This is a genomic window from Yersinia sp. KBS0713, from assembly GCF_005937895.2.
Classification (GTDB): domain Bacteria; phylum Pseudomonadota; class Gammaproteobacteria; order Enterobacterales; family Enterobacteriaceae; genus Yersinia; species Yersinia bercovieri.
Genome location: NZ_CP042173.1, coordinates 2,363,858 through 2,420,719 on the forward strand (window position 1 = coordinate 2,363,858; position 56,862 = coordinate 2,420,719).

The window sequence follows — 56,862 nt, forward strand, 5'->3', positions numbered from 1 at the left end:
CTTATTGAGCCGGCAAGGTTATCAGATTGGTCAGGGCTTCCTCTTCTCTGAGGCGCTGCCCGCCATCAAGTTGGAACACTGGTTAGAGCACCGCACTATCATTTAATCACTGCATCATTTAATCACTGCATCATTTAATCACAGCGTCATTTAATCACAGCGTCATTTAGCCGATGAATAATAAGAGATAAACTATTAGTTGTAGTACTCTATTCGCGGCACTAAACGCCCCAATAAGTGACATTGTCACTGATATAACTGGGGTATCCCAACCTTTTCATTTGCCAGCAAGTTATTTATCCTTGCGGCCTTTGTTCTCTGGATGTTGTTCTGTTGTTATGCAAAAATTTCTTTTCCTGCTGTTAAGCCTGATTTTACTTGGCCCCTTGGGCATCGACCTCTACTTACCGACCATCCCGGCGATTGCCAAGGGGTTGCAGAGTAGCGAGTCACTGATCCAATCCACCATTGCCCTGTTCATATTGGTGCTGGGTATCGGTCAGCTTATCGCCGGGCCATTGGTTGATAAATATGGCCGCAAACCGATCGCCATTATCGGCATCATCCTCTACATGCTGGGTGCGGCTATGGCCGCGCTGGCGGTCAGCCCGCTGATGTTCGTCAGCTCCCGTCTGTTACAAGGTGTGGCGGTTTGCTGTACGGCGGTGGTGGCATTCAGTGGCGTGCGTGACCGCCTCAACGGCAATGAAGCCGCCCGCGCTTATGGTTTCCTTAATGGGACATTAAATATCGTCCCCGCGTTGGCACCACTACTGGGTGGATTACTGGCGGAAGCTTTTGGCTGGCGCGCCCCCTTCTGGTTCCTGGCGCTGTACGGCTTACTGGTCTTAATCCTCATCATCTGTTTTTTGCCAGAAACTCGCCCGGTGGATACCCAGCCCGCAAACGGCTTGCCAATCAAAAACTATCTGCGCATTTTGCGCGATGAGCGTTTTCTGAAATTCTCACTGGTGAATGCAGGGGCGATGGGCATGGCGTTAACCTATGTCTCGCTGGCCCCCAATGTATTGATGGTGGGCGCGGGGCTTAGCCCGCTGCAATTCTCGCTGGTTTTCGGCGCCAATGGTTTTTGGATCATGGCTGTCAGCTTTTTTGCCAATCGGATTATCCAAAAAGTGGGCCGCCCGACCTGCTTAATGGTCGGTAGCTGGCTAATGGCATTAGGCTCTCTGGGGCTACTATTTGGCCTAACACAGCTAGCGGCGGAAACACAAAACCACTGGCTGGTCTATATGTTACCTGTCGCCAGCGCCTGTGCCGGTTTAGCCTTTATGATGGGGCCGGCCACCAGCTATGCACTGGAACCTTACGCCAATGAAGCGGGTGTCGCCTCCGCATTGGTGGGCTTTGTTCAGATGGCCGGTGGTGCCGGGCTGGGCCTGTTGGCAATGGCCCTGCCGATTGAGCCTAAGTTGTCACTCGCGATTGTGATGCTGGCGGGCTGCTTACTGGCATGGCAGGCGCGCCGCGCCAGTAAACATGTTCGCGGCACCTTGCAAAAAATAAACTAGCCGCCGCCCTAAGGTGATGGTCGTCATCCTCAACATCCTGAGGATGACGACTCATCATCGCCACATTTAACATGATTTAATTTTTGTTATCTGTTTTACATCCAGCTCAACTGAGTTCCCCTCTTTATCAAACTACGTGACAACAATAATCGTGTTTCCAACGGGAATATGCAGGGCGTTTACCTCCCGTTAACGCTAACACCGCCATGATGGATCATTGGGATGGCCGCTTTTATCGTTATGAAAACATCGGACACTCTGCTAATGAAACTCACTGCTCGCCGCCTGACACTTATCGCCGTCGTATTCATCGTTAGCACCGTTGCGCTGGTGATCTATTGGCAACGCCCGTCGCCGCCCGCTTACGTCACCGCACCCGCGCGGCTGGGCGATATCGAGAATGCCGTCCTGGCCACCGGGCGCCTTGATGCATTCGAACGCGTCAACGTCGGTGCACAGGTGTCCGGTCAGGTCAAATCGCTGAAGGTAAAACTGGGTGACCGGATCACCAAAGGGCAACTGGTCGCCGATATCGACTCTCTGCCGCAACGCAACGAGCTGCGCACCGCCGAAGCGGCACTCAACATCGTCAAAGCTGATCGGCAGGCTAAACAAGCGCAGCTAAAGCAGGCCGAATCGCACTTCAAGCGCCAACGCCGCATGCTAAACGACGAGGCCAGTTCCCGTGAAGACTTCGAAAAAGCCGAAGAGCAACTTGCCACCACCCGTGCCGAGCTATTGTCGCTTGACGCCAAGCTAGTGCAGATGCAGGTAGACGTCGAAAAGAAAAAAGTCGATTTGAGCTACACCCGGGTGTTGGCACCGATGGACGGCATCGTCATCGCCGTGGTCACGCAGCAAGGTCAAACGGTAAACTCCAGCCAGAGTGCGCCGACCATCATCAAGCTAGCGCGGCTGGACGTGATGACCATCAAAGCGCAGATATCCGAGGCCGACATCACCCATATTTTCGCGGGCCAGAAAGCCTACTTCTCCATTTTCTCTGAGCCGGATCGGCGCTACTACGCCACCTTGCGTACCGTCGAGCTAGCGCCGGAATCGGTGATGAAAGACGATGCGCCCGGTGCCAGCAACAGCTCCGCTACTGACGACACGTCAAAAAATGCCTCAGTCTACTACAACGCGCTGCTGGACGTGCCCAACCCGGAAAACCGCCTGCGTATTGGCATGACCTCGCAGGTTTCGCTGTTACGTGAGAATGCCAAAAACACCCTGTTGGTGCCGATCCAGGCGGTGCAGAAAACCGAAGGAAAAAAACAGCAGGTGCGGGTGCTGAGCAACAGTGGTCAGTTGGAAATGCGCGAGGTGAAAACCGGCATCACCGATAACGTCGATATCCAAATCCTCAGCGGGCTGAAAGTCGGTGAACTTGTGGTGCTGTCACAACCCAGTACCAAATCGGCTGAGGATGGCATATTCCTGTGAGCAATATTATTGTGCTAAAGGGCATCAGCCGCACTTATACCCACGGCGCTCAGCCATTGACGGTACTGAAGAACATCAACCTGACCATTGCCGCCGGTGAATGGGTGGCTATCATCGGCGCTTCCGGTTCCGGCAAGTCAACACTAATGAATATCATGGGTTGCCTCGACGTGCCGGACCGCGGCGACTATTACATCAGTGGCCAAAATGCCGCTCACTTGTTGCCGGATGAACTTGCCAGATTACGCCGCGAGCATATTGGCTTTATTTTCCAGCGCTATCATCTGATGCCTGATCTCAGCGCGCTGAGTAATGTCGAAATCCCGGCGATTTACGCCAACACTGGCCGCGAACAGCGACGTCAGCGTGCCGCGCAGTTGCTGGCACGACTGGGTCTGGAAGGCCGAGAGGATCACAAACCCGGCCAGCTTTCCGGCGGTCAGCAGCAGCGCGTCAGCATCGCTCGCTCGCTTATCAATGGCGGCGAGATTATTCTGGCAGACGAGCCGACTGGCGCACTGGACTCCCAATCCGGCCAGGAAGTGCTGGCGATCCTCAACGAGCTGAACCTGCGCGGCCATACCATAGTGATCGTCACCCATGACATGACGGTGGCGCAGTACGCCCGGCGCGTTATTGAGCTGAGGGACGGCGAGATCATGGCGGACAGTGGCCGCAAATCGGTCAGCTCGCCATCACTGCCGACGCCGAATCGCAGCCGGCAAAGCGGCTGGCAAAACCTGTTTGACCGCACCCGCGAATCGTTGCACATGGCACTGAAAGCGATGAACGCCCATCGTCTGCGCACCACACTGACCATGACCGGCATTATCTTCGGTATCGCTGCAGTGGTGATGGTGGTGGCGCTGGGCGAAGGTGCCAAACAGCGCACGCTGGAAGAGCTCAAAGGACTGGGCACCAACACAGTCAGCATTTATCCGGGGCGCGACTTCTTCGACGACGGCACCGACAGCATCCGCACCCTGGTGCCGTCGGACGCCGAGGCGCTGGCGAAACAACACTTTATCGATAGCGTCAGCCCCGAGGTTCGCGCTTCAGACAGTATCCGCTTTCGCCACAAGTCTGCCACCGCCTCTATCCGCGGCGTTGGGCTCGACCATTTTCGCGTCAACGGCATCACTCTCCTGCAGGGCTCAACCTTTCGTGACGACCGTAACGCACTGCAAGAGGTGATCATTGATGACAACGCTCGTCAGGCACTGTTCGATGACGTCGGCGTGAAACCACTCGGCCAGATAGTGTTTCTCGGCGCAGTGCCCGCGCGGGTGATCGGCATCGCAAAGAACAACTTCAACTATGAGCCAAACCGCATCAATGTGTGGATGCCCTACAGCACGGTGATGTACCGCATGGTGGGCAAACCGATGCTCAGCAGCATCAGCGTGCGACTGCGGGATAACGTCGCCAACGAGTCGGCTGTCAGCGCCATAACCCAACTGCTGACCCAGCGCCACGGCGTGAAGGATTTCAGGCTATTCAACCGTGATCAGTATCGAAAATCCATCGAGCGCACCTCGATGACCCTCAGCCTGTTGATCCTGATGGTGGCGTCTATCTCACTGGTCATCGGCAGTCTGGGCGTAATGAATATCATGCTGGTCTCAGTGACCGAACGCACTCATGAGATCGGCGTGCGCATGGCAGTCGGTGCGCGGCGCCGCGACATCATGCAGCAGTTCATGATCGAAGCTGTGCTGGTGTGTTTGATCGGCGGCGCATTGGGCATCGCGTTGTCGTTCGCCGCCGGTTCGCTGTTCACCGCTCTGGCAGGCGGCATGTTCACCGCCATCTACTCCTGGCAAGCTGCAGCGGCGGCGTTTTTCTGTTCAACATTAATCGGCATGATCTTTGGTTATCTCCCCGCACGTAAGGCAGCAAGGATGGATCCGATAGTCTCATTGGCCAGCGAGTAACCCATGAAAATTTTATCCCCTTTGACTTTATACCTCGCCGTCCTGCTCAGCACCGGCTGCGGTAACGAGCTGAAAAGCGAGTATCTGACGCCGCAAGTCAACTACCCGGCCCACTGGCAGCATGAAACCGAGGCCGCCGCGCCGCCGCCGTTCGACTGGCGCGACTTCCACGATCCAGACCTCGAACGCTGGCTGCAGCAGGTGATGGCCAATAATAACAATCTGGCCGTGGCTGCGCTGCGACTGTATCAAACTCGGCTTAAGGCGGAGCAAGTCGACATCAAAGCCGCCCCCGGTGCTGATGCCTCGCTGGACATCAAAGCCAGCACATCACTGCCTGACGCATCGCCGTGGAACAAAAGCAGCAATGTCAGCCTCAACACCAGTTATGACGTTGACTTGTGGGGCAAGCTGGCAAGGCAGCGCGACGCGGCGGAGTGGGCCCGCCAGGCGACTGAGCAGGATCTGCGAACCACCCGCCTGACGCTGTTGGCCGACGCCAGCACGAACTACTGGCATATAGGCTTCCTCAATCAGCAAATCGGCATCAGCCGGGAGAGCATCGCCTACGCCAAAGAGACACTGCGACTGGCCACTGCCCGCTATCGCGCCGGCAGCACATCGCCGCTGGACATGGTGGACGCCGGACAATATCTGCTGACACAGGAAGACCATCTACTGACATTACAGTATGAACGCCAGCAGGCGTTGAATGAACAGGCGACTCTTCTGGGCGCACCGCTGGGCAGTGCCGTGGTTGAACCCGTACGCTTGCCGGTAGTCCCATTACCGCAGATTAACACCGACATTCCGGCCTGCGTATTGAGCCGTCGACCGGACATCAGCGCCAAAGAGCTGCGGCTGCGCGAAACATTGGCCAATGTCGACGTGAAACGCACTCAGTATTATCCGGCATTCAGCCTGACGGGCTCGCTGGGTACCAGCAGCGCCGCGTTGCTGGAATTTCTGAGCAACCCGGTAGGTAACGTTGGCGCGGGTCTGACACTGCCGTTCCTCGAATGGCGGCAGATTAACGTGGACATTAAGATCGCCCGCAACGACTATGAGCGGCAGAGACTGGAGTTCAAACAGGCGCTGTACAAGGCGATGGCCGATGTCAACGACGCGTTGTCGCTGCGCGCACAGCTGATGGCACAGGAAACGCATCTGCGGGCAGCGTTGACATTGGCGCGCAAGTCGGAACAGCTGAACGCGATCCGCTACCGACAGGGTGCGGTCACCATCAGCGACTGGCTGGACTCACAGGAAAAACGCCGTCAGGAGGAGCTGGCGCTGAACGAAAATAGTTTCAATCAGTACAAAAATCTGGCGAAAATTTACCTGGAATTTGGCGGCTCAGCGGCATAATACCGCTGGCACGCCCTTGCACTTGAGTCCGAGGGTAGAGGCCGCCGGTTAACCTCTGCCCACAGCATTTAAACGCGGGCCATGACGGCTATTGTCTCAGGGCCGAACACTCACCGGCACTCTGGCCGCCAGTGCACACATCAACTCATAGCCTACCGTGCCTGCCGCGGCGGCCACATTATCGATCGGCAGGTTTGCGCCCCAAATCTCAACTTGACTGCCCACCTGCGCCTGCGGGCATGGGGTTAAATCTACCGTGAGCATATCCATCGAAATCGCCCCCACCGTCTGGGTTAAAATCCCATCCACCCTGATTGGTGTGCCACTGGGGGCTAAGCGCGGATAGCCATCGGCATAGCCACAGGCCACCACGCCAATCCGCTGCGCGCCAGTTGCCCGGTAGCGGCTGCCATAACCCACCTGATGGCCAGCGGATAGCACCTGAACCGCGATAATCTCACTGTGCAAATGCATCACCGGGCGCAAGCCAATCTCCGCAATATCGGCAATATTCCCACTGGGAGAGGCACCGTAGAGAATAATGCCAGGGCGCACCCAATCGTAGTGCGTCTCGGGGGCATGTAGAATAGCCGCCGAGTTGGCAAAGCAGCGGGTCGCCGAAATATGCCCGCTAGCCTGTTGGATGCGCGAAAATTGCTCATGGGTGCCGATATGATTATCTGCATTGGCGAAGTGACTCATTAGCGTCACCTCAGCAACATTGCTCAGACTGTTTGCCCATTGCCAAACTGCATCTGCCTGCCCAACCGGGAAACCTAAACGATTCATGCCGCTATTGAGTTTCAAATAGATATTCAGCGGTGCGGATAAACGCGCGGCGCTGATGGCCTCAAGCTGCCAGTCACTGTGCACTATGGTGGTCAGTCGATAGTGATCCAACAGCGCCAGATCTTGCGGCTGAAAGAAGCCCTCAAGCAGCAAAATTGGCCCTTGCCAGCCCTGTTCGCGCAATAAGATGGCTTCATTCAAGTCCAGTAGCGCAAAACCATCGGTGGCAGCCAGCCCCTGCCAGATGCGCGCCAAACCATGGCCATAGGCATTGGCTTTCACCACCGACCAGATCTTCGCACTGCCTACATGGCGGCGAATAAGACTCAAATTGTGGTGCAAAGCGGACAGATGAAGCGTAGCGGCTATCGGGCGAGGCATGCTTATTCCTTCCAGAACAGTATTCAATGACTCACCGCTCAGCAGCATCTCTCTGCATGGCGGTGATGATTAATAGATAAAAATTGACTAACGAACCGGATGCACATCATGCAACGGCGTGAAATTTAGCGGCCGAAAGCCCGCACTATAACGCGCGACCGCCAAATCATCAGCCAATATAGCGGGACGGCGGCCATCGATAATATCAGCCAATAGTTGGCCCGAGCCGCACGCCATGGTCCAGCCCAAGGTGCCATGGCCGGTGTTCAGATAGAGATTCTTCAGCGAAGTACGACCAATAATCGGCGTGCCATCGGGCGTCATCGGGCGCAAACCGGTCCAGAAGCTGGCCTGACTGATATTGCCGCCATCGGGATAGAGATCCCTGACCACCATCTCCAGGGTTTCACGCCGCGCTGGTGCCAGTTGAGTATTAAAGCCAACAATTTCCGCCATCCCCCCCACCCGAATGCGATCATCAAAGCGGGTAATCGCAATTTTGTAGCTCTCATCCAACACGGTAGAAACCGGGGCCGAGGCGGGATCAGTAATGGGAATAGTCAGTGAGTAGCCTTTTAGCGGATAGACCGGAATGGAGACCAGCCCCGCCAGTAGCGCCGTTGAGTAGGCACCAAACGCCACCACATAGGCATCGGCCTTTATAATATCGTCGCCGCACAACACGCCAGCAATTTGATCACCATCCACCAGCAGTTTATCTACCGGGCAATTAAAGCGGAATTTGACCCCCGCCTGCTCAGCCATCTTAGCTAAACGCTCGGTAAACAGTTTACAGTCGCCAGTTTCATCATTTGGCAAACGTAGCCCGCCGCTGAGTTTATGCGCCACTTTCGCCAATGCGGGTTCTACTGTGGCCAGTTGCTCGGCGGTTAACAACGAATATGGCACGCCGGCATCATCCAACACCGCAATATCCTTGGCGGCGTTATCAAACTGCTGCTCGGTTCGGAACAGTTGCAAGGTTCCCCCCTGCCGCCCCTCATACTGAATGCCGGTCGCTTCCCGCAGATCTTTTAAGCAATCACGGCTATATTCTGCCAGCCGCACCATGCGGCTTTTATTGATCATGTAGTGGGAGGTGTCGCAGTTTCTCAGCATTTGCCACATCCAGCGCAGCTGAAAACTACTGCCATCAAGGTGAATCGCCAGCGGTGCATGGCGCTGGAACATCCATTTTATCGCCTTAAGCGGCACCCCTGGCGCGGCCCAAGGGGCGGCATATCCCGGTGATATCTGCCCCGCATTGCCGGCACTGGTCTCCTGCGCTGGCCCCTCCTGACGATCAATGACAGTGACGTCATGACCCTCTTTCGCGAGATACCAGGCACTGGTTACACCCACAACGCCACTTCCTAAAATGACAATGCGCATATTCCTCTCCCAAACCACACCAAAAGCACAATATTCCGTTGACAGAAAATTAACCTAGCAGAAAAAACTAGCCAACATATTAATTATAGACTGTGACTTAATTCACAATTAATTTACGCCGTAATCACTTTTGAGTTCAATAGCTGGTGCGAAATAGCGATAAGATTCTATTTTTATGTAGCAATACGCCAAAAAGGCTAAAAAATAGCTTATTTATCCCTATTAACAGCATGAATAATTAGCATGTTGTATATGTCATTTTTATTGGTTTTATATTCTGTAAATTCAGCTTATAAGCAGAATAATAGTCTAATGATAGTCTGTTTAAGTTTGTACATTCTTAGGGCTAATAATAATCTAGGTTGACATAAGGTCTTGCCATGCCTCAATTTGTTCATATTAAGCTAGGATTATTGAAGTGACCGGTATTTTGCAGGGTTATAAAACCGTGAGGATGCGCTAATGACAACTTCAACACCGAAACAGACCGCGCAAGATAAGCGCCTGACTGACGGCCCGGACTGGACATTTGAATTGTTGCAGGTCTATCTGGACCAGATAGACCGGGTAGCAAAACATTACCGGCTTGAGACTTACCCCCATCAAATCGAGGTTATCACCTCAGAACAGATGATGGATGCCTATTCAAGTATTGGCATGCCCATTAACTATACCCACTGGTCTTTCGGTAAGAAATTTATCGAAACCGAGCAAAAATATAAGCATGGTCAGCAAGGTCTGGCCTACGAAATTGTGATTAACTCCAATCCTTGTATCGCTTATTTGATGGAGGAGAACACCATTACCATGCAGGCGCTGGTGATGGCTCACGCCTGCTATGGGCATAACTCTTTCTTCAAAAATAACTATCTGTTCCGTGCCTGGACAGATGCCAGCTCGATTGTGGATTATCTGCTGTTTGCACGCCATTACATCAGTGAATGCGAGGAGCGCTACGGTGTGGAGGAGGTTGAGCGGCTACTGGACTCTTGCCATGCGCTGATGAATTACGGGGTAGATCGCTATAAGCGCCCACAAAAAATCTCGCTGGTTGAAGAGACCGCCCGCCAGAAAAGTCGCGAAGAGTATCTGCAAAGTCAGGTCAACTCACTGTGGAAAACATTGCCACGCAAGGATCGAGGCGAAGTTCAGGCGCAGGCTCAGCGCTACCCCAGTGAACCGCAGGAAAATTTGCTCTATTTTATGGAGAAAAATGCCCCACTGCTGGAGTCATGGCAGCGGGAAGTGCTGCGCATAGTGCGTAAAGTCAGCCAATATTTTTACCCACAAAAACAGACTCAGGTGATGAACGAAGGCTGGGCGACATTCTGGCACTACACCATTCTTAACCATCTGTATGATGAAGGTCAGGTCACTGATCGATTTATGATGGAGTTTTTGCACAGCCACACCAATGTTGTCTACCAACCGCCCTATAACAGCCCTTATTACAACGGCATTAACCCCTACGCCCTGGGTTTTGCGATGTTTCAGGATATTAAGCGCATCTGCCAATCGCCGACCGAGGAGGACTACTACTGGTTCCCGGATATCGCGGGCAAAGATTGGTTAGATACCCTGCATTTTGCAATGCGCGACTTTAAAGATGAGAGCTTTATCAGCCAGTTCTTATCACCAAAAGTGATGCGTGACTTCCGTCTCTTCACTGTGCTGGATGATGATAAACATAATTATCTGGAGATTTCCGCTATTCACAATGAAGAGGGCTATCGTGCCATCCGTAATGAATTATCAGCTCAATACAATCTGAGCAATCATGAGCCAAACATTCAGGTCTGGAACGTAGATCTGCGCGGTGACCGCTCCTTAACCCTGCGCTACATTCCCCATGACCGCGCACCACTGGATAAAAGCCGCCAACAAGTGATGAAACATATTCATCGTTTATGGGGATTTGATATTCATATGGAGCAACTGAATGACGATGGCAGTATCGAGCAACTGGACAGCGTACCGCCCAGAGCGAATAAGCTCTAGATTTTGCCGCATAATCACTATTTAGGACGGGCAGCAGTGGCTAAGCCGCTGGATTGCCCGGCAGCAATCGTTTGGCCTCATCAGTTAACCGTTGTGTTAATACTGGGATGATTTCACCTAGCTTGGGATAGTGCGTCTGCGTCCGTTTCGCTACTTGCGTAATCAATCAGGTATTTGATTTTATCGCCCGTGGCTAACATTACGCTGGGATGAAAAACTCCGCTGGATCGCGTATATTTGTTTTATCTGCATGTCTATATGTTTTACTGGGGATCGTAATGGCTAATGTAATGACGAGTCTGGCTGAGAAAAAACAGTACTTCGACCGTGTGAAGTTAGAAAATTATCGTCAAAGTATGCGTTTGGAAGGCTTAAACAGCACTAATCAAACGTTGCCAACCTCAAAGAACGAAAGGGCTAAACTGAAGCAAAGCCTGATGAATAAATACGCCACCAAAAACCAGCCGAGTTCGCGGTGAACAGCGATAAATACGGTGACGGCCCAGATCCTTATACCTATCCGAACAGTCAGGTGTTAATCAATAAATTCGGTATTACTGATGATGACCAGTTTATTGAGATGGAAAAAGATTTTTCCGAGTTGGCGATTATGGAGATCGAATTTAGCCCACCGCCCTATGACTTACTTTACTGGCGCTCACTGCATCAAGCCTTGTTTGGCGATATTTATCATTGGGCCGGAGAGCTGCGTACCATTGATATCTCCAAAGGCACCAGCCGATTTTGCAATATCAATCGTATTGCCCCTGAAGCTAACCGGCTGTTTAACCAACTGGCACGAGAAAACTATCTGGTTGGCCTGCCCTATGACTCGCTGATTGTAAAACTGGCTGAGTACTACTCTGATCTTAATGTTATCCACCCTTTCCGTGAAGGTAATGGCCGGGCGCAGCGGCTGCTGTTCGAACACATTATTATCAATTGTGGCTTTCAAATCTCCTTCGCTGGCATCAACCCCGATGAATGGATTCAGGCCAATATTGATGGCTACCATTGCCGCTATCAACGCATGACTGCGCTATTCGCCCGCTGTATTAGCTAAACCACACCGAAATTTCTCGCTAAAAGTTGTCACAGTCCCCCTACAACTGCCGCGCGTTGCGCCCCTGCCCGCGCGCGTAAACAATACCGTTACGCTGAATAACGAGTATTGACCGCCATGACCAACGCCGAAATCTATCGCCTGATAATGAATCTGATCCGTTTCGGTATCGTGGAACAGGTGGATTTAACCCTTGATCCGCCCAAAGCCCGCGTACGCTGCGGTGAATTACTCACTGACTGGTTGCCGTGGTCGGTGCGTCGCGCCGGAACCGCTAAAACATGGTGGCCGCCGACCGCAGGGGAGCAGGTGATTATTCTGGCCGCTGGCGGCGAGTTATCCGCTGGGGTGATCATTGCCTCTCTATATCAGAAAAGTGCACCCAACATCTGACCACCGCCACCTTAGAAGTGAAACAAGGCGGCAAAATGACCGGAAATATTCAGCACTCCGGCGGCAGCTTCTCATCCAATGGCGTAGTGGTTGATAGCCACACCCACAGCGGCGTGCAGCGCGGTGGGAGTCACTCGGACGGGCCAAACACATGATCTATTTAGGCATGAATGCCCAGACCGGGCGACGCATTACCGATATGGACCATATCACCCAGTCGATCACCGATATCGTCACCACTCCGACCACCACGCGCTGTATGCGCCGGGGCTATGGTTCATTGCTGTCTGACCTGATTGACGACCCGCAGAACCCGCTGTTACGGCTAAAAGCTATGTCGGCGGCCTACAGCGCGATCATGCGCTGGGAGCCGCGTGTGGTACTGACCCGCGTGTTATTGGCACAGCCGCAGGCGGGCAAAATGACGCTGGAGCTTCAGGGCCAGCGCACCGATCTGGCTGATATCTTTAATCTGGCGATCCCCGTTGGAGGCGGTTCATGAGCACTATCGACCTGTCACAGCTACCCGCCCCACTGGCGGTGGAAGCACTGGATTATGAAACCCTGCTCGCTGAACGTAAGGCGGAACTGATCGCCCTCTATCCGGTTGACGAGCAGGCGGCCATCACCCGCACCTTATCGTTAGAGTCCGAGCCACTGGTCAAGTTATTGCAGGAAAACGCCTACCGTGAACTGGTATTACGCCAGCGGGTTAACGAGGCGGCGCAGGCGGTGATGGTGGCCTATGCCAACGGCAGCGACTTAGACCAACTGGGGGCGAACAATAACGTTCAACGTCTGGTGATCACCCCCGCTGATTTGGACACCATTCCGCCGACAGCGGCGGTGATGGAATCTGATACTGATTTTCGCCTGCGGATCCCGCAAGCCTTTGAAGCGCTGAGTGTCGCCGGGCCGACCGGAGCCTATGAAGCTCACGCCCGTAGCGCTGATGGGCGGGTAGCTGATGCCTCGGCGCTGAGTCCATCACCGGCCCGTGTCACTGTCACCGTGCTGGCGCGGGCCGGAACCGGCGAAGCCTCGCCGCAACTGCTGGAGATTGTCCGCACCGCCCTGAATGACGAGGACGTGCGGCCGGTGGCTGACCGCGTCACCGTGCAATCCGCCGCCATTGTCGAATACCAGATTGACGCGGTGCTCTATATCTATCCGGGGCCGGAAGCTGAACCGGTATGTGCTGCCGCGCAGGCCAGATTAGGTGAGGTGCCGGTGCCGTTGCGCCAGTTATGGAGTGCCGACCTGTGCCCGCTACCGTTACTGCCCTATCTGGCGTGGGCGTGGTCAGTGGATCGCTGGGATGAGAGCTGGCCGGAAGCCACCAAACGCGCGGTAGTGAAATCTTCGGCTTACCTACACAAACTCAAGGGCACTATTGGCGCACTGCGGCGCGTGGTGGAGCCGCTCGGCTACCTTATTCGGGTGATTGAGTGGTGGAAAACCAATGAAGCGCCCGGCACCTTTCGCCTTGATGTCGGCGTACTGGAAACCGGCATTACTGACGAAATGTATTTTGAACTGGAGCGGCTAATTGATGGGGCCAAACCCTGCAGCCGCCATCTGGTGGGCCTGTCTATCAATCTGGATGTCTCCGGCGCGATCCCTGTCAGTGTCGCCAGTTACGACGGCGATGAGCTGACTGTTTACCCCTATTTACCTGAAACTATTACCGTGAGCGGCCAGCACTACACCGGCGGCACACTTCATCTTATTGACAGCGTGAGCGTAAACCCATGACCACAAAATTCTTTGCCATACTGACCCATCTGGGGGCGGCCAAACTGGCGAACGCCACGGCCCTCGACACCCAACTACAGATCACTCAGATGGCCGTGGGCGACGGTGGTGGCGTATTACCGCTGCCGAACGCCGCACAAACGCAACTGATTGGCGAGAAACGCCGCGCCGCATTGAACTCATTAAGTGTCGATGCGGCCAACAGTAGCCAGATTATCGCTGAACAGGTGATTCCGGAAACGGAGGGCGGGTGGTGGATACGTGAAATTGGCTTGCTGGATAAAGACGGTGATTTGGTTGCCATTGCCAACTGTGCCGAAACCTATAAGCCACTGATGCAGGTTGGGTGATGCGGCTAAAAAAGGGGTCGCGACAAATACGGAAGTTGCCACAGGTATCACGATAAATAGCTTAATTACCCCCTCTGCACTAATGAGTCTCTTTAGCAAAAGAGTATTTACCACAAATGATTATATTCGTATTCCGGATGTTCCCGGTGGGCTGATTATCCAGATTGGGCTAATACCGAGCTTACTTCCTTACGTGATTGGAGCACAGGCGTTTACATGGGCGTTACCAATACCTTTCCCAAATAAATTACTTAATGCGAGTTTAACAACCGCATCGACGGCCACACCAAACTCATCGTTTGCAAATCTAGCTCTTAACCCCGCCAATGTCGGGCCAGTGACTCATTTGACGGGTTTTGTGCAAAATCTTCGAACAGATCAGTCCGTGAGTGTTTTTTATATAGCGATAGGATATTAAAATGAAAGCATTATTTAGCCCGACATTAGTGGCATTTATTCCCGAGAATATGGCACAAGATGGTAGTTTTCATGATGATATTACGAAAAGTCTTATCGTGGTGAGTGATGAAGAACAGGCGCTTTATTGGAAACAACCTGCACCCTTCGGCCAAATGCTGGGGGTGGCTGATAATCGTCCGGTGTAGGTCGATATCCCGCCACTATCACCGCCGCCACCCCTGACGGCTGACGAGCTGGCAGCAAAGGCCCGACAGTACCGTGATGATTTTATTGTGGATACTGATCCCATGATGGTGAGTGATTATTCCATTGATGATATCCCGCTGACGACGCAGCAGCGCGACGAGTTAACCACCACCCGCGCCGCCTATCGCGCATGGCCGACAGTAGAAAACTGGCCGCTGATTGAGTTACCGGAGCTGCCGCAGTGGCTTTTGATTGAAGCGGTGAATCAAGGTTATATCGTTCCCACATGGCCGCTAGCCAGATAAGTCAGTGGGCTTAATATCGTGCGCCACCTCATTGCACTAATAGGGATTGAGGGTTAATGGTGTAAAAGCCACAATAACGACATAACTATCTGTTATTTATACTTAAAATATTACTCACAAAGGAAAGGAAGCTGTGATAATGGTCGATTAGTGACTGGTTTTTTGGTATACCCTATACAGATCATTACATGTCTTTAAGAGATTAAAAAATTATGAACGTTAACGAAGAAAAGCTTTTAAAATCAGGATTTACAAATGCTGAACTACAAAAGATTAAGAATAACGTGGAAAGCTATGGTGGAACCCTTGGGGAAGCCATTCAAGATTTGGCAAATAAATTTAGGGTTGTTCTTTGGATTACATCAGCTTGTCTGATGGTTTTTATCTTCCTCGTGTTATTTTCATCGAAACAAACCGTGGTAGGTGGGGGATTATCTCTTCTGATCGCGGTAGTGATCGTCACTTTCATCCAACCGCCAGTCCTTTCTTATAAGTCATGGCGGTATTGGAGAGGAAATATAAATTAACTGCCATTATTGTCTGTAGCCAGTAAGTCGAAAACTACTTTTGCTTTAATACCGTAGCCCACTATTTTCATTGTTAGTTTTGGCCGACTCATAGTATCTACCTTTCGGTAGTAATCCCGTGGCAACCATTTGAATAATCGCCAGGCTTCTGGTTTTCTTGCCAGCCCGAAGATGCTGTAAACACCTGCACTTAATGTAACTGCATTATAAAAAGCCAGACCGGATTCTGGTTTAAACCCCATAAATTGAGCAGCCTCCACGACTCCATCAGCAAAAAAACCCTCGGTTTGGTATTGTTCGCCATACAGGCGAGGGATGATTTCTTTTGATAAACCATTAACGCCGTCCATTACAAGTATTGCTCCAGCCAGCATACCAAGAGGCGTCATTGTTGAAATCATTAAAGCGCCGCCGACAATAGCAGCACCGGAAACAACAATATGTACAGCTGAAATAACATACCCGACAATTTTATTATTTTCCCGGACGAACTCCACTTTGGCGTAAAGTTTCGCGGTTTTCAGCCGCAACATCCGGTCCTGCGCCTGAAGGTTTTCCGTCTCCGCTCTCAGACTTTGTATGCAGACCATACACTCTTCGTCCGATGTAGCACGTCGCGCGGCAGCGAACTGTTGCTCAACAACTTCCTTTATTTCCTGAACAAAATTCATCCGGGTCAGACTATCACTAAGGTGGGAAGCGGACAGCGTGTTCGCGATATTAATCAGCTTACGGGCCTCCAGGTTCACCATCGTTTCTGACCAGCTTGTAATCCTGCCACCTGACCGCATCCTTGAAAGTAACGTCGCATCCATTTCTTTATCTCCCTGTATTTAGTTACTCATCCGATAATACGGCATTGTGCTCAGGTGTAAACTGCCGTTTTTTTGACCGCATTAAAACTCATGATATTTAAGGCTATTTCCTCTTAGCGTACAAAACCGTTCCATTGGCCCTCAAACCCCAGATCCACATCGGCCAGCATTTCGCGCAAATCCTCGCTGACCTTTTCCAGACTGAGCGAGAACTCAATTTTTCTCGCCTTGCCATCCTTAAAAAACTCGGTGCGGGTTTCACTGATGCCGGTGATCACAAACATGCCGTAGATCCCGCCAGTGCCTTCTATCAGCGGGTAGGCTTTGCCAGTGTAGGCCATGGTGCGCAGTGCGGCCAGCGACACATCGCCGCCGGTCACTTCCGGGTACAATGTCCCGCCCAGCGTAATTTTATCTTCACCGGGGCCAATATATTGATAGCGTGGCGACTTGCCGACCCGACTGTTATTGACGTGCCGGAAGGTGCTCACCTGCCCCAGATTCTGATAAGGTGCGGTGCGCAGTTCAAACACAAACAACCCGAAAACCATCATCATAATTATTGCTCCCTGTCTGTGAACGTAGAACGGAGGCGGGACTCTTTCTGGCGCTGTAGAGTGGCGATTTTGTCATACAGCATATTGACCAGCTTATTCTCATCTATGTTGGCCGCCTGCTGACCTTGCAGGTTGATGGTGATGTCGTAGCGGTCGCCCTCATGGGTTATCGGGCCACTATTGCGCTGCGCATTGAGCGGCTTTCTCGCCAGCTGCGGAATATCACCGGCCAGTGATAACGAGTCAAAATCATTCGGCGCGATCATCTCCCGCGTGCGGGCCAGCATATCGCTGGCGCTTTGTTGCATGCTGGCCAACAGGCCGGGCTGCGCCGCCGACAGTGCCATCTGTGCATTGGAACCCAGTAGTGCCATTTTCGACTGCAAGCCACCCAGCGCAGAACCGGCTACGCTGGCACTGGTACGCCACGACAACAACGCCGGAGAGACACGCAGCAGGTTAGGCACTAACCGACTGATGCCACCCGATAACCCGCTGAATTTCGGCAGTAATGCACCCAGTCCCCCATTACCGGCCAGTAGCGAGAACCCCAACCGCAGGGCCAGCATCGGCCCCAATAACGCCGCCGCCGCCAGCGCCAATCCGCCCAGCGTAATAGTGGCAATTGACAGCGCCGCCACCACTTTCATAATGGTGCCTGCCAGAGAAGAAACAGAGTAAAAGAATTCGGAGAATGAATAGGTTATACTTTAGCCAAGCAAGAGAAGGTTGGAGTTATTATCATGATGTCATGCCCACAATGTGGTGCCGTCACCCGCACCCGTACCAGCAGAATGATAACCGTCAATACCAAAGAGAATTACCACCAGTGCCAAAACCTGCTTTGCAGCTGTACATTCACCACGCTGCAATCAGTCGATAAAATCCTGTCCCACCCCAGCCGTAATAACACCGCCACCCTACCCCGCGATCTGTTTTTGCCGGGGCATCTGGGTGATGATCAGTTTGATTTAGGTTTTTGATACTCAACAGTTTTCAATCAGCCTGCCGCGTGCGGGCTTTTTTGTTTGACTCAGGATCTCTTCTAATGGATTGCTAACCTATTAATCATTACAATCAGTTAAGTGTTAAAACCACTGAGCTGAAGTTAGCATATTAAAAACAAAATGAAATCAGTACGACTTGTGAGTCCACACAATGAGGTGCCTTGCTGAAACCTCTCAGCAAATTCAGTGCGCTGATTATGATTGTCTTTGAAATTTAGAAGGATTACACATTATGTCAAACATGGTTTTTTGCCGTGGGTGCGGTAAAGAAATACATGAATCAGCAAGAGCTTGCCCAAGTTGTGGTGCAACTCAAAAAGTTACGGGCGAGAGAAATCGTATGGTTGCGGCTCTTCTGGCATTTTTTCTTGGCGGATTTGGCGCGCACAAATTTTATCTAGGTAAGATTGGACAAGGGTTCTTATATCTCATTTTTTGCTGGACATTCATTCCCGCGATTATCGCTTTCATTGAATTCATTATTTATCTTTGCAATTCAGATGAAGAGTTTGCCCGAAAATACGGTTAACAAAAATTGGGTGATGAAATCTAGCCACGTATATAGAACCCCGCAATGCGGGGTTTTTTCTTGTCTGGCTCAATACACACTCACTATTAGAACATAGCAAAAGAGCAACAAGAGCTTAAGCTGCAGTCAGCATGTGGACACCATTAAAATAAAATAAATGTATTTCAACAAGTTACGGGCAAGAAAAAGGCCGCTTGCGCGGCCTTTTGTTTCGAGAAATACTCACTCTTTTGGAGTGGCACCCTCTACTCGGCTTTTTAGCTTTTGCCCTGGACGGAAAGTCACCACACGGCGCGCCGTAATAGGAATGTCCTCACCCGTCTTCGGATTACGGCCCGGACGTTGGTTCTTGTCTCGCAGATCAAAATTGCCAAAGCCAGACAGTTTGACCTGTTCGCCATTCTCGAGGGCACGACGTACTTCCTCAAAGAATAACTCGACCAGATCTTTGGCATCTCGTTTGCTAAGCCCTAGCTTTTCAAATAGATGTTCTGACATTTCAGCTTTAGTAAGCGCCATAGGTTCAATCCCTCAAGGATGCTTGGAATCGCTGTTTTAACGCCTCTACACATCTTGCAACGGTAGCGGCGATCTCCTCTTCTTCCAGTGTACGGGCGGTATCCTGCAACACCAGACTAATAGCCAGACTCTTATAACCTTCTGCTACGCCCTTGCCACGGTACACATCAAACAAGTTTACGCCAACTACCTGATTTGCGCCAACTTTCTTACACTCTGCCAAAATATCTTCTGCGGGAACGTTTTCAGCCACCACAACAGCGATATCGCGACGGTTTGCCGGGAAGCGAGAAATCTCGTTGGCCTGAGGCACAGCGCGGTCTGCGAGCTTGTTCCACTGCACTTCGAACACCACAGTTCGACCATTCAGATCCAGCTTACGTTCCAGTTCAGGATGAACTACACCAATGAAACCAATGTGTTCCCCTGATAAATAAATTGCTGCGCTCTGCCCAGGATGCAGTGCAGGATGTGATTCAGCACGGAACTGAACATCGGATAATTTGCCGGTAAGCTCCAGAATTGCCTCCAGATCGCCCTTCAAATCATAGAAGTCGATCGGCTGACGCACCAGATCCCAATGTTCTTCGTAACGGTGCCCTGCAATGACACCCGCCAGCATTACATCCTGTCTAACACCAAGATCTGCTTTAGTATCAGGCACAAAGCGTAAACCGCTTTCAAATAAACGTAGGCGCGATTGTTGACGGTTTTGGTTATAAACCACCGCTGACAGTAAACCGGTCAACAATGACAAGCGCATTGCAGACATATCTACAGAGATCGGGCTTGGTAAGATTAGCGCCTCTTGCTGTGGATGCAGTAGCGCCTGCACTTTGGGGTCAACAAAACTGTAAGTAATTGCTTCTTGATAACCGCGATCCACTAATGCTGTTTTTACCCGCTTCAGCGGTAAGTCAGCTTCGCGGTGTTTGGTCATCACCAGATCAGCTTTAACTGGCACATCAGGAATATTGTTGTAGCCGTAAATACGGGCAACCTCTTCCACCAAATCCTCTTCGATCTCCATATCGAAACGCCAGCTTGGCGCCACTGCCAGCCAGTCAGTGCCAAGCTCAGTCACCTGACAACCAAGGCGACGCAGAATGTCACTCACCTGTGCAGAAGGCACCTGATGGCCGATTAAGCGGTCTAGCTTCTCGCGACGCAGCGTGATAGTCGCGCGTTTTGGCAACGCTTCAGTTGCCGTCACATCAATAACGGGGCCAGCTTCACCGCCACAGATATCAATCAATAGACGAGTTGCGCGCTCAATCGCTTTGTGCTGCAACGCAGGATCAACACCGCGCTCATAACGATGAGAAGCATCGGTATGCAAGCCATGGCGACGCGCACGGCCAGTAATTGACAGTGGATTGAAGAATGCAGACTCCAGCAGCACGTTGCGGGTCTCTTCGTTAACACCTGAGTGCTCACCACCAAAGATGCCCGCCATCGCTAGCGGTTTCTGCTGGTCGGCAATCACCAAAGTGTCAGCATTCAGTTTGGCTTTTGTGCCGTCCAAAAGAGTCAGCTCTTCACCTTCGGCCGCCAGACGAACAACAATCCCGCCATCGATGCGATCCAGATCAAACGCATGCATGGGCTGACCTAACTCCAGCAAAACGAAGTTAGTGACGTCAACCACCGGGTCAATTGAACGAATACCGCAACGACGCAACTTCTCACGCATCCACAAAGGTGTCGCGGCTTTGACATTGATGCCCTTCACCACACGGCCCAAATAGCGCGGGCAAGCTTGCGGTGCATCCACGCGGATCGGGAAGCTGTCATTGATAGATGCTACAACCGGACTCATATCCGGCTCAGTTAATGGCAGTTGGTTAACCACCGCCACATCGCGTGCAACACCGATAATACCCAAGCAGTCGGCACGGTTTGGTGTGACACTGATTTCAATGGTTTTATCATCCAGCTTCAGGTATTCCCGCACATCGACACCAATTAGCGCATCCGCAGGTAGTTCGATAATACCATCGTGATCTTCTGAAATTGCCAACTCAGAGAAAGAGCACAGCATCCCTTCTGATGGCTCGCCACGCAGTTTGGCGGCTTTAATTTTGAAATCACCCGGCAGCACGGCACCCACAGTCGCAACCGCCACTTTCAGGCCCTGCCGGCAATTCGCGGCGCCACAAACGATGTCCAGCAAGCGATCGCCGCCCACATCAATTTTGGTCACTCGCAACTTATCAGCGTTGGGATGCTGACCACACTCCACCACGAGGCCAACCACGACACCATTAAATTCGCCGGCAACGGATTCGACACCATCAACCTCTAAGCCAGCCATCGTAATTTGATGGGCTAATGCATCACTGCTAATGGCTGGGTTTACCCATTCGCGCAACCAAAGTTCACTGAATTTCATGAGATATTCCCGCCTTACTTAAACTGTTTGAGGAAACGCAGATCATTTTCGAAGAAGGCACGCAGATCGGTGACACCGTAACGCAGCATGGTTAAACGCTCCATCCCCATACCAAATGCGAAGCCTGAATAGATCTCAGGATCAATACCAACGTTTCTTAATACATTTGGGTGCACCATGCCGCAACCCAACACTTCAAGCCACTTGCCATTCTTGCCCATCACATCCACTTCAGCCGAGGGTTCGGTAAACGGGAAATAAGAGGGACGGAAGCGAATTTGCAGGTCTTCTTCGAAGAAATTACGCAAGAAATCGTGCAGGGTGCCTTTTAAATTGGTGAAGCTGATATCGCGGTCAACAATCAACCCCTCCATCTGATGGAACATCGGTGTGTGTGTTTGATCATAATCATTACGATAAACACGGCCTGGCACGATAATCCGAATCGGTGGTTGCTGGCCTTGCATGGTACGGATCTGCACACCTGAGGTCTGCGTGCGCAGCAGGCGGGTAGCGTCAAACCAGAAAGTATCATGATCAGCACGAGCTGGGTGATGCGCGGGAATATTTAATGCATCGAAATTATGATAGTCATCTTCAATTTCTGGACCAGACTCAACAGAAAAGCCCAGCTCACCAAAAAAAGTTTCGATACGATCGATTGTTCGGGTAACCGGATGCAAGCCACCATTTTCCATACGACGCCCCGGTAAAGAGACATCAATGGTTTCAGCTGCCAATCGGGCATTCATAACCGCTGACTCCAGTGTCTCTTTGCGGACATTCAGAGCTTCTTGTACTTCCTGTTTGGCCTGATTAATCACAGCGCCTGCTGCTGGGCGCTCTTCCGCTGGCAGTTCGCGCAACGATGTCATCTGAAGGGTTAAATGGCCTTTCTTGCCTAGATATTCGACGCGTACCAAATCCAACGCGGCAACATCTTGGGCATCTTCTATGGCTGCTTTGGCTTTGGCAACCAGCTCTGCGAGATGTGGCATTGTTTCCTCTTCCTCTGGCCGGTATGGCCCGCTTATAGTGATCTAAATTTAAGTTATATAAATTAGTGTCGTAGAAATTCATGTTCATAGAAAGTAATACTGGCTCCCAGGTCAGGGTAATACCTTGAAGCACAAACAAAAAAGCCTCCACGATGGGAGGCTTTGGCGTTATTTTTCGTTTCAATTCTTACGCACCAGCCTCCTGAAATCAGGCGCTAAAGTAAAAAGAGAAGCGAAAAGTAACGGTATACATCATAACGATGACCTTATTGCTTAAAAAGCTAAAGATTAAAAGAGGGAGACAAGCTCCCTCTTCAATTCTGACTTACGCCAGAGCTACTTTCGCTTTTTCGACCAGTGCAGAGAATGCCACTTTATCGAATACTGCGATGTCAGCCAAGATCTTACGGTCGATTTCAACAGAAGCCTTTTTCAGACCATTGATGAAACGGCTGTAAGACAAGCCATTCTGACGAGCAGCTGCGTTAATACGTGCAATCCACAGTTGGCGGAATTGACGCTTCCGTTGACGGCGGTCACGGTAGGCGTATTGGCCTGCCTTGATTACTGCCTGGAATGCAACACGATAAACGCGCGAACGGGCACCGTAGTAACCTTTCGCCTGCTTTAAAATCTTTTTGTGACGTGCACGAGCTACCACACCACGTTTTACGCGAGCCATGTACTTCTCCTATCGTCTTAATTCAAACCAAAATTACTTATGCGTATGGCAGACATGCTACGACCAAACCTAGATCGTTCTTAGATACCATGCCTTTTGGACGTAAATGACGTTTACGCTTAGTAGCTTTTTTGGTCAAAATATGACGCAGGTTGGCATGCTTACGCTTAAAACCACCGGCACCGGTTTTTTTGAAGCGCTTAGCGGCGCCGCGTACTGTCTTAATCTTTGGCATTGAATATATCCACTTCGCATTGTTAATTACAACGAGCTAGCTAGGCGAACAGATCTCTTGCTGCGCAAGCGCAGGGATATCTGTTACTTGAATGCCTTACTGTCTCTTCTTAGGTGCGAGCACCATGATCATCTGACGGCCTTCGATACGAGTCGGGAAAGACTCCACAACGGCCAAATCAGAATCCTCAGTCAGATCTTTTTTGACACGGTTAAGAACTTCCATGCCGATCTGCTGGTGCGCCATTTCACGCCCACGGAACCGCAGGGTGATTTTGGCTTTATCGCCATCTTCCAGAAAGCGAATCAGGTTGCGTAGTTTGACCTGATAGTCGCCATCATCGGTACCAGGCCGGAATTTGATCTCCTTAACCTGAATGACTTTTTGCTTCTTCTTCTGTTCTTTTGTCGACTTGCTCTTCTCATAGAGGAATTTGCCGTAATCCATGATACGGCAAACCGGCGGCTCGGCATTCGGACTGATTTCTACTAAATCAACACCAGCTTCCTCAGCTTTTTCAAGAGCTTCATTCAGACTGACAATGCCAATCTGCTCACCATCGACGCCTGTTAAGCGAACTTCTGTGGCGCGAATCTCTTTGTTGATGCGATTAGGACGCGCCGGTTGAACTCGTTTTCCGCCTTTAATACTTTATTCCTCCAGTTGATGAAGACTACGGCTGCGAATTTCTGCTAGCAGCTGGTCTACGACCACGTTGACATCTAAGCTTCCCAAGTCTTTACCGCGGCGGGTACGAACGGCAATCTTGCCTGATTCGACCTCTTTATCGCCACAGACCAACATATATGGAACTCGACGCAACGTATGTTCACGAATTTTAAAGCCAATCTTCTCATTTCTCAAGTCCGCTTTTGCCCTAATTCCTGCATCTTGCAGTTTTTTGGTCACTTGTTGGACATAATCAGACTGGCTATCGGTGATATTCATCACCACGACTTGTACCGGAGCTAACCAGGTTGGGAAGAAGCCCGCATACTCTTCGGTTAAAATACCGATGAAGCGCTCTATTGATCCCAAAATGGCCCGGTGAATCATTACCGGCACCTGGCGATCGTTATTTTCGCCGATGTAAGACGCACTTAAGCGGCCCGGTAATGAGAAATCGAGCTGTACGGTACCACACTGCCACGCACGATCCAAACAATCATGCAAGGTAAATTCAATTTTTGGACCGTAGAACGCCCCTTCCCCCGGCTGATAATCAAACGGAATCCCGTTTTCAGTCAGCGCAGCCGCTAAATCGGATTCGGCGCGGGTCCACTGCTCATCGCTACCAATACGTTTTTCAGGGCGAGTAGAGAGCTTGACCACAATTTTCTCGAAGCCAAAAGTGCTGTACATGTCGTACACCATTTTGATGCAGCTGTTCACTTCGTCGCGAACCTGCTCTTCGGTACAGAAAATATGTGCATCGTCCTGAGTAAAGCCACGGACGCGCATTAAGCCATGGAGTGCACCTGATGGTTCGTTACGGTGGCAGCTACCAAACTCGGCCATACGCAATGGCAGGTCACGGTATGACTTCAACCCCTGGTTGAAGATCTGCACGTGTCCTGGGCAGTTCATCGGCTTGATGCAGTACTCGCGGTTTTCCGACGATGTGGTGAACATATGCTCAGCATAGTTCTCCCAATGCCCGGTCTTTTCCCACAGTACGCGGTCCATCATAAACGGCCCTTTCACTTCCTGATACTGGTACTCTTTGAGCTTCATACGCACAAAAGTTTCCAGTTCACGGAAGATAGTCCAGCCGTCGTTATGCCAAAACACCATACCGGGTGCTTCTTCCTGCATGTGGTAGAGGTCTAGTTGCTTACCAATCTTACGATGGTCGCGTTTGGCCGCCTCCTCCAGACGTTGCAGATAAGCATTCAGTTGCTTCTTATCACCCCAAGCCGTGCCGTAAATACGTTGCAGCATCTTATTTTTGCTGTCACCACGCCAGTAAGCACCGGAAGTTTTCTGCAATTTAAAGTGATGGCAGAAACGCATATTCGGTACGTGCGGACCACGGCACATATCAACGTACTCTTCATGGTGATATAAACCAGGGCGATCATCGCGGCTGATATTCTCATCGAGAATCGCCACTTTATAATCTTCACCACGAGCAGCAAAAGTGTCGCGGGCTTCTTGCCAGCTAACCTTTTTCTTAATGACGTCATAATCTTTATCGGCAAGTTCATGCATCCGCTTCTCCAGCAGATCCAGGTCTTCCTGCGTCAGGGTACGGTCAATATCAACATCGTAATAGAAACCGTTGTCGATAACTGGGCCGATTGCCATTTTGGTATCTGGCCAAAGTTGCTTGATTGCGTGCCCTAATAAGTGCGCACAAGAGTGGCGGAGAATCTCCAGCCCTTCAGCATCTTTGGTGGTGATAATGGCCAGTTGAGCATCAGATTCGATCAGGTCGCTGGCATCGACTAGTTCGCCATTAACACGGCCAGCTATACAGGCTTTCGCCAAGCCGGGGCCGATATCTAAGGCAACATCAAGTGCAGAAACGGCGTGATCGTAATGACGCTGACTGCCGTCAGGAAGGGTAATAACAGGCATTCTAATTCCTTATCTACAGTGGTGACCCTCACGACAGATCACATGCAAGACGTAATTATTGTTTGATTTCAAAAAGTTGCAGCATCAATTTAACCCACGTTTGTTATATTGGTCCGCAACTGTGTAAACAGTTTAGTTTGTGACGTAGATCATGCCACAAAGGGGATTCATCTTATCATCACTTAATGCAATGACAATATACCTAGCGAATAATCTATTAATACGCCAGTCAAACAGTGATAATGATCGACGACAAAGTTATCATACTTAAACTGCACTACGATCACCGTATATCAACACCGTACAACTGAGGGTCAACTATTGCAGCGACAACCTGTTACATCTTCCAGAATTTTGTCGATTGGTTATGATCCTGAAAATCGCATGCTGGAGATACAGTTCCGTGAACAAGGGATTTATCAATATTTAGGGGTCCCTGAACGCGTTCATCAGAATTTTATGTCTGTGGTTTCGAAAGGTCGTTTTTTTGATGGCGTGATAAAAGGCAAATTTTTGTGCCGTAAAATTGGCTAAATAAAAAATAATCAATTAAAAATATAATCAAATTATGCTGAAACGGTCGCTTCGATGATAAATATGGGCAAAGAAGCCTACCGTTTCAGAGACTTACCGATCTACCTTTCACGTTTTTAAGCCATGAAATAGCGCCATAAATAGGATATTGGCACGACAAACAGCAAAGCAGGTAAGAGATTGACCACCGCGAATATTTTAATTTGCGCGATGCGCAGCCCGACGGCAATCATAATAATCCCACCGCAGGCCGAAAAATCAGCGAAAGCGATATCATCCATATATGGCATGATGAGTTTTGCTAATAAAACCAGTGCGATTTGAATCAGTAATTGCGGAATAGCAATGGCGACCAGTGCAATGCCGAGTGAGATAGAGAATATCAACGCCGTGAAAAAATCCATCAGCGCTTTGACAAATAGCAACTGAAAATCACCGGTTATCCCTTCGGTCAATGAGCCGACCACCCCCAGCCCACTGGCACAAAACAGCACAATCATTGCCGTGAAACTCTGTGCAAACTCCTGCGGCGGCAAGGTACTGCGTGATGGAATAACCCGCTCCAGCAAGCCACGTGTTTTATTAGCGCCCCACTTTACGCCCTGCTCCAGAGATAATAACTCGCCGACCGCCGTCCCGATAATTAATGCCAAAATGACTGCTGGCATAAAATGGACTTTCACCACCATCACAATACCAATGGAGATAGAAGCCAAAGCAAAAGTTGAGGGTAACCCTTCTTGCAACCGTTTTGGGACATGGCGGGCCAGCAATACACCGACAATACCGCCCAGAATAATACCTGCGCTGTTAATAAACGGGCCAATCATTCCCTGCTCCTAACCGCTAAAACGCGTTTTACTGAAAAATTATGTCTGTTTTAGAATTAGGAATATTCGATAATAACTAAAAACAAACCACTGACTGAGGGTGACTCCAGGCGTGAGATAGAGAGGGGCCATAGCCGATATCCTTACTCTTTAGTGTGAAATGTTACTCCAAAGCCGTGCCATCTGTGAAGCACGAAACAGTGTTCCGTTATCATCTCAAGCACAGAATTCGACAATATTTACCTCAGGATACCCCTGCAACAGCAGCCTATATCACGGTGTAAAGATGCTTATCACCATCAACAATGATTTACATTATGATCTATTGCTTTTGAGATGCGCTAGGTGTATTGCTATTTCTACAGGATGTGCTCATAATCAATTTCCGTTTCCGTGTAGCAATGGTTACTGGAACGCCGCCCCGATTGTTCACGCAATCGGGGCGTTTTATTTGGCCGTTACCCCTCGGCACTTACGTCAAACCACCGCTCTCCGCGCTTCCCACGGCTTTTCACATAAAAAATCAGACCGCCCCACATAAATACTGAACAATAAAATATTTTTTATCCGTTTTTCTTCCGCATTTTATTGTCTATGATTTGTTCAGTAGTCAACAAAGGGAGAAATATGATGCAAAAGATTGCAGGCGATCTGTCAGAGCTCGAACGCTACTTCCGCCAAACAGATAAGCAATGCTTGGCAAAAATGCCTTGGTTTACCCGCTGGCTCTATATTTCGGTAGATGAAAGGATGAAAATTCTGGATGACTTGCTGCAACCTTATCCAACCAGGCCACAGGATAAGGGATAAGTGGCGCAAGCAGATGGCCACACGCCTATCGTGGGAAGATAAATCTGCGACGATAGCGGTTAAAACGTATTCACGAAGATGAGTGCGTTTTAGCCATATCTATAGCGGCCTGAATAGCTGAACGCGCTTGGGGGCTATTTTTCCAGCAGGTAGAACCCATCATCGCTGCCGCGCTACTGACAATCTCGCTCATAGCGGCCTGGCTGAGCTGGCTCAGCGAGGTGAAGCCGAGTTGCTCCAGCCGAGTCACCACCGTCGGCCCAACCCCTTTCACCGCCAACAGCGCATCACGTTCATTAGCAGTAAATGCCATCCGACTCTCCGATTAAGATAAGTTGCGCCAAACAAAACGACTAATTAGACCAACAGAATGCCATTAGAGCCGTTTTCTAGCCGCACTTTCCGCACTAAAAAACCATAATTCAGGCAATCGATGTGGGTAAAAGCGAATTTCGTAGGTATCTTTCAACGGAGCTAAACGCCAACGCGGGCGCGCCTCACGTTTAGGCTTTAAAAACCGCAAACGACCACGAGCACGGGCCGCTTGTGTATCGAGCACCCATGCCGCAGAAGCCGATAAGGGCTGGCGAGTATATTCATCTTCAACGCTAATATCACAAATGCACAAAACCCGACTCCTTGCCAAAATTGATGCTGAGGTAATTATTCTAGATCTGTGGCATTGAACCAACTGTTGGTGGCAGGGTATTTGATCTGTATCACAAATACCCTGCTGACTTGAAGCCCAATGACTTTGGGTAATACCCTGCTCACTTGAATCCACCGCCCGTTATCTGCACTCCGTCAATCCGGTATAGCCTTTTACACAACCTATCGCGTAGAGTGGCTAGATAAGTAATAATACCCTGTGCTGGGTTATTTACCTGATGCGCGCATAATTGTCTGATAAGCATTACTTTCATTGGGCGCGTTTGATGCTATTTTCGGAGCAAGAGTGATGCAGAGTATTTTCGAACTATTTAAGGCCATTGGCTTAGGCCTGGTATTGCTGCTGCCATTGGCAAACCCATTGACAACAGTGGCTCTCTTGCTCGGTTTATCCGGCAATATGACCAGTGAAGAGCGTAATCAGCAGTCGAAGATGGCATCAATTTATGTCTTCTTTATTATGACCATTGCTTACTACGCCGGTCAGGTCGTCATGAATACCTTTGGTATTTCTATTCCCGGTCTGCGAATTGCAGGTGGATTGATTGTGGCATTTATCGGCTTTCGTATGCTTTTTCCACAACAATCGGCCGAAGATACACAATTAGAAGCCAAATCGCAGGATTTGAAGAAACGGAAATCTATCAATATTGCCTTTGTGCCGCTGGCCATGCCGAGTACTGCAGGGCCGGGGACTATCGCCATGATCATCAGCTCTGCCGCCTCAATGAAAGGGCACACTATGTTCAGTCCATGGGTGGTCACTGTCGCACCGGTGCTGATTTTTCTTTCTGTCTCACTCATTCTATGGGGTTCACTGCTCAGTTCCGGTGCCATTATGCGCTGGGTCGGCAAAAGTGGCATTGAAGCTATTTCGCGCCTGATGGGATTCTTGCTAGTGTGTATGGGGGTACAATTTATTATCAATGGCGTGCTGGATATTATCGCTACCTACCAGCCAGCGATGGCATAGACAAATTGTAAGATTGAAGAGAGAAACGCTAGCCGATGTTGATACTGCCAGATGTTGTTACGACAAGAGATTGCTACGGTAATAAAATACCGCGCCTATAAACGACATCGGTTAGCGTTTTAATATTATTCTGTCATCGCCCGGTAAGCGGTATCCACTTTCCACAAATAACGTGGTGCTTGCGCGGCCGGATGCTTCTTTTGTATATGCTGATAAAACTCGTTCGGGCTAAGACTATTAATCTTATTCACTGCCAGGCGCTTATCTGATGAGAAGGTCCGCAGCATGGCACCCGCGCCATTGGCATAAGAGACGATAGTGGCATAACGCAAGGTTTGCGGATCACTGATCCCCGCTAACTGTTGGTTCTGCAAAATATTGATATAAGCGGTGCCAATATCAATATTCTTCACCGGATCTTTTAACTCACCTGAACTTGGTTGACCATTGCGCCCCTTCATCCGGTACGCATCACGGCCCGCGGTAGAGGCTTTAATCTGCATCAAACCCACCGCATTTGAGGTGCTCACCACCTCAGGATTGTAACCAGACTCCACTTGGATAATCGCTTTAATCAAAGTTTCATCAACGCCGTAATGGCTGGCAGCTTGTTTAATAACATCGCTATAAGCGACAGTACTTGAACCTGCGCTGCTTTTCGGTGCGTTAAGAAAACCACCCGGTGGCGCTTTCTTCAGCCAACCGTTATTCGCTTGCGGTGGCGGAGTTTGTTTAGCACACCCCGCCAGCAATAAAATTGCCATTAGGCAACCGACTTTTGGATTCACAGTATTCCCCGTGCTGATAAGCCATTTTGTAGCATATACAAGTTGTCACCTCACCCAAATAGATTTTTTGGCCTAGTTTGACCATTATCAACATAATGATCAGGCTATATTCAGTAACTATCCGTAAGTTTTAGTTTATTGTATGGCAAGGCTTGACTTGGTCGCCAATGATATTGATAATCATTTTCATTTGAGAAAAGGGAACATCGCCATGTTTAGTAAGCAAAAAATACCCTACCTGCCCTCCATTAGCCACTCTACACCGCGTTTTTTACGTGTTATCACCTTGTTGACCTTTGTTGCATTTTCATCACTGATTAGCACCTCGGCGTTGGCTGAAAATAAGCCCAATGACCCGGAAAAAAAATTCAAAGTTGTGACGACCTTCACAATCATTCAGGATATCGCGCAAAATGTCGCCGGTGATGCTGCCGTGGTCGAGTCGATAACCAAACCTGGCGCAGAAATTCACGACTATCAACCCACGCCACGGGATATCGTAAAAGCACAGTCTGCGGACTTGATTCTCTGGAATGGCATGAATCTGGAGCGCTGGTTTGAACGTTTTTTCGAAAATATTAAAGATGTTCCGTCAGCAGTGGTGACCAATGGCATCACCCCCCTACCTATCCGTGAAGGGCCATATGAGGGCATCGCTAATCCACATGCCTGGATGTCGCCATCTAACGCACTTATTTATATCGAGAATATCCGCAAGGCGCTGGTAGAGCACGACCCCGCCCATGCTGAAACCTATAATCGCAATGCCAAAGCCTACGCCGAGAAAATCGCCGCTCTGGATGCCCCGCTCCGGGAGCGTCTGTCGCGCATTCCAGCGGAGCTGCGTTGGTTGGTCACCAGTGAAGGGGCATTTAGCTATTTAGCCAAAGATTATGGTTTTAAAGAGGTCTATTTATGGCCAATCAATGCCGATGAACAAGGCACGCCACAGCAAGTACGTCGTGTTATTGACACTATGCGTGCCAATAAAATCCCCGTGATATTCAGTGAGAGCACCATTTCCGACAAACCAGCGAAACAAGTGAGCAAAGAGACTGGTGCGCAATATGGCGGGGTGTTATATGTTGACTCTCTATCAAATGAAAAAGGCCCGGTCCCGACCTATATCGACCTGATTAACACCACCGTGCAAACTATTGCGAAAGGATTTGGCCAATGAGCAATGCGGTTTTTGTCCGCCCTGAGCTGATGGTGGATAATGTCACTGTCACCTATAACAATGGGCATACTGCTATTTATGACGCCAGTTTTTCGCTCACTGGCGGAACTATCTGTGCGCTGGTCGGGGTCAATGGCAGTGGTAAATCGACCCTGTTTAAAAGCATCATGGGGCTAGTTAAACCCAGTGTCGGCAAAGTGGAACTTAGCAACAAACCGGTCAGCCACGCCTTGAAGCAAAATACCATCGCCTACGTACCACAAACTGAAGATGTGGACTGGAACTTCCCCGTCTTAGTCGAAGACGTGGTAATGATGGGGCGTTACGGGAAGATGAACTTTCTGCGCATCCCCAGCCGCGCAGATAAAACCATTGTTAATCAGGCCATTGAGCGAGTCGGCTTAACTGAGTTGCGGTCACGGCAAATTGGCGAACTCTCTGGTGGGCAGAAAAAACGGGTCTTTTTGGCCCGCGCCCTGGCCCAGCAAGGTTCGGTATTGCTGCTGGATGAGCCTTTTACCGGTGTTGACGTCAAAACGGAAAACGCGATTATTGATTTGCTACGAGCGCTGCGCGATGAGGGCCACCTGATTCTGGTTTCAACCCATAACCTCGGCAGCGTGCCGGAGTTTTGTGACCATGTGATTCTAATTAATCAGACGGTACTGGCCGCCGGCCCCACCGAATCCACCTTTACCCAGAAGAATCTCGAAATGACCTTTGGCGGTGTTTTGCGCCATATCAACCTGTCGGGTAGTGCGCTGCATGACGATAATGATCCCCGCACGGTCACCGTTATCACTGATGATGAGCGCCCGGCGGTGTTCTATGGTCACACCAAAAATGACCCGCCGGCGCAGAGCCAGTCGAAGGAGGATAATCCCTGATGCTGGAACTGTTGCTGCAACCCTTTAACTACAATTACATGGTGAAGGCTATCTGGGTTAGCGCGATTGTCGGCGCTGCCTGCGCATTTCTATCGGCCTATCTGATGCTGAAAGGCTGGTCGCTGATGGGGGATGCGCTATCGCACTCCGTGGTCCCCGGTGTTGCCGGGGCCTATGCCCTTGGCCTGCCCTATGCTGCGGGCGCATTCTTTACCGGTATGCTGGCAGCCCTGGCCATGACACTCGTCCGCCATATCACTCGCCTGCGTGAAGATGCCATCATCGGTTTTATTTTCTCCACCTTTTTTGCCGTGGGGCTATTAATTGTTTCGCTCAACCCCACCTCCGTCAATGTGCAGTCGATCATTTTCGGCAATATTTTGGGGATAGCCGATGAAGATGTGTTGCAGGTAGAGATCATTATTTTGGTCTCCTTGGTGATTTTATGTCTGATCTGGAAAGATTTGCTGGCGGTGTTTTTCGATGAAAGCCACGCCATGTCGATAGGCCTATCACCACTGCGCTTGAAAATTCTGTTTTTCACCCTGCTCAGTGCCTGCACCGTCGCGGCCTTGCAGACCGTGGGCGCAATTTTAGTGATTGCCATGGTGGTGACGCCGGGGGCGACCGCCTACCTACTTACCGACCGTTTTGGCCGTCTACTGATCATCGCCATCGCCATTGGTGCTTTTACCAGTGCCTTCGGTGCCTATCTCAGCTTCTATCTGGATGGTGCAACGGGTGGCGTGATTGTGACCTTGCAAACCGTGGTCTTCCTGCTGGCCTTTATCTTTGCGCCTAAACATGGATTGTTGGCCACGCGCTATCGTTCGCGCCAAAAGCGTCGCCATCCGTTGCCGCAGCTGCCGGAGGATAGTGTATGAATACCTTATTCACGCTGATCAGCGAACCCTTCGCTTACCCCTTTATACAGCGGGCAATCGTTGCGGCTATCATTACCGGCGTGGTATGCGCGGTGCTATCTTGCTATCTGGTATTAAAAGGCTGGTCATTGATGGGGGATGCCATCTCTCATGCCGTGTTACCGGGGATAGTGCTGGCCTTTTGGCTCGGTATTCCCCTGGTGATCGGCGCTTTTGTCTCAGGGATATTCTGTGCTGTCGCCACCGGCTATTTAAAAGAGCATAGCCGAGTGAAAGAGGATACCGTGATGGGAATTGTGTTCTCCGGCATGTTTGCGTTTGGTTTAGTGATGTTCTCCCGCATAGATACTGACCAGCACCTCAGCCACATTTTATTCGGTAATATGCTGGGTATTTCACTGGCGGAACTGAAACAAACCTTGTGGATCGCCGGCTTCACCCTGCTAGTGGTGCTGCTCAAACGTAAGGACTTGATGCTCTACTGCTTTGATCCTAACCATGCCCGCGTGATTGGGCTGCCGGTCAAGCTTTTGCATTATGGTCTGCTTTGCCTACTGGCATTGACTATTGTGGCATCATTGCAGGCGGTGGGGGTTATTTTGGTTATCGCCATGCTGATAGCCCCCGGCATCATCGCCTTTATGCTCTGCCGCAGTTTCGATCGGATGTTGATAGTTGCCACCCTGGTCTCTGTCGTCGCTTGCGTATTAGGTACGCTAATAAGCTTCCATATTGATGGTGCTACCGGCCCCTGCATCGTAATCATTCAGGCACTATTCTTTGTCTTCGCCCTCATCTACAGCCATGTGAAACCCATGCAGGGTCGCCAGATAACACCGCAGACCAAAAACGCACAGGCCAACGCCGACAGTGCTAAAAACACGCCAAAAAGTCATCTGCTATAATCAGTGCACGCGTGATAAATAAGCCGTAGTTTTTACGGCTTATTCACGACTTTTAACGATGCATCTGGTCTGGTTCTGCCGTGACGTTTTTATCGTCATGGTGGCGGTCATCAGTACGAAAAATAATATGTCACTATTTGGCAGCAGAATCAGTCTTTTGTTTGATCTCTCGTGGGTATCCCTGTGCGCTAGCGCTTGTTTTTTATACAGCAAAGAAGCTAACCTAATGATATCTACCCAAAGTCATAAGCGTTGCAGGTCGGCGGCAAGTGAAGGTCACTAACCGCCCTGCGACTCAGTTCAAAGGATATAACTGGCAAGCTGATAGGGGGTGAATCATGTGGCAAGCTGTAAATCGTCTGTTAGGTGAATACCTAGGCCCGGCTGAAATTCGGGAAAGAACTGAATTACCGGGTGGGGATATCCACGAAGCCTGGCGTCTCAGTTATGGTGAAGCCGAGGTTTTCGTAAAATGTGATGCCCGTGAGATGCTGCCGATATTTACCGCTGAAGCCGATCAGCTCTCCTTATTAGCCCGCAGTAAAACCGTCCAGGTGCCGGAAGTCTATGGTGTGGGCAGTGATCGTGATTACAGCTTCCTGCTGCTCGAATATATCCCTCTAAAGCCCCTTGATGCCCACAATGCCTACTGTTTAGGCCAACAATTGGCGCATTTACATCAATGGAGTGAGCAACTGCAATTTGGGTTAGATTTTGATAATGACCTGGCCACAACCCCGCAACCCAATAGCTGGCAACGCCGTTGGGCGCAATTTTTTGCTGAGCAGCGTATTGGTTGGCAACTACAATTAGCCGCCGAAAAAGGGATGTCGTTTGGTGATATTGACCAGATAACCGACCTTGTTCACGACCGCTTACAGAGCCACCAGCCGCAACCCTCTTTGCTACATGGCGATTTATGGCCCGCTAACTGTGCCGCCAGCGCTAATGGGCCGGTGATTTTTGATCCCGCCTGCTACTGGGGTGATCGGGAGTGTGATCTCTCGATGCTGCCACTCTACCCCACTTTACCCGCACAAATTTACGATGGTTATCAGAGTGTTTGGCCACTGCCCAGCGATTTTATTGAGCGGCAGCCAATCTATCAGCTCTATTACTTATTAAATCGCAGTAACTTATTTGGTGGCCAACACTGGCTTAATGCGCAAAAAGCCGTTGACCAATTGCTGCATCCCGAACATTTCTAATCCTCAGCAGATAAAAAAACAGCACCCCAAAAGTTGGCAGTTCAACCAGTCAGGGTGTTTTTTTATGCCCGGCACTTGAATTGATACCGTCGAGGATATGAAAGTCCTGTTCGACCAAATCCCGCTGGATAAGATGTCAGTCTCAATGATCATGAATGTTTAGCACTATTGCGGCTTTTCTCTCTAATAACAGCTTATCCCTGTGCCATCAATCCCAATAGCTTAATGACAAAATAGGCCACCACACCAGTCACCAGCGGCAGGATATAGAGGGTAAAAAACTGCAAGAAAATAGTGTGGTGCGGTAAGACTATCCTCTCTTCCAACTGTTCACGGCTGCGCCCTTCACTGCCTTTGGCCTGCTCTAAAATCAGCTGATCTTCAATGCCCTCACGAATATGCCGCACTTGCCGCGACATCCGCGCCCCTGACGCCTGCAACGACAGACCGACGAAAATCAACATATAAATGATAAAAAACATAATGTTAGCGGCAGAAAAACCCTGATCGAAATCGGGCACGGGTGAGTTGAACCAGAAGATATCCAGGAAAGTGGTATTAAAGCGGATCATATCGGTCATGACATGGATAAAATCCAGCATCACCGCATTAATCCCGGTACTGTTTTGGCTATATTGATAGGCAAAATTGATAATTGAAATCAACGTTGACAGCAGTGCTGGAATAAAAACGAGCCATCCTGCAATCCGTTTGATAACAGCGACGCGCCCAGCCTGTTGATAGGTCATGACTTCTCCTTGTAAATACCACAACTTATGTAGATTTAGTTTACCTGCTACATTCACTCTTTGTGCAAAATTTTTGTTGTGATCTCCATGGTTAACTCAAATTCACCGTCGGTTCCGTTGACGCAAGATGATTAAGTTAATGCTAAAGTATTCAGCTGATAGCTAAAAACCAACAGGAGTGATGATTAATGGCGACCCCTCATCCGATTAAGGCCGCAATCTTTGATATGGACGGCCTGCTGATTGACTCAGAACCTTTATGGTTACAGGCTGAACTTGATATTTTCACCTCACTCGGGCTGGACACCTCCTCGCGAGATTCACTGCCCGACACCCTTGGTCTGCGTATCGATTTGGTGGTGAAACTTTGGTATCAAACCCGGCCATGGCAGGGGCCGAGTCAGGCGGAGGTGTGCAAACGTATTATTGCCCGCGCAATAGACCTGGTGGAGGAGACGCGCCCGGTGTTACCCGGTGTCGAATATGCGCTGGAGCTTTGTCGCCAACAAGGGCTAAAAATTGGCCTGGCCTCCGCCTCACCGCTACATATGCAAAAACGCGTGCTCGCCATGCTCGGCGTTGAACACTATTTTGACTGTTTAGTGTCCGCAGAGTACCTGCCCTACAGCAAACCGCACCCCGAGGTCTATCTGAATGCGGCGGCGGATCTGGCTATTGACCCGCTACAATGTGTCACGCTAGAAGATTCAGTCAACGGTATGATTGCCACCAAAGCAGCACGGATGCGCTCTATTGTGATCCCATCACCGGAGTACCGCGCAGACCCACGCTGGGCATTGGCGGATATTCAATTGGCATCACTCGAACAATTGCGCCAGGAGGATATTTCGTAGCTGAAGAGAGTTTGTCGCTGAAGAGGAGTAGAATCCTGGTGATAAGGGGCGGTTAAAGTCGATGCTCAACCGCCCAATAGATTTTAAAGGAAATCATCCCGCTTAGGGGTAAAGGTGTCGATCAAAATACTGTTATCCTCCAACGATACCGCGCCATGCATCTCATTTTTCACCGCACGATACGCATCGCCAGCTTTCAATATGCGCTTCTGCCCCTCAATTTCCACTTCAAAACTGCCTGCGGCAACATAAGCAATTTGGTCATGAATATCATGTTTGTGCGCCACGCCAATCGCCCCTTTGTCAAAGTGAACGCAGACCATCATCAGCTCATCACTCCAGGTCATGACTTTGCGTTTAATGCCATTGCCTAGCTCTTCCCATGGCGTTTCATCATTAATAAAGAACATCTTCATTGTTTCTCCTCATTATTATGCAGAATAGATTTAGCTGTACCGTCGTCACTGTTTTACGCTGGTTTTGACTCATTCTACGGGCAATCTCCATAGTTTGACCATAATTAATCCAAAAATCATGACGCCCCTCAAAAAATAATAAAACATCATTTCATTTTTATTGAATTAACTTCCCGCAAACACTATCATCAGCGAATCAAAAGAAACACTCGGTCAGAAGTCAGATCCGCGCAGGTTGTAAGGCACCATTTTCGGCATCATGCGCACTCTCTACTTTTGCCGTGCTATCTGACTTGGGTGATACCCATTCAAGATGATGTTCTGAAAGATAGGCTCTACCAACCAAAGCCGTCCTTTTGGCGGTTTTCTCCCCAATATTGAAATCGCGGCAATCTTTGACCGCCTTGAGAGAGATGTTAGCTATGATTTTAGATTCCTTTGAATTGAAAGGTAAAATTGCACTGGTTACTGGCTGTGATACCGGTTTGGGCCAAGGCATGGCGATCGGTTTAGCCGAAGCAGGTTGCGATATCGTGGGTATCAACATTGTTGAGCCAAAAGAGACGATTGAAAAAGTGACTGCATTAGGTCGCCGCTTCTTGAGCCTGACTGCGGATCTGAGCAAAATTGATGGCATTCCAGCCCTGTTAGAGCGTGCTGTCGCTGAATTTGGCCAAATCGATATTCTGGTCAATAACGCCGGTATCATCCGTCGTGAAGATGCGATCAACTTCAGCGAAAAAGACTGGGATGATGTGATGAATGTGAACATCAAAACCGTGTTCTTTATGTCTCAGGCGGTTGCCAAACAATTCATCAAACAGGGTCATGGCGGCAAAATCATTAACGTTGCCTCAATGCTCTCTTATCAAGGTGGCATCCGTGTGCCGTCTTACACCGCATCGAAAAGCGCCGTGATGGGTGTCACCCGTCTGTTAGCTAACGAGTGGGCAAAACACGGCATCAATGTGAACGCGGTAGCGCCTGGCTATATGGCGACCAACAACACTCAGCAGTTGCGTAAAGATGAAGAGCGCAGCAAAGAGATCCTTGACCGTATCCCGGCTGGTCGTTGGGGCTTGCCTGATGATCTGAAAGGTCCAGTGGTCTTCCTGGCCTCCAAAGCATCCGACTATATCAGTGGTTACACTATCGCTGTTGATGGCGGCTGGTTGGCGCGCTAAACCAAGAATCATGACCAATTTGAGTTAAGTTCTATTTCTTTAGGTTATTCGCCAGAATTCGACTCAAAATTGTTTAAAGGCACAACTTAGGTTGTGCCTTTTTTATTACTTATTTATCAAATAGTTAACAAATTAGATTCTCAAAAAAACCGCATCAAAAGTGCAAAAATAAAAAATTCAAAACAACGTTCCGACTCCGATCACACTTTTGTCATTCGCTCAATGACTCGCCAGTAAATACAAATATAATAGATTGAAACGATGTTTCTATTTATAAGGAACCTTAAACCGGTTCCGTCCTAACGTTTCGATGATGGGGTTAAGGTGATGGAGTTTGTCGGCAACATTAAAAACAGTGACGCAACCATGATTAACTGGCTCAGCGCTATTCGCAGCTATGTTGATTTAGTCCAATCTGTTGGCCACAGCAATCAAAATCCAACCCCACTGATGGCTGATGGTTTTGATGTGCTGACTCATCAACCAGTCGTATGGGAATTCCCAGATGGTCACAATACCCCAATATCTAATTTTGCCAGTCAGCAAAACTGGCTACGGACATTAGATGCGCTGAGTCTGGTGACTCAGGACCCGCAATACCATCAGCAAGCCCGGGTGCAAAGCAGCTATTTTATGCAGCGCGGCGTGCATGAGCAGAGCGGACTATTTTATTGGGGCGGACACCGTTTCCTGAATCTGGATTCGTTGAACACTGAAGGGCCAGAATCGAAAGCGCAAGTCCACGAGCTGAAGCATCATCTACCCTATTACAATTTGCTGATCACTATTGATCGGGAAAAAACACTGAATTTCTTGCAGGGTTTTTGGCACGCCCATGTGGAAGATTGGCAAACCCTGGATTTGGGCCGCCATGGTAGCTACGACAAGCAGCGCGACCCACATGTATTCACTCATGCCCGTCACGATGTGGTTAACCCTGCGGAGCTGCCGCGCCTACCAGAGACCAAGGGCTTGACCTTTGTGAATGCCGGCACCGATTTGATTTACGCTGCCTATAAGTATGCCGAGTACACCGGTGATATCGCCGCAACGGCATGGGGCAAACACCTATACCGCCAATATGTTTTAGCCCGCCATCCTGAAACAGGTCTGCCGGTTTATCAGTTCAGCTCACCACAGCAGCGCCGCCCACTGCCGGCCGATGACAACCAGACCCAATCTTGGTATGGCGATCGTGCCAAGCGCCAGTTTGGCCCTGAATTTGGTGAGATAGCCCGTGAAGCCAATGTCCTGTTCCGCGACATGCGCCCACTGCTGATTGATAACCCATTGGCGATGCTGGATATTCTGCGCCAACAACCGGATACCGAAGTACTACAATGGGTGATTGACGGGCTAAAAAATTACTATCGTTTCGCTTATGACGTTGAGAGCAATACATTGCGTCCGTTATGGAACGATGGTCAGGACATGAGCGGCTATGTTTTGCAACGTGATGGCTACTATGGCGCAAAAGGGACGGTCATCTCGCCCTTCCCATTAGAGGTTGATTACCTGCTGCCGCTAGTCCGGGCCTGGCGCTTAAGTGAAGATGAAGAACTGTTGGATTTGATTGGCGTATTACTGCACCGCTGGCAGTTGGCTGAATTAAATAAGCCAAAACGCCAGGCGACACTAATTGCCGGTCAAAAACCTAAAGCAACACCCTATCTGCTGCTGGCCTTAACTGAACTGGCGGAACATTGCCAATGTGCTCGACTATTTGAATTAGCCTGGCAAGTGGGGGACGACCTATTTACGCAACATTACCACCGTGGTCTGTTTGTTGAATCGGCGCAACACCGTTATTTCCGTCTCGACAATCCGATTGCATTAGCAATATTGACCTTAATTGCCGCCAAACAGAATAAATTGGCAGCGATACCTCAATTTATTACCAATGGTGGTTACATCCATGGAGATTATCGAGTGAACGGGGAAAGCCGCACTTTATATGATATCGACTTTATTTATCCGACGCTTTTGAATCAGTAGTTTTATTTATCTTTCATGTTATTAAAAATAGGTAAGCATTATGAATGAAAACAGAATGCTGGGGTTAGCCTATTTATCACCTTATATACTTGGGTTGATAATATTTACGGCTTTCCCCTTTGTATCATCTTTCTTTCTCAGTTTTACTGAGTATGACTTAATGAACCCTCCCGTTTTTAACGGGATCGAGAATTATCGTCATATGCTGCTGGAAGATGATTTATTCTGGAAATCCATGGGCGTAACATTCGCTTATGTATTTCTGACTATTCCTTTAAAACTGGCATTTGCCCTGGGGATCGCTTTTGTACTGAACTTTAAATTACGTGGTATCGGCCTCTTCCGTACTGCTTTCTATATTCCATCTATCCTCGGCAGCAGCGTTGCAATTGCCGTGTTATGGCGTGCTCTCTTTGCCATCGATGGCCTGTTAAACAGTTTTATCGGTGTGCTCGGATTTGATGCCATCAACTGGTTGGGAGAACCAGCGCTGGCGCTGACATCCGTCACATTACTGCGTGTTTGGCAGTTCGGTTCGGCCATGGTTATCTTCCTGGCTGCATTGCAGAACGTGCCGCAATCACAGTATGAAGCCGCCATGATTGATGGTGCCTCTAAATGGCAAATGTTTATGAAAGTGACTGTGCCACTGATCACGCCAGTTATTTTCTTTAACTTTATTATGCAAACCACGCAGGCATTCCAAGAGTTTACTGCGCCGTACGTTATTACTGACGGCGGACCGACCCACTACACCTATTTATTCTCGCTCTATATCTATGATACAGCGTTTAAATACTTTGATATGGGATACGGTGCTGCGCTGGCCTGGATACTCTTCCTGGTAGTCGCCCTCTTCGCCTCAATTGCATTTAAATCATCTAAATATTGGGTCTTCTACTCCGCCGATAAAGGAGGAAAAAATGACTGACGTACAACACACTTCCAACCAGAAGAAATTAGCTCTGGCGCAGGAACTTGCTGATGCGGAAATTAACCGTACGCTACGTAAAGCAAAAGTCAGTGCCGCTTTCCGCTATATCATTTTGATTATTGTCGGACTGATGATGCTTTATCCACTGCTGTGGATGTTCTCTGCGGCATTTAAACCTAATAATGAGATCTTCACCACATTAGGATTATGGCCAGAACACCCAACTCGCGATGGTTTCGTGAATGGCTGGAAAACCGGTACTGAATATAACTTCGGTCATTACATGCTTAACACCTTTAAGTTTGTTATCCCGAAAGTCATTTTGACCATTATCTCCTCCACTATCGTGGCGTATGGTTTTGCACGCTTCGAGATCCCATGGAAGAAATTCTGGTTCGCAACATTAATTACCACCATGTTGCTGCCAAGTACCGTGTTATTAATTCCGCAATACATCATGTTCCGCGAAATGGGCATGTTGAATAGCTACTTGCCACTCTATTTACCGACGGCCTTCGCCACTCAAGGGTTCTTCGTCTTCATGTTGGTGCAATTCCTGCGTGGTGTGCCGCGTGATATGGAAGAAGCCGCGCAAATCGACGGTTGTAACTCCCTACAGGTGCTGTGGTATGTGGTGGTGCCAATCTTGAAACCGGCCATTATCTCTGTCGCCCTGTTCCAGTTTATGTGGTCAATGAACGACTTTATCGGCCCACTGATTTATGTCTACAGCGTCGATAAGTACCCGATAGCGCTGGCTTTGAAGATGTCAATTGACGTCACCGAAGGCGCACCGTGGAACGAAATTCTGGCAATGGCAAGCATCTCCATTCTGCCGTCCATCATTGTTTTCTTCCTGGCTCAACGCTACTTCGTGCAAGGCGTAACCAGCAGCGGAATTAAAGGTTAATAGAGGATTTATCATGGCTGAAGTCATTTTCAATAAATTAGGTAAAGTTTACTCCAACGGTTTCCGCGCGGTTCATGGCATTGATCTGAAGATCCATGATGGCGAATTTATGGTGATTGTTGGTCCATCAGGCTGTGCTAAATCCACCACCCTGCGCATGTTGGCAGGTCTGGAAACCATCAGTGATGGCGAAGTGCGCATTGGTGATCGGGTCGTCAATAATCTGGCACCGAAATCACGCGGTATCGCTATGGTGTTCCAGAACTATGCGCTATATCCGCATATGACGGTAAAAGAGAATCTGGCCTTTGGCCTGAAGCTGAGCAAACTGCCAAAAGATCAAATCGAAACACAAGTTGCAGAAGCGGCAAAAATTCTGGAACTGGAAGATTTGTTAGATCGCCTGCCACGTCAGTTATCTGGTGGTCAAGCGCAGCGTGTGGCAGTAGGCCGGGCGATTGTGAAAAAACCAGATGTGTTCTTGTTCGATGAACCCTTATCAAACCTGGATGCCAAACTGCGTGCTTCCATGCGCATCCGCATCTCAGATTTACATAAGCAATTGAAAAAAAGCGGGAAAGCAGCAACCACCGTTTATGTGACCCATGACCAGACTGAAGCCATGACCATGGGCGATCGGATCTGTGTCATGAAACTGGGCCATATCATGCAAGTTGATACCCCAGATAATCTCTACCACTTCCCAACCAATATGTTTGTTGCCGGTTTTATCGGCGCGCCGGAAATGAATATCAAACCGAGCACCCTGGTAGAAAAAGAGGGCCAAATTGGTCTGACTGTCGGCCAATACACCTTGGTACTTAATGAGAAGCAACAAGCTAAAGTCGCCGCCTTTGCGGGTGAAAAAGTGTTCTTTGGTGTTCGTCCAGAATTTATTCGCATGTCAACACAACCGATGGCCAATAACCACTCACAAGGCGAATTGGTACGAATGGAGAACATGGGGCATGAATTCTTTATGTACATCAAGGTTGACGACTTTGAATTAACTTGTCGTCTACCGTCTGATGAAGCACGGCCAATTATTGAAAATGGCCTGCATCGCACCGTGTACTTCCAGTTTGATATGGATAAATGCCATATCTTTGATGCAAAAACAGAAAAAAATATCTCTCTTTAACAGGAGCAGTACCCAATGAAAAAAGCGATCCTACACACGCTAATAGCATCCACTCTGGCTTTATTATCACATCAGGCTTTTGCACAGGATGAAGTTAACCTGCGTATGTCATGGTGGGGGGGCAATGGCCGCCATCAAATGACACTTAAAGCTCTGGAAGAGTTCCACAAACAGCACCCGAATATTAATGTTAAAGCTGAATATACCGGTTGGGATGGCCATCTTTCCCGTCTGACCACCCAAATTGCCGGTGGGACTGAACCCGATGTTATGCAAACTAACTGGAACTGGCTGCCCATCTTCTCCAAAGACGGCACTGGCTTCTTTGATTTGAATAAAGTATCGAAACAGTTAGATTTGACTCAGTTTGATCCAAAAGAGCTGCAACAAACCACGGTTAATGGCAAATTAAACGGTATTCCAATTTCAGTTACTGCGCGTATTTTCTATTTCAATGATGCGACATGGGCTAAATCGGGTTTAGAGTATCCAAAAACGTGGGATGAATTACTTAACGCCGGTAAAGTATTCCAGGAAAAATTGGGTGAGCAATACTACCCTATCGTATTAGAGCACCAGGATACTCTGGCATTAATTCGCTCTTATATGACACAAAAATACAACACACCAACTATTGACGAAGCCAATAAGAAATTTGCTTATACACCAGAACAGTGGGTTGAGTTCTTTACTATGTATAAGAAAATGGTTGATAGCCATGTCATGCCATCCACTAAATACTATGCATCATTCGGCAAGAGTAATATGTACGAAATGAAGCCATGGATTAATGGTGAATGGGGTGGTACTTATATGTGGAACTCCACCATTACTAAATATTCCGATAACCTGACCAAACCAGCAAAACTGATACTTGGCCCTTATCCAATGTTGCCAGATGCGAAAGATGCCGGTCTGTTCTTTAAACCAGCTCAGATGCTTTCAATTGGTAAATCCACTAAATACCCAGAAGAGAGTGCTATCTTAATTAACTTCTTGCTGAACAGCAAAGAGGGTATTGATGCTATGGGTCTGGAGCGCGGTGTACCACTGAGTGCAGCAGCAGTGACTCAACTGCGTGCTAGTGGTGTGATTAAAGATGAAGATCCATCCGTTGCTGGCTTAAATATGGCGCTGGAATTGCCACATGAAATGAAAACGTCACCATACTTTGATGACCCGCAGATCGTTTCTCTGTTCCGTGACGCAATTCAATATATCGATTACGGCCAGAAGTCAGTTGAAGAATCTGCTGAATACTTTAATAAGCAAGGTGACCGCATTCTAAAACGCGCCATGAGATAATCATTAAGTTTATTTAACTTAAGTTGTTATTAAGCCCTGCCATTAATTTGGCGGGGTTGTTTTGTTTTATGCATCATAAAAAATAACAATCAATTAGATCGCCATCACAAATTAATATCTGATTAAAAAATTAATCACCAACAAAGATCTGGATCACACAATTAATTACAAATATAAATAGAATGTGTATCCACAATAACTGAAACATCGTTTCTTTGATTGTGAAATTATTTTCCAGTCGTGTGTTGAATTTTATAAAATTGTTAATGATTGTTGTTTTAAATAACCATAACCCTGGGATTATATAAAAAAATGAAATTTAAATTAATTACTCTAGCAGTGGCATCTGTTATCAGTTTTAGTTCTGTTGCTACAACAATTGACTATCGGCATGAAATGAAAGACACCAGTAAATCCGATCATAAAGACCGTTTACTGCTCTCCAACCGTTTTGCCAATGGTTTTGGTCTCTCTTTGGAAGGGAAATGGGGCCAGCACAGCTCTGATACTACGCCAAATAAACCTTTCAATGAGCAAGTCAGTAACGGCACCGAAGTGGTTGCCAGCTATGTTTATGCGTTCAATAAAACGTTTTCACTTGAGCCTGGTTTCTCATTAGAGTCATCATCTGACTCAAACAACTACCGCCCTTATCTGCGCGGTAAAGTGGGCTTCACCGATGACTTCTCAACATCACTGCGTTATCGCCCATATTACAAACGTAACCAACCTTCTCAGACCAAATCTGATGAGAAAGGCCATGAGTTCACTATGCTGTTTGCTTACAACTTCTTGAAAAACTACTCTGCTGAGTATGAGTTGAACTACAAGAAATCTGAAGACGAAATTCTGTCCAACAAAAACAAAGACGAATGGAGTCATGATCTGAAAGTTGCTTACAAATGGGATAAAAACTGGAAGCCATATGTTGCTATCGGCAACGTAGCGGGCAGCAAAACCACTGATGAGCGCCAAACTCGCTATCGTGTCGGTGTGCAGTACAGCTTCTAATTGATCGTGTAAATAGTTATATCGTTATGAGTACCCTCATCATTATTTGTTAATTATGCCCATACCCGTATTACTTTGGGGAAAAGTGACTCCCGGTCGCTTTTCCCTTTTTTTACTTAGATTCCCTTATTCAGGCCAGCCACCCAATATCCCACTCCTCAATACCTAGGCTAAACTCCCCTTCTTCAAACAGAAAAATGAGACATTTAGTTACAGCGTCACGGCTATCCATGCCAAGATAAATCTCATATACTGGATAAATCAACAGCTACAGATTCGGAATTCAAGTATGACAGGGGAAGGACACCTTATTTTTTCTGTCGCCTGCGCTATTTTTGCCAAAAAAGTCGGTCTCACACCGGAACTGGCACATGGCGATTGGTGGCACATTATACCGGGCGCCCTGCTAACTTCCCTGCTGCCCGATATTGACCACCCCAAGTCAATCCTTGGCCAGCGGTTAAAGTGGATCTCAACCCCCATTGCCCGTGCATTCGGTCATCGTGGATTTACCCATAGCCTGCTGGCGGTGATCGGCGGTATTGCCCTATTCCAAATGGATATTTCACGCGATTGGATTATTCCTGCGGATGCATTCCACGCAATGATTATTGGCTATTTCAGCCATCTACTGGCCGATATGCTCACCCCCGCTGGCGTGCCGCTGCTATGGCCTTGCCGTTGGCGATTCTGTATTCCGCTATTACGTCCGCAAAAAGGTAATCAATTAGAACGGGTATTATGTGTTCTATTAGTTTGTTTTTCCGTCTATTGGCAAACTGACACCACTATTCCGCTGCTATCCTATATGGAGCAATTGAAAAATTTTCGATTGTGATCACACTTTAATGTGCGAATAATCATCAATCTGAATGTATTGCATACAAATCAGGGTAAAAACTTATATAAAATTCTTTTTGGATATAAGTGAGCCTTTATCGGGCTGCTACCATACGCAGCTAACTGCACAATTGATTGTGCCTGGCACGATTCTATAAAGAAGCAGAAATAGAATACGTCGCCAGTATTCAAAATAATAATCTGGAGATTTGGGGATGAACCTACCGCTTGTGATTAACGTGCTGGTATTTGTAGCACTGCTATTACTATTGGCACAAACCCGCCACAAACAGTGGAGTCTGGCCAAGAAAGTCTTGGTTGGTTTAGCACTGGGTGTGCTGTTTGGCCTGGGCTTACAATGGATCTATGGCGCAGATAACCCAGTACTTAAAGAGTCCATCACCTGGTTTAATATTGTCGGCAATGGTTATGTACAATTACTGCAAATGATAGTTATGCCACTGGTATTCGCCTCAATTTTGAGTGCGGTGGCTAAACTACATAATGCCGCGTCACTGGGCAAAATCAGTATCCTGACCATCGGCACCTTGCTCTTCACCACCTTGATTGCAGCGCTCGTTGGGGTGTTCGTCACCAACCTGTTTGGCTTAACCGCCGATGGCTTAATTCAAGGCACCCAAGAGAGTGCCCGTTTGAGTGCCATCGAGAGCAACTATTTGGCTAAAGTGACCGACTTGACCGTACCACAGTTAATTCTCTCCTTTATTCCGAAAAACCCATTTGCGGATTTGACGGGCGCTAGCCCAACCTCAATCATCAGTGTGGTTATTTTCGCCACCTTCCTCGGTATTGCATCACTGCAACTACTGAAAGACGATGTGGCGAAAGGCCAACGCGTGATGGTGGCTATCGATACACTGCAAGCCTGGGTGATGAAACTGGTGCGGCTGGTCATGAAACTGACCCCTTACGGCGTACTAGCATTAATGACCAAAGTGGTGGCGGGTTCCAACATCCAAGACATTATCAAGCTGGGTAGCTTTGTTGTTGCCTCCTATCTGGGGCTGGCGATTATGTTTGTGGTGCACGGCCTGCTGCTCTCTTTCACCGGTATCAATCCGCTGAAATTCTTCCGTAAAGTCTGGCCGGTACTGACATTTGCCTTTACCAGCCGCTCCAGCGCAGCCAGTATCCCATTGAATGTAGAAGCACAAACCCGCCGTCTGGGCATCCCTGAGTCTATCGCCAGCTTCTCTGCATCCTTTGGTGCGACCATTGGTCAAAATGGCTGTGCGGGCCTCTACCCGGCGATGCTGGCCGTGATGGTTGCCCCCACCGTCGGCATTAATCCGTTAGATCCTGTATGGATTGCCACACTGGTCGGGATCGTGACCATCAGCTCTGCCGGTGTTGCGGGTGTCGGTGGTGGCGCAACCTTCGCCGCACTGATTGTGTTGCCTGCATTGGGCTTGCCGGTCACATTGGTTGCCTTACTGATCTCGGTCGAACCCTTAATTGATATGGGCCGTACCGCCTTGAACGTCAGTGGTTCAATGACTGCCGGCACCATTACCAGCCAATTAATGAAACAAACAGATAAAGACATTTTGAACAGTGAAGATGATGGCGATTTAGCCCATCAATAAAAGCGACTTAATTAATTAAAGCCAGTCATGATGTGACTGGCTTTTTTGCCGGCTGATATTAAGAGCGATACTTCTCGACCAGTGCCAAAGCAATAGCTTCTGTTTCTACATCCGGTATACCGCTAAAATCCTGCGCGCGGAAATGCATCTGAAATGCGGTGATAACCTGACGAGTTTCATCATCCAATATGCCACTCTGAGGAATTTTGTAGCCATAGCGGGCCAGTGTTTGCTGAATCGTGGCGATAGATGCGGTGTCGTGTATATCTCTTCCATCAATATACTTGGTCACCGTTGCCTCATCTGGCCAGGCACCAATACCTTGTTCTGCCAGCCTTTTCCATGGGAATAGGGGGCCAGGATCAGACTTTCTTAGAGGCGCAATATCACTGTGGGCGATAACATCTGTTGGATCAATATTATAACGCTCGACAATATCTTTGGTAAGGCGCTCAATCAATTTAATCTGTGATTCATTGTATGGATACCAAGTGCGACCCAACATCTTCTCAGTGAAGCCCTTGTTGACGATTTCGATACCTATCGAGCTATCATTGAGATTATTGCGCCCTTGCCAATCACTGACACCTGCATGCCAGGCTCTTTGTTCCTCTGGAACCAGTTGCAGAACAACCGGCTTTCCCTCGACGGTATCAGGGTGCGTCTTAACCAAATAGTGCGCACTGACATTGCCCTGCGTCAGTAATCTCAATGACTCTGCATCATCTGTGGCGGTATAGTGAAGTACTAAAAAGCGCACCCGATCGTTTTGTGCCACAGAGGGATGGTTGGTATCGATTTTATAATCACCGCGGTCAATCAATTTATGCGGCTTATTACTTTGTGTGCTACTACACCCCGCCAGCAGCAGTAATAACCCGGCACTCATTACTGCTCTTATGCTTAATAGCGTCCTCATCATTTCTCTCCCTAATATGATTAAGCATGGTCATAGTGACCCAAGAGCATTAAATAAACAGTAAACAAAATATTTAAACAATAGTGAATAAGCCCAAAAAAGGCCTAATGTCAATATTAGTATCACGATAATAATATACGTAAAGAAGTTGTCGTGACAGTAGCCAATGATGTCACGCTGAGTCTAACCCGCTGATCAAGAACAGATTCCCCTCCCTGACTTAGAGCAAAAGCTGGCAACTCAAGCGCCAGTTGCGGTAGATATCAATAAAAACGGCTCCTGATCAGAGGAGCCGTTCGCTATGCAAGAAATAAATAGTTATAATTAACAGCTGATTAAAAATATCCAATAATTATACAGTATTTACCCTGCTTATTAATTTACTCAGAAAGGGTATTCGCGATAACCCATCTGTTCTGAAATATTACGTGCGGCACGATGCAGTGATTTAACGATCTCACTTTTATTCTCTTCAGAGAAACGCAACGTTGGGTATGAAATACTTAACCCCGCAATAACAACGCCGAAACGGTCAAAAACAGGAACAGCGATACAACGCAGACCCTCTTCTTGCTCTTCGATATCTTCACCAAAGCCCTGCTCACGCACCTGATCTAACACCGGCAGCAGTGCCGCCGCGCTATCCAGCGTATACTTGGTGCTGCGGGTAAATTCGATATGAGATAAGATCTCTTCTACTTCACTACGGTCACGCCACGCCAACAGCACTTTACCAATGGCGGTACTGTGCAGTGGGTTACGGCGGCCAATGCGGGAGTGCATCCGCAGGTTGTACATTGAATCAATTTTATGGATATAAACAATGCTGTCTTCATCCAATGCGCCCAAGTGAATGGTTTCACGCGTTTCATTGGATAACTCACGCATTTGTATATCAGCACTACGAATCAAATCAACATTTTGTAGCGCTTTAGCCCCCAACTCAAACAACTTCAGCGTGAGGGAGTACTTCTCTGATTCGCCTTCCTGTGCCACATACCCCAGGGACTTCATGGTCTGGAGGAAGCGGTAAACCGTGCTCTTAGGCATCATTACACGTTGAGAAAGTTCGGTAATACCTATTTCCCGCTCCTCACCCAAGGCTTGTAAGATGCCGAAAACCTTCAGAACCGACGAAACAGAGTCGGGCTGTTTATCTAGATCTGCAATAGCCATTTTTTGGTTACCCTACTCAGTTTTCTGTGTTTCATAAAACAATATGTTTTAAAAAAAATAGAACAGTGGTTTTATTATAAAGGGAAGTCACGAGACTGTGCAATAAACCAATGTGAATAATCGGATAAAAGCCATGCAGACAGCAAATTAGCCTCTTTCCATGAAAGAGGCTAGTGCATAATTCAGCTATTGCCAGACGGATTCAGGCAAAGTGACTAAATATAAGGCCGGTTTACCGTGCACATCTGAGGTAAACAGAATTTGCTTATCATCAGGGGTAAAGGAGGGGTGTGGATGTGTGACCTGGCGATCACCCTCAAACACCTTCCATGAGGTGTCATGGCGAGCAACGCGATGTTGGCTGCCATTTTTCAGATTGAAAACATACAAGAAAGGATCGTTTTCAATCTTATACCCGCTGTCATCTTGCACATCAACTGGCGCATCAGAGCCATCACCGACCAGCAATGAGCCGTCATAGTTACTCATCAAATGAGAGCAAGCAGGCATCTTAGTCAATTGGCGGTTTTCCAGCGTCTCAGGGTTGGCACTGTAGATAAAGCGGTCGGGACTGCTTTTCAGGTAAGAGACATACACCAAAGCGGAACCATCTGGCACCCAGAATTCGTGAGTACAGCTTTCGCCTTCCGCGTGAGTTTTCACTTTCCGCATGTTGCTGCCATCTTCATTGATTAGCCACATGCGGGCGTCAACTAAGTCGTGTGGCCCTTCGTGGCAGAACGCCACAGTGTTGTCATCGTAAGGACGATAGATTGGGTGGCCTAACCACTGATTTTCCTGAAGAATAACTGCGGATTCGCCCGTTTGTAAATCAACACGCATCAAGCGACAGCAAGGTTTAGTGAAGTAGAATTCGTGGAATTTCTTCCAGTCGGTCAGCGGCTGCCAATCTTCCCGCTTAATTTCGATGCCCACTAATTTCGTGCAATCAGAGTTAGCCACCCAAGTGCCGTAGCCCACCCACTCTTCCGGCACCTGATAGACCACACTCTCTTCCAGTGTATCAAGAGAGACGCGCATCAGGTTGCGGCCCTCTTTAACATAAAAGAGCGCATCATCTTCTGGCGACAGGAAACCACCAAAGGTATTGTCGCCACGCCCTTCTGTCAGCTGGGTTGCCACCTGCGTGTTTAAATCCAGCAAGTAGTAGTTCCACGGACCATCAAAAGCGCCGCCGAACAACAACTTACTGCCATCACGGGTGAAACATTTTTGATAGAAATAGTTACGGTGGCAAGTGACATCAGGTGGAGTTAGACGTGTCACTTGTGCACCGGTAGAGGCATCCTGATAAGTATCAAATGTCAGGGGGATCTGTTTACCTTTGGCCATCCGGAAAGTCCTTAAATCGTCAGAGAATTAAAATTTTTGCCCGCAGGCTAACCTGTTCGGCTAATACTATCTCACATTATAGAAACGATGTTTCATTTTTCCGTGATCGCAGTTCTGTTTTTACTGATTGCCACAAATTACTGGTGTTATCATGCTGTTAATTTGCCAGGTTCCCTGAGATATAGCATTGGTATTTACAATTAGCGCCACTTACAGAGATGCATTCGTCAGCAATACTCGTTAGCATGTGAATACTTCATATATGACTATTTTATAGATAAATACCTATGACCCAACCTGTCGCCGATGGCTTACCCACTCCTCAGCGCTATGCCGCAATACTGGTTATCGCCCTGGGTATTACCATCGCGGTACTGGATGGCACTATCGCTAACGTGGCATTGCCGACTATCGCCCGAGATCTCAACGCCAGCCCGGCAACATCTATCTGGGTAGTCAATGCTTACCAGTTAGCTATCACGATTTCACTACTGTCGATGGCCTCTCTGGGCGACATCATTGGTTATCGTCGGGTATATCAGGCCGGATTACTGGTCTTCAGTGTCACTTCGCTGTTTTGCGCGCTGTCAGACTCACTATTAACCCTGACATTTGCCCGTGTGCTGCAAGGGTTCGGCGCCGCCGCATTAATGAGTGTCAATACGGCGCTGATCCGCATCATTTATCCCCGCGCACAGCTGGGTCGGGGCATCGGTATCAACTCGGTAATTGTTGCGGTCTCGGCAGCAGCTGGCCCGACTATCGCCTCCGCTGTCTTAGCCGTCGCCTCCTGGCAGTGGCTGTTTGCCATTAACGTCCCGATTGGAGTGCTGGCATGGGGGCTGGGGATGAAGTACTTGCCCGCGAATAGCGCCAAGAGCAATGGTAACCGCTTCGACTTCACCAGTTCTATTATGAACGCCCTAACATTTGGTTTGCTGATTATTGCTATCAGCGGCTTTGCTCAAGGGCAAAGCCCAACCGTGATTGCCGCTGAAATTGTCGCGCTGCTGATTATTGGCTTCTTTTTTGTTCGCCGCCAACTCAATCAACCCTTCCCTCTGTTGCCGGTTGATTTGCTGCGGATTCCTATTTTTGCGCTATCGATCGGCACCTCGATCTGCTCTTTTGCCGCCCAGATGTTGGCAATGGTGGCACTGCCCTTCTTCCTGCAAAGCGTATTGGGGCGCGATGAGGTAGCAACAGGCTTGCTGCTCACCCCCTGGCCACTGGCGACAGTAGTGGTAGCCCCTATCGCCGGACGATTGGTTGAACGGTATCATGCCGGATTGCTCGGAGGGATTGGTTTGGCGGTGTTCGCCAGCGGGCTATTCCTGCTAGCGCTTCTGCCCGCGAACCCCACCGACCTGGACATCATTTGGCGCATGGTACTGTGCGGTGCCGGATTTGGGCTGTTCCAGTCACCGAATAACCACACCATTATCTCCGCTGCACCACAAAATCGCAGCGGGGGGGCCAGTGGCATGTTAGGCACCGCCCGCTTACTGGGACAAACCTCCGGAGCTGCATTGGTCGCATTGATGTTTAATCTCTTTTCAACCAATGGCACTCATGCTTCGTTGATTCTGGCGGGCTGCTTTGCCACTGTCGCCGCGATAGTCAGCTTGTCTCGCGTGAGTCAGAAACGTAGTTAATCGGAAACGTAGTTAATCAGAAACATAGTTAGCCTGATACGCAGTTAACCTCATATTAACGATAAAAAAACCCCGCCTGATAAGCGGGGTTTTTATGATAGTGCTAAGTTGCTGGCGGTTACTTCAGATACTGGCCAGAGCGCAGCGCCTCAATGCGTTTATCCAACGGCGGATGGGACATAAACAGCTCGCTGAAAGTTTTGGACTTCCCGTTAATGCAGAAGGCCATCAGGTTGCCCGCCTCCTGCGGCTCATAACTGGTTTTCAGCCGTTGCAGTGCGGCAATCATCTTCTCACGCCCCACTAATCTCGCGGAACCTGCATCCGCGTGGAATTCACGATGACGTGAGAACCACATGGTGATAATGCTCGCCAGAATACCAAACACCAACTCCAACACCATGGAAACAGCAAAGTAGACCATCGGGTTACCGGCGCTGCTCCCTTCATTATCACGATCGCCAGATAAGAAGCCGGCGGCAACTTGCGCAATCAGACGTGAAATGAAGATCACGAATGTATTCACAATCCCTTGAATCAAGGTCATGGTGACCATATCACCATTCGCCACATGACTAATTTCATGGGCAATAACCGCTTCAGCCTCATCACGGCTCATATTCTGCAACAGCCCGGTACTGACGGCTACCAGCGAGGCATCACGACGTGCGCCGGTGGCAAAGGCGTTAATATCCGGTGCCTGATAAATAGCGACTTGTGGCATGGCAATACCCACCTGCTGAGACTGCCGACGCACGGTCTCCAGCAACCAGCGTTCCGTCTCATTACGTGGCTGCTCAATCACTTCACCACCCACTGAGCGCAAAGCCATCCATTTGGACATCAGCAACGAAACAAATGCGCCGCCGAAACCAAATAGGCCAGCCATGATCATCAGCCCCTGCACACTGCTGGACTGAATGCCTGTCAAGCTTAGCACCAACCCGAACACCAACATGACGGCTAAGTTGGTGAGTAGGAACAGAGCGATACGCATCATAAAAATTTATTTCCTTATTATGTTGAATCGATCATCGTATTGAATCGACACTGTATTGAGTCACATTGGTATTAAGTCAAAATTGCCATAAACCTGAATCATGACTCAGCTAAATAACTACTGAGATACGCTGATCGTATGGGCATCTGATAAATTTTCAAGGCTTGTTAAGTTCTAAGTGAGTAAATCAACATAACTTTACAAAATTGGATAGTTTTCATTACATATTCAGTTGGTTTTTCGACAAATGATAAGGTGATTGACGAAAAAAAAGTAAAAAAAATCCGGGCTCAACAGAACCCGGACTCTTTATCACCATGCAGACTTACTTTGCCGCAGTCGCAGTCGGTGCAACCGGTTGAGGCTGAAGCTGTGGTTGCGCTTTTTCGCTATGGGCAAGATCCAAGGCGATATGAACAGTTTCATCCAGATAAGGGTCCGGCTCCTGATACTCTTTTGGCAAATCCTCCAATGATTTCAGTGGCTTTTTACCTTCACGTTTAAGACGTTCATTGAGGCGCTCTAAGCGTCTTGCATCATCATCATGGTTCTCTTTTTCACGCTGAGCGTAGTTGAGAGAGACAATGTTACGCTTATCTTTCAATGTCTTATAACGTTCAATATCTTGCTGGATATGCTGGAATTCGGGATCAGCGGCGATACGTGCTACGTGGCTTTTTAGCAATTCAGGCTCCAGTGGCTTCAAATCCCCCGTCTTGGTATAACTGGCAGCATTGATGCTGTCCCAAGGCAGGGCATTATCTTCGAAGCTCTCACCGGTTTCTGCTGGATCAACCCCTGTTGGCATCACGATATCCGGGGTCACCCCTTTACGTTGAGTACTGCCACCATCTACCCGGTAGAACTTCTGGATAGTGTATTGCAGTGACCCCAATGCCGGCCATTCAGGGCGCAGCATCTGATCGTAAATACGATTCAGTGAACGATACTGCTGAACAGTACCTTTACCGAAGGTTGGCTCACCGACAATTAAAGCACGACCATAATCCTGCATGGCCGCAGCAAAGATCTCGGAAGCCGATGCACTGTAGCGGTCAACCAACACCACCAGCGGGCCTTTATAGTAGACAACGCCGTCAGTATCACTGTCTTCGCGCACTTTGCCGTTGTTATCCCGCACCTGAACCACCGGGCCACTGGGAATAAACAGACCGGATAGTGACACAGCTTCAGTTAGCGCCCCGCCACCGTTGCTGCGTAAGTCAATGATAATGCTACTGACATTCTCTTTTTCCAGTTTCTGCAATTGCACCTTAACGTCTTCGGTCAGGCCAACATAGAAACCCGGAATATCCAGGACACCGACGCGCTCTTTGCCGATGGTTTTCACCGACATTTTCACCGCACGGTCTTCCAGACGAATTCGTTCACGGGTCAAAGTGACAGTGCGTGGCTTGGTGCCTTTCCCGGCGGGTAGAATCTCCAACCGCACTTTACTGCCCTTCGGCCCTTTGATTAGCGCGACCACATCATCAAGACGCCAGCCAATCACATCCACCATCGGTTTACCCGCCTGGCCGACACCAATCACCCGATCACCGACGGCAATCGTTTTGCTTTTCGCCGCAGGGCCACCCGGAACCATGGAGTTGATTAATGTGTAATCATCATCCATTTGCAGAACAGCACCGATACCCTCTAGCGACAAGCTCATTTCGGTATTGAACTGTTCGGTATTGCGGGGTGACAAATAGTTGGTGTGTGGGTCAATTTCGCGAGCAAAAGCATTCATAATCAGCTGAAAGACATCTTCGCTATTACTTTGCGTCAAACGCTTAATCGCCGCCTGATAGCGCTTCGTCAGCGTCTCTTTGATCTCTTTATCCGTTTTACCGGTTAACTTCAAATTCAGTTGGTCATATTTGACTTTGGCGTCCCAGAGTTTATTCAGCTCAGCTTCGCTGGTCGGCCAGGGTGCTTTGCCGCGATCAATATCGATAGTGTCATTACCGGTAAAGACCATGGGCCGAT

The 56,862-nt window shown here is 49.0% G+C and carries 58 protein-coding genes, 3 pseudogenes and 1 other annotated feature (2 of these 62 only partly in view); of the genes and pseudogenes, 38 read left to right on the forward strand and 23 right to left on the reverse strand.

Annotation, left to right across the window (positions count from 1 at the left end; genetic code table 11):
* From FFE93_RS11040 to FFE93_RS11060, 5 genes are all read left to right on the forward strand, one after another.
* Nucleotides 1-106: the 3' portion of an EAL domain-containing protein gene (locus tag FFE93_RS11040; protein ID WP_049601691.1), read on the forward strand. Its footprint begins 2,489 nt before the window's first position; 106 of the gene's 2,595 nt are visible here — the last part of the coding sequence; its start codon lies beyond the left edge, outside the window; the stop codon is at nucleotides 104-106.
* Between the two features lie 232 nt (nucleotides 107-338).
* A complete protein-coding gene (locus FFE93_RS11045; RefSeq protein WP_049601694.1) occupies nucleotides 339-1,532 on the forward strand; it encodes a multidrug effflux MFS transporter in 1,194 nt (397 codons plus the stop codon).
* Between the two features lie 264 nt (nucleotides 1,533-1,796).
* Nucleotides 1,797-2,978 carry an efflux RND transporter periplasmic adaptor subunit gene (locus tag FFE93_RS11050; RefSeq protein ID WP_138775226.1) on the forward strand — a complete coding sequence of 394 codons (1,182 nt, stop codon included), beginning with the start codon at nucleotides 1,797-1,799 and terminating at the stop codon, nucleotides 2,976-2,978.
* Entirely contained in the window at nucleotides 2,975-4,912 is a 1,938-nt protein-coding gene (locus tag FFE93_RS11055; RefSeq protein ID WP_138775126.1) for a MacB family efflux pump subunit, read from the forward strand. The genes FFE93_RS11050 and FFE93_RS11055 overlap by 4 nt, the downstream gene beginning before the upstream one ends.
* A 3-nt stretch (nucleotides 4,913-4,915) precedes the next feature.
* Nucleotides 4,916-6,280, forward strand: coding sequence for a TolC family protein (locus FFE93_RS11060; protein WP_049601700.1), 1,365 nt, complete (start codon nucleotides 4,916-4,918; stop codon nucleotides 6,278-6,280).
* A gap of 96 nt (nucleotides 6,281-6,376) precedes the next feature.
* Here the strand turns inward: FFE93_RS11060 and dadX are convergent, their stop codons facing one another.
* On the reverse strand, nucleotides 6,377-7,450 hold the full coding sequence (gene dadX, locus FFE93_RS11065; RefSeq protein WP_049601704.1) for a catabolic alanine racemase DadX: 1,074 nt from the start codon (nucleotides 7,448-7,450) through the stop codon (nucleotides 6,377-6,379).
* Between the two features lie 87 nt (nucleotides 7,451-7,537).
* Nucleotides 7,538-8,842, reverse strand: coding sequence for a D-amino acid dehydrogenase (locus tag FFE93_RS11070; protein ID WP_138775127.1), 1,305 nt, complete (start codon nucleotides 8,840-8,842; stop codon nucleotides 7,538-7,540).
* 462 nt (nucleotides 8,843-9,304) lie between these two features.
* On the opposite strand from FFE93_RS11070, the gene FFE93_RS11075 reads away from it, so the two are divergent.
* From FFE93_RS11075 to FFE93_RS11120, 11 genes and pseudogenes are all read left to right on the forward strand, one after another.
* On the forward strand, nucleotides 9,305-10,840 hold the full coding sequence (locus FFE93_RS11075; RefSeq protein ID WP_005278639.1) for a SpoVR family protein: 1,536 nt from the start codon (nucleotides 9,305-9,307) through the stop codon (nucleotides 10,838-10,840).
* Between the two features lie 278 nt (nucleotides 10,841-11,118).
* Nucleotides 11,119-11,319 (forward strand): YhfG family protein, encoded by a 201-nt coding sequence (locus FFE93_RS11080; protein ID WP_226713267.1) that lies wholly within the window; start codon nucleotides 11,119-11,121, stop codon nucleotides 11,317-11,319.
* Nucleotides 11,316-11,903, forward strand: a complete 588-nt coding sequence (locus tag FFE93_RS11085) for a Fic/DOC family protein (RefSeq protein WP_005278645.1) — start codon at nucleotides 11,316-11,318, stop codon at nucleotides 11,901-11,903. The genes FFE93_RS11080 and FFE93_RS11085 overlap by 4 nt, the downstream gene beginning before the upstream one ends.
* A gap of 117 nt (nucleotides 11,904-12,020) precedes the next feature.
* Nucleotides 12,021-12,451: pseudogene (locus tag FFE93_RS11090) on the forward strand (phage baseplate assembly protein V).
* A complete protein-coding gene (locus FFE93_RS11095; RefSeq protein WP_049601714.1) occupies nucleotides 12,448-12,798 on the forward strand; it encodes a GPW/gp25 family protein in 351 nt (116 codons plus the stop codon). Before FFE93_RS11090 ends, FFE93_RS11095 begins: the two are co-directional and overlap by 4 nt.
* Nucleotides 12,795-14,051 (forward strand): phage tail protein I, encoded by a 1,257-nt coding sequence (locus tag FFE93_RS11100; protein ID WP_138775128.1) that lies wholly within the window; start codon nucleotides 12,795-12,797, stop codon nucleotides 14,049-14,051. Before FFE93_RS11095 ends, FFE93_RS11100 begins: the two co-directional genes overlap by 4 nt.
* Nucleotides 14,048-14,398 (forward strand): annotated as a pseudogene (locus FFE93_RS11105) (phage tail protein); the annotation flags it as partial. The gene FFE93_RS11100 and the pseudogene FFE93_RS11105, both read left to right, overlap by 4 nt.
* A complete protein-coding gene (locus FFE93_RS11110; protein ID WP_071984950.1) occupies nucleotides 14,394-14,819 on the forward strand; it encodes a hypothetical protein in 426 nt (141 codons plus the stop codon). The pseudogene FFE93_RS11105 and the gene FFE93_RS11110, both read left to right, overlap by 5 nt.
* A gap of 1 nt (nucleotide 14,820) precedes the next feature.
* Entirely contained in the window at nucleotides 14,821-15,006 is a 186-nt protein-coding gene (locus FFE93_RS21730) for a hypothetical protein (protein ID WP_005278665.1), read from the forward strand.
* Between the two features lie 102 nt (nucleotides 15,007-15,108).
* The gene (locus tag FFE93_RS21735) at nucleotides 15,109-15,312 is read left to right on the forward strand and encodes a phage tail protein (RefSeq protein WP_261368992.1); all 204 of its coding nucleotides are present in this window, start codon (nucleotides 15,109-15,111) and stop codon (nucleotides 15,310-15,312) included.
* 212 nt (nucleotides 15,313-15,524) lie between these two features.
* Nucleotides 15,525-15,839, forward strand: a complete 315-nt coding sequence (locus FFE93_RS11120; protein WP_032898773.1) for a hypothetical protein — start codon at nucleotides 15,525-15,527, stop codon at nucleotides 15,837-15,839.
* On the opposite strand, the gene FFE93_RS11125 is transcribed toward FFE93_RS11120, so the two are convergent.
* The 3 genes from FFE93_RS11125 to FFE93_RS11135 all read right to left on the reverse strand — a co-directional run bounded on the left by FFE93_RS11125 (nucleotide 15,836) and on the right by FFE93_RS11135 (nucleotide 17,861).
* Complete coding sequence (locus tag FFE93_RS11125) at nucleotides 15,836-16,654, reverse strand: DUF4225 domain-containing protein (RefSeq protein ID WP_099460565.1); 819 nt, start codon at nucleotides 16,652-16,654, stop codon at nucleotides 15,836-15,838. The two genes, FFE93_RS11120 and FFE93_RS11125, sit on opposite strands and share 4 nt — an antisense overlap.
* A gap of 113 nt (nucleotides 16,655-16,767) precedes the next feature.
* Nucleotides 16,768-17,211, reverse strand: coding sequence for a phage tail protein (locus tag FFE93_RS11130; protein WP_138775129.1), 444 nt, complete (start codon nucleotides 17,209-17,211; stop codon nucleotides 16,768-16,770).
* Nucleotides 17,212-17,213: 2 nt separating this feature from the next.
* Nucleotides 17,214-17,861 carry a hypothetical protein gene (locus FFE93_RS11135; protein WP_138775130.1) on the reverse strand — a complete coding sequence of 216 codons (648 nt, stop codon included), beginning with the start codon at nucleotides 17,859-17,861 and terminating at the stop codon, nucleotides 17,214-17,216.
* Nucleotides 17,862-17,954: 93 nt separating this feature from the next.
* On the opposite strand from FFE93_RS11135, the gene FFE93_RS11140 reads away from it, so the two are divergent.
* Nucleotides 17,955-18,194 (forward strand): ogr/Delta-like zinc finger family protein, encoded by a 240-nt coding sequence (locus FFE93_RS11140; protein WP_032896990.1) that lies wholly within the window; start codon nucleotides 17,955-17,957, stop codon nucleotides 18,192-18,194.
* Nucleotides 18,195-18,450: 256 nt separating this feature from the next.
* A complete protein-coding gene (locus FFE93_RS11145) occupies nucleotides 18,451-18,747 on the forward strand; it encodes a TM2 domain-containing protein (protein WP_032896992.1) in 297 nt (98 codons plus the stop codon).
* 222 nt (nucleotides 18,748-18,969) lie between these two features.
* On the opposite strand, the gene ihfA is transcribed toward FFE93_RS11145, so the two are convergent.
* The 7 genes from ihfA to thrS all read right to left on the reverse strand — a co-directional run bounded on the left by ihfA (nucleotide 18,970) and on the right by thrS (nucleotide 26,153).
* Entirely contained in the window at nucleotides 18,970-19,266 is a 297-nt protein-coding gene (gene ihfA / locus FFE93_RS11150) for an integration host factor subunit alpha (protein WP_004875238.1), read from the reverse strand.
* Between the two features lie 4 nt (nucleotides 19,267-19,270).
* Nucleotides 19,271-21,658: a phenylalanine--tRNA ligase subunit beta gene (gene pheT / locus FFE93_RS11155; RefSeq protein WP_138775131.1), complete on the reverse strand. Its 2,388-nt coding sequence runs from the start codon at nucleotides 21,656-21,658 to the stop codon at nucleotides 19,271-19,273.
* A 14-nt stretch (nucleotides 21,659-21,672) separates the two neighbouring features.
* The gene (gene pheS / locus FFE93_RS11160; RefSeq protein ID WP_005272321.1) at nucleotides 21,673-22,656 is read right to left on the reverse strand and encodes a phenylalanine--tRNA ligase subunit alpha; all 984 of its coding nucleotides are present in this window, start codon (nucleotides 22,654-22,656) and stop codon (nucleotides 21,673-21,675) included.
* A gap of 134 nt (nucleotides 22,657-22,790) precedes the next feature.
* Nucleotides 22,791-22,913 (reverse strand) — a sequence feature (Phe leader region).
* Nucleotides 22,914-22,981: 68 nt separating this feature from the next.
* The gene (gene rplT, locus FFE93_RS11165) at nucleotides 22,982-23,338 is read right to left on the reverse strand and encodes a 50S ribosomal protein L20 (protein ID WP_004706556.1); all 357 of its coding nucleotides are present in this window, start codon (nucleotides 23,336-23,338) and stop codon (nucleotides 22,982-22,984) included.
* 37 nt (nucleotides 23,339-23,375) lie between these two features.
* Nucleotides 23,376-23,573 (reverse strand): 50S ribosomal protein L35, encoded by a 198-nt coding sequence (gene rpmI / locus FFE93_RS11170; protein ID WP_004713020.1) that lies wholly within the window; start codon nucleotides 23,571-23,573, stop codon nucleotides 23,376-23,378.
* 96 nt (nucleotides 23,574-23,669) lie between these two features.
* Entirely contained in the window at nucleotides 23,670-24,221 is a 552-nt protein-coding gene (gene infC, locus FFE93_RS11175) for a translation initiation factor IF-3 (protein WP_011816226.1), read from the reverse strand.
* Between the two features lie 3 nt (nucleotides 24,222-24,224).
* Nucleotides 24,225-26,153, reverse strand: a complete 1,929-nt coding sequence (thrS, locus tag FFE93_RS11180) for a threonine--tRNA ligase (protein ID WP_049602842.1) — start codon at nucleotides 26,151-26,153, stop codon at nucleotides 24,225-24,227.
* A gap of 321 nt (nucleotides 26,154-26,474) precedes the next feature.
* Here thrS and FFE93_RS11185 point away from each other — a divergent pair, with 321 nt between their 5' ends.
* Complete coding sequence (locus tag FFE93_RS11185) at nucleotides 26,475-26,687, forward strand: KTSC domain-containing protein (protein ID WP_005161573.1); 213 nt, start codon at nucleotides 26,475-26,477, stop codon at nucleotides 26,685-26,687.
* A gap of 116 nt (nucleotides 26,688-26,803) precedes the next feature.
* Here the strand turns inward: FFE93_RS11185 and FFE93_RS11190 are convergent, their stop codons facing one another.
* On the reverse strand, nucleotides 26,804-27,517 hold the full coding sequence (locus tag FFE93_RS11190; protein ID WP_005272323.1) for a DUF554 domain-containing protein: 714 nt from the start codon (nucleotides 27,515-27,517) through the stop codon (nucleotides 26,804-26,806).
* 627 nt (nucleotides 27,518-28,144) lie between these two features.
* Here FFE93_RS11190 and FFE93_RS11200 point away from each other — a divergent pair.
* Entirely contained in the window at nucleotides 28,145-28,327 is a 183-nt protein-coding gene (locus FFE93_RS11200; protein WP_005272326.1) for a hypothetical protein, read from the forward strand.
* Between the two features lie 70 nt (nucleotides 28,328-28,397).
* Here FFE93_RS11200 and FFE93_RS11205 read toward each other — a convergent pair whose 3' ends face one another.
* Together FFE93_RS11205 and FFE93_RS11210 are read right to left on the reverse strand one after the other, a co-directional pair.
* On the reverse strand, nucleotides 28,398-28,640 hold the full coding sequence (locus FFE93_RS11205) for a hypothetical protein (RefSeq protein ID WP_005272329.1): 243 nt from the start codon (nucleotides 28,638-28,640) through the stop codon (nucleotides 28,398-28,400).
* Nucleotides 28,641-28,703: 63 nt separating this feature from the next.
* Complete coding sequence (locus FFE93_RS11210; protein ID WP_004875248.1) at nucleotides 28,704-28,955, reverse strand: hypothetical protein; 252 nt, start codon at nucleotides 28,953-28,955, stop codon at nucleotides 28,704-28,706.
* A gap of 330 nt (nucleotides 28,956-29,285) precedes the next feature.
* Here FFE93_RS11210 and FFE93_RS11215 point away from each other — a divergent pair, with 330 nt between their 5' ends.
* Nucleotides 29,286-29,969 (forward strand): MarC family NAAT transporter, encoded by a 684-nt coding sequence (locus FFE93_RS11215; protein ID WP_005272344.1) that lies wholly within the window; start codon nucleotides 29,286-29,288, stop codon nucleotides 29,967-29,969.
* A 125-nt stretch (nucleotides 29,970-30,094) separates the two neighbouring features.
* On the opposite strand, the gene FFE93_RS11220 is transcribed toward FFE93_RS11215, so the two are convergent.
* The gene (locus FFE93_RS11220) at nucleotides 30,095-30,757 is read right to left on the reverse strand and encodes a transglycosylase SLT domain-containing protein (RefSeq protein WP_005272347.1); all 663 of its coding nucleotides are present in this window, start codon (nucleotides 30,755-30,757) and stop codon (nucleotides 30,095-30,097) included.
* Between the two features lie 211 nt (nucleotides 30,758-30,968).
* Here FFE93_RS11220 and yfeA point away from each other — a divergent pair, with 211 nt between their 5' ends.
* The 6 genes and pseudogenes from yfeA to FFE93_RS21955 form a co-directional block, all read left to right on the forward strand.
* On the forward strand, nucleotides 30,969-31,937 hold the full coding sequence (gene yfeA, locus FFE93_RS11225; RefSeq protein WP_032897001.1) for an iron/manganese ABC transporter substrate-binding protein YfeA: 969 nt from the start codon (nucleotides 30,969-30,971) through the stop codon (nucleotides 31,935-31,937).
* Nucleotides 31,934-32,824 carry an iron/manganese ABC transporter ATP-binding protein YfeB gene (gene yfeB, locus FFE93_RS11230; protein WP_032897003.1) on the forward strand — a complete coding sequence of 297 codons (891 nt, stop codon included), beginning with the start codon at nucleotides 31,934-31,936 and terminating at the stop codon, nucleotides 32,822-32,824. Before yfeA ends, yfeB begins: the two co-directional genes overlap by 4 nt.
* Entirely contained in the window at nucleotides 32,824-33,708 is an 885-nt protein-coding gene (gene yfeC / locus FFE93_RS11235; protein ID WP_005272352.1) for an iron/manganese ABC transporter permease subunit YfeC, read from the forward strand. The genes yfeB and yfeC overlap by 1 nt, the downstream gene beginning before the upstream one ends.
* Nucleotides 33,705-34,613: an iron/manganese ABC transporter permease subunit YfeD gene (gene yfeD / locus FFE93_RS11240; RefSeq protein ID WP_138775132.1), complete on the forward strand. Its 909-nt coding sequence runs from the start codon at nucleotides 33,705-33,707 to the stop codon at nucleotides 34,611-34,613. Before yfeC ends, yfeD begins: the two co-directional genes overlap by 4 nt.
* 338 nt (nucleotides 34,614-34,951) lie before the next feature.
* Nucleotides 34,952-35,821, forward strand: coding sequence for a fructosamine kinase family protein (locus FFE93_RS11245; protein WP_005272356.1), 870 nt, complete (start codon nucleotides 34,952-34,954; stop codon nucleotides 35,819-35,821).
* Nucleotides 35,822-35,900: 79 nt separating this feature from the next.
* Nucleotides 35,901-35,978, forward strand: a pseudogene (locus FFE93_RS21955) (methylmalonyl-CoA mutase family protein); the annotation flags it as partial.
* 37 nt (nucleotides 35,979-36,015) lie between these two features.
* Here FFE93_RS21955 and FFE93_RS11255 read toward each other — a convergent pair.
* Entirely contained in the window at nucleotides 36,016-36,570 is a 555-nt protein-coding gene (locus FFE93_RS11255; RefSeq protein WP_005272359.1) for a YniB family protein, read from the reverse strand.
* A gap of 188 nt (nucleotides 36,571-36,758) precedes the next feature.
* Here FFE93_RS11255 and hxpB point away from each other — a divergent pair, with 188 nt between their 5' ends.
* On the forward strand, nucleotides 36,759-37,424 hold the full coding sequence (hxpB, locus tag FFE93_RS11260) for a hexitol phosphatase HxpB (protein WP_005272362.1): 666 nt from the start codon (nucleotides 36,759-36,761) through the stop codon (nucleotides 37,422-37,424).
* Between the two features lie 83 nt (nucleotides 37,425-37,507).
* Here the strand turns inward: hxpB and FFE93_RS11265 are convergent, their stop codons facing one another.
* Nucleotides 37,508-37,840: a cupin domain-containing protein gene (locus FFE93_RS11265; protein ID WP_032814453.1), complete on the reverse strand. Its 333-nt coding sequence runs from the start codon at nucleotides 37,838-37,840 to the stop codon at nucleotides 37,508-37,510.
* A gap of 422 nt (nucleotides 37,841-38,262) precedes the next feature.
* Here FFE93_RS11265 and kduD point away from each other — a divergent pair, with 422 nt between their 5' ends.
* The 9 genes from kduD (at nucleotide 38,263) to FFE93_RS11310 (ending at nucleotide 48,767) form a co-directional block, all read left to right on the forward strand.
* On the forward strand, nucleotides 38,263-39,024 hold the full coding sequence (gene kduD / locus FFE93_RS11270) for a 2-dehydro-3-deoxy-D-gluconate 5-dehydrogenase KduD (RefSeq protein ID WP_004875262.1): 762 nt from the start codon (nucleotides 38,263-38,265) through the stop codon (nucleotides 39,022-39,024).
* Between the two features lie 327 nt (nucleotides 39,025-39,351).
* Nucleotides 39,352-41,019 carry a pectate disaccharide-lyase gene (locus FFE93_RS11275; RefSeq protein WP_005272370.1) on the forward strand — a complete coding sequence of 556 codons (1,668 nt, stop codon included), beginning with the start codon at nucleotides 39,352-39,354 and terminating at the stop codon, nucleotides 41,017-41,019.
* 40 nt (nucleotides 41,020-41,059) lie between these two features.
* Entirely contained in the window at nucleotides 41,060-41,950 is an 891-nt protein-coding gene (locus FFE93_RS11280; protein WP_004875265.1) for a carbohydrate ABC transporter permease, read from the forward strand.
* Complete coding sequence (locus FFE93_RS11285) at nucleotides 41,943-42,863, forward strand: carbohydrate ABC transporter permease (RefSeq protein WP_049602845.1); 921 nt, start codon at nucleotides 41,943-41,945, stop codon at nucleotides 42,861-42,863. The genes FFE93_RS11280 and FFE93_RS11285 overlap by 8 nt, the downstream gene beginning before the upstream one ends.
* A gap of 13 nt (nucleotides 42,864-42,876) precedes the next feature.
* A complete protein-coding gene (locus FFE93_RS11290) occupies nucleotides 42,877-44,004 on the forward strand; it encodes an ABC transporter ATP-binding protein (protein ID WP_005272380.1) in 1,128 nt (375 codons plus the stop codon).
* A gap of 15 nt (nucleotides 44,005-44,019) precedes the next feature.
* On the forward strand, nucleotides 44,020-45,309 hold the full coding sequence (locus FFE93_RS11295) for an ABC transporter substrate-binding protein (RefSeq protein ID WP_004875268.1): 1,290 nt from the start codon (nucleotides 44,020-44,022) through the stop codon (nucleotides 45,307-45,309).
* Nucleotides 45,310-45,621: 312 nt separating this feature from the next.
* Nucleotides 45,622-46,320, forward strand: a complete 699-nt coding sequence (locus FFE93_RS11300) for an oligogalacturonate-specific porin KdgM family protein (protein WP_005272382.1) — start codon at nucleotides 45,622-45,624, stop codon at nucleotides 46,318-46,320.
* Nucleotides 46,321-46,609: 289 nt separating this feature from the next.
* Nucleotides 46,610-47,158, forward strand: a complete 549-nt coding sequence (locus FFE93_RS11305; RefSeq protein WP_005272385.1) for a metal-dependent hydrolase — start codon at nucleotides 46,610-46,612, stop codon at nucleotides 47,156-47,158.
* 217 nt (nucleotides 47,159-47,375) lie between these two features.
* Nucleotides 47,376-48,767: an L-cystine transporter gene (locus FFE93_RS11310; RefSeq protein ID WP_049602846.1), complete on the forward strand. Its 1,392-nt coding sequence runs from the start codon at nucleotides 47,376-47,378 to the stop codon at nucleotides 48,765-48,767.
* A 58-nt stretch (nucleotides 48,768-48,825) separates the two neighbouring features.
* Here FFE93_RS11310 and FFE93_RS11315 read toward each other — a convergent pair whose 3' ends face one another.
* From FFE93_RS11315 to ogl, 3 genes are all read right to left on the reverse strand, one after another.
* Nucleotides 48,826-49,656 (reverse strand): N-acetylmuramoyl-L-alanine amidase, encoded by an 831-nt coding sequence (locus tag FFE93_RS11315; protein ID WP_005272390.1) that lies wholly within the window; start codon nucleotides 49,654-49,656, stop codon nucleotides 48,826-48,828.
* 414 nt (nucleotides 49,657-50,070) lie between these two features.
* The gene (gene kdgR, locus FFE93_RS11320) at nucleotides 50,071-50,862 is read right to left on the reverse strand and encodes a DNA-binding transcriptional regulator KdgR (RefSeq protein ID WP_005272392.1); all 792 of its coding nucleotides are present in this window, start codon (nucleotides 50,860-50,862) and stop codon (nucleotides 50,071-50,073) included.
* A gap of 186 nt (nucleotides 50,863-51,048) precedes the next feature.
* Nucleotides 51,049-52,215, reverse strand: a complete 1,167-nt coding sequence (gene ogl, locus FFE93_RS11325; protein ID WP_005272394.1) for an oligogalacturonate lyase — start codon at nucleotides 52,213-52,215, stop codon at nucleotides 51,049-51,051.
* Nucleotides 52,216-52,502: 287 nt separating this feature from the next.
* Here ogl and FFE93_RS11330 point away from each other — a divergent pair, with 287 nt between their 5' ends.
* Nucleotides 52,503-53,870 (forward strand): MFS transporter, encoded by a 1,368-nt coding sequence (locus FFE93_RS11330; protein ID WP_138775134.1) that lies wholly within the window; start codon nucleotides 52,503-52,505, stop codon nucleotides 53,868-53,870.
* A 118-nt stretch (nucleotides 53,871-53,988) separates the two neighbouring features.
* On the opposite strand, the gene htpX is transcribed toward FFE93_RS11330, so the two are convergent.
* Nucleotides 53,989-54,870: a protease HtpX gene (gene htpX, locus FFE93_RS11335; protein WP_005272400.1), complete on the reverse strand. Its 882-nt coding sequence runs from the start codon at nucleotides 54,868-54,870 to the stop codon at nucleotides 53,989-53,991.
* Between the two features lie 325 nt (nucleotides 54,871-55,195).
* Nucleotides 55,196-56,862, reverse strand: the 3' portion of a protein-coding gene (gene prc / locus FFE93_RS11340; protein WP_138775135.1) for a carboxy terminal-processing peptidase. 400 nt of this gene lie beyond the right edge of the window; the window shows 1,667 of its 2,067 coding nt (coding positions 401-2,067); the start codon falls outside the window, past its right edge — the gene reads right to left on this strand; it ends in the stop codon at nucleotides 55,196-55,198.

What these genes read in the sequence shown, in the direction of transcription:
- FFE93_RS11045 (WP_049601694.1), top strand. Translation starts at nt 339, where the DNA reads ATGCAAAAATTTCTTTTCCTGCTGTTAAGCCTGATTTTACTTGGCCCC.
- FFE93_RS11050 (WP_138775226.1), top strand. Translation starts at nt 1,797, where the DNA reads ATGAAACTCACTGCTCGCCGCCTGACACTTATCGCCGTCGTATTCATC.
- FFE93_RS11060 (WP_049601700.1), top strand. Translation starts at nt 4,916, where the DNA reads ATGAAAATTTTATCCCCTTTGACTTTATACCTCGCCGTCCTGCTCAGC.
- dadX (WP_049601704.1), bottom strand. Translation starts at nt 7,450, where the DNA reads ATGCCTCGCCCGATAGCCGCTACGCTTCATCTGTCCGCTTTGCACCAC.
- FFE93_RS11070 (WP_138775127.1), bottom strand. Translation starts at nt 8,842, where the DNA reads ATGCGCATTGTCATTTTAGGAAGTGGCGTTGTGGGTGTAACCAGTGCC.
- FFE93_RS11075 (WP_005278639.1), top strand. Translation starts at nt 9,305, where the DNA reads ATGACAACTTCAACACCGAAACAGACCGCGCAAGATAAGCGCCTGACT.
- FFE93_RS11080 (WP_226713267.1), top strand. Translation starts at nt 11,119, where the DNA reads ATGGCTAATGTAATGACGAGTCTGGCTGAGAAAAAACAGTACTTCGAC.
- FFE93_RS11095 (WP_049601714.1), top strand. Translation starts at nt 12,448, where the DNA reads ATGATCTATTTAGGCATGAATGCCCAGACCGGGCGACGCATTACCGAT.
- FFE93_RS11100 (WP_138775128.1), top strand. Translation starts at nt 12,795, where the DNA reads ATGAGCACTATCGACCTGTCACAGCTACCCGCCCCACTGGCGGTGGAA.
- FFE93_RS21730 (WP_005278665.1), top strand. Translation starts at nt 14,821, where the DNA reads ATGAAAGCATTATTTAGCCCGACATTAGTGGCATTTATTCCCGAGAAT.
- FFE93_RS21735 (WP_261368992.1), top strand. Translation starts at nt 15,109, where the DNA reads ATGATGGTGAGTGATTATTCCATTGATGATATCCCGCTGACGACGCAG.
- FFE93_RS11120 (WP_032898773.1), top strand. Translation starts at nt 15,525, where the DNA reads ATGAACGTTAACGAAGAAAAGCTTTTAAAATCAGGATTTACAAATGCT.
- FFE93_RS11125 (WP_099460565.1), bottom strand. Translation starts at nt 16,654, where the DNA reads ATGGATGCGACGTTACTTTCAAGGATGCGGTCAGGTGGCAGGATTACA.
- FFE93_RS11130 (WP_138775129.1), bottom strand. Translation starts at nt 17,211, where the DNA reads ATGATGATGGTTTTCGGGTTGTTTGTGTTTGAACTGCGCACCGCACCT.
- FFE93_RS11135 (WP_138775130.1), bottom strand. Translation starts at nt 17,861, where the DNA reads ATGAAAGTGGTGGCGGCGCTGTCAATTGCCACTATTACGCTGGGCGGA.
- FFE93_RS11140 (WP_032896990.1), top strand. Translation starts at nt 17,955, where the DNA reads ATGATGTCATGCCCACAATGTGGTGCCGTCACCCGCACCCGTACCAGC.
- FFE93_RS11145 (WP_032896992.1), top strand. Translation starts at nt 18,451, where the DNA reads ATGTCAAACATGGTTTTTTGCCGTGGGTGCGGTAAAGAAATACATGAA.
- ihfA (WP_004875238.1), bottom strand. Translation starts at nt 19,266, where the DNA reads ATGGCGCTTACTAAAGCTGAAATGTCAGAACATCTATTTGAAAAGCTA.
- pheT (WP_138775131.1), bottom strand. Translation starts at nt 21,658, where the DNA reads ATGAAATTCAGTGAACTTTGGTTGCGCGAATGGGTAAACCCAGCCATT.
- pheS (WP_005272321.1), bottom strand. Translation starts at nt 22,656, where the DNA reads ATGCCACATCTCGCAGAGCTGGTTGCCAAAGCCAAAGCAGCCATAGAA.
- rplT (WP_004706556.1), bottom strand. Translation starts at nt 23,338, where the DNA reads ATGGCTCGCGTAAAACGTGGTGTGGTAGCTCGTGCACGTCACAAAAAG.
- rpmI (WP_004713020.1), bottom strand. Translation starts at nt 23,573, where the DNA reads ATGCCAAAGATTAAGACAGTACGCGGCGCCGCTAAGCGCTTCAAAAAA.
- thrS (WP_049602842.1), bottom strand. Translation starts at nt 26,153, where the DNA reads ATGCCTGTTATTACCCTTCCTGACGGCAGTCAGCGTCATTACGATCAC.
- FFE93_RS11190 (WP_005272323.1), bottom strand. Translation starts at nt 27,517, where the DNA reads ATGATTGGCCCGTTTATTAACAGCGCAGGTATTATTCTGGGCGGTATT.
- FFE93_RS11200 (WP_005272326.1), top strand. Translation starts at nt 28,145, where the DNA reads ATGATGCAAAAGATTGCAGGCGATCTGTCAGAGCTCGAACGCTACTTC.
- FFE93_RS11205 (WP_005272329.1), bottom strand. Translation starts at nt 28,640, where the DNA reads ATGGCATTTACTGCTAATGAACGTGATGCGCTGTTGGCGGTGAAAGGG.
- FFE93_RS11215 (WP_005272344.1), top strand. Translation starts at nt 29,286, where the DNA reads ATGCAGAGTATTTTCGAACTATTTAAGGCCATTGGCTTAGGCCTGGTA.
- yfeA (WP_032897001.1), top strand. Translation starts at nt 30,969, where the DNA reads ATGTTTAGTAAGCAAAAAATACCCTACCTGCCCTCCATTAGCCACTCT.
- yfeB (WP_032897003.1), top strand. Translation starts at nt 31,934, where the DNA reads ATGAGCAATGCGGTTTTTGTCCGCCCTGAGCTGATGGTGGATAATGTC.
- yfeC (WP_005272352.1), top strand. Translation starts at nt 32,824, where the DNA reads ATGCTGGAACTGTTGCTGCAACCCTTTAACTACAATTACATGGTGAAG.
- yfeD (WP_138775132.1), top strand. Translation starts at nt 33,705, where the DNA reads ATGAATACCTTATTCACGCTGATCAGCGAACCCTTCGCTTACCCCTTT.
- FFE93_RS11245 (WP_005272356.1), top strand. Translation starts at nt 34,952, where the DNA reads ATGTGGCAAGCTGTAAATCGTCTGTTAGGTGAATACCTAGGCCCGGCT.
- FFE93_RS11255 (WP_005272359.1), bottom strand. Translation starts at nt 36,570, where the DNA reads ATGACCTATCAACAGGCTGGGCGCGTCGCTGTTATCAAACGGATTGCA.
- hxpB (WP_005272362.1), top strand. Translation starts at nt 36,759, where the DNA reads ATGGCGACCCCTCATCCGATTAAGGCCGCAATCTTTGATATGGACGGC.
- FFE93_RS11265 (WP_032814453.1), bottom strand. Translation starts at nt 37,840, where the DNA reads ATGAAGATGTTCTTTATTAATGATGAAACGCCATGGGAAGAGCTAGGC.
- kduD (WP_004875262.1), top strand. Translation starts at nt 38,263, where the DNA reads ATGATTTTAGATTCCTTTGAATTGAAAGGTAAAATTGCACTGGTTACT.
- FFE93_RS11275 (WP_005272370.1), top strand. Translation starts at nt 39,352, where the DNA reads ATGGAGTTTGTCGGCAACATTAAAAACAGTGACGCAACCATGATTAAC.
- FFE93_RS11280 (WP_004875265.1), top strand. Translation starts at nt 41,060, where the DNA reads ATGAATGAAAACAGAATGCTGGGGTTAGCCTATTTATCACCTTATATA.
- FFE93_RS11285 (WP_049602845.1), top strand. Translation starts at nt 41,943, where the DNA reads ATGACTGACGTACAACACACTTCCAACCAGAAGAAATTAGCTCTGGCG.
- FFE93_RS11290 (WP_005272380.1), top strand. Translation starts at nt 42,877, where the DNA reads ATGGCTGAAGTCATTTTCAATAAATTAGGTAAAGTTTACTCCAACGGT.
- FFE93_RS11295 (WP_004875268.1), top strand. Translation starts at nt 44,020, where the DNA reads ATGAAAAAAGCGATCCTACACACGCTAATAGCATCCACTCTGGCTTTA.
- FFE93_RS11300 (WP_005272382.1), top strand. Translation starts at nt 45,622, where the DNA reads ATGAAATTTAAATTAATTACTCTAGCAGTGGCATCTGTTATCAGTTTT.
- FFE93_RS11305 (WP_005272385.1), top strand. Translation starts at nt 46,610, where the DNA reads ATGACAGGGGAAGGACACCTTATTTTTTCTGTCGCCTGCGCTATTTTT.
- FFE93_RS11310 (WP_049602846.1), top strand. Translation starts at nt 47,376, where the DNA reads ATGAACCTACCGCTTGTGATTAACGTGCTGGTATTTGTAGCACTGCTA.
- FFE93_RS11315 (WP_005272390.1), bottom strand. Translation starts at nt 49,656, where the DNA reads ATGAGTGCCGGGTTATTACTGCTGCTGGCGGGGTGTAGTAGCACACAA.
- kdgR (WP_005272392.1), bottom strand. Translation starts at nt 50,862, where the DNA reads ATGGCTATTGCAGATCTAGATAAACAGCCCGACTCTGTTTCGTCGGTT.
- ogl (WP_005272394.1), bottom strand. Translation starts at nt 52,215, where the DNA reads ATGGCCAAAGGTAAACAGATCCCCCTGACATTTGATACTTATCAGGAT.
- FFE93_RS11330 (WP_138775134.1), top strand. Translation starts at nt 52,503, where the DNA reads ATGACCCAACCTGTCGCCGATGGCTTACCCACTCCTCAGCGCTATGCC.
- htpX (WP_005272400.1), bottom strand. Translation starts at nt 54,870, where the DNA reads ATGATGCGTATCGCTCTGTTCCTACTCACCAACTTAGCCGTCATGTTG.